The organism is Peristeroidobacter agariperforans (genome assembly GCF_004138335.1).
Classification (GTDB): Bacteria; Pseudomonadota; Gammaproteobacteria; order Steroidobacterales; family Steroidobacteraceae; genus Steroidobacter; species Steroidobacter agariperforans.
Genome location: NZ_RYFW01000004.1, coordinates 339,714 through 397,384 on the forward strand (window position 1 = coordinate 339,714; position 57,671 = coordinate 397,384).

Consider the following 57,671-nt stretch of genomic DNA (forward strand, 5'->3'; position numbering starts at 1 on the left):
GGACACGCCATCCGAATCTGAAGCGGCTGAGGAGGGCGGTGGCCTCGAAGAGATTCTCGTCACTGGCACTCGCATCATGTCGAGCGGGTACAATGCGCCGACACCGACCTCGGTCATCAGCGCTGAGCAGCTCACTGCCAATGCGCAGCCCAATATTTTTACGACGGTCGCGCAGCTGCCCTCGCTGCAGGGCTCCACGGGCACGCAGACCAACACGTTCAGTACATCCAGCGGCGCCCAGGGCCTGAGCTCGTTCTCGTTACGAGGCTTGGGGGCCATCCGTACGCTGACGCTACTCGATGGCCAGCGCGTCGTGGGCGCAAACGTGACGGGCGTACCCGACGTCAGTTTGTTCCCTCAGTTGCTGATCGAACGCGTCGACGTGGTTAACGGCGGCGCATCGTCTTCTTACGGTTCCGACGCGGTGGGCGGCGTGGTCAACTTCGTTACGAACACGCGTTTCGAAGGCGTCAAGGGCAATGTGCAAGGCGCCGTCACCAACTACGACGACAATGAAACGATCGTCGCGCAGATCGCTGCCGGCAGCAGCTTCTTCGATGGTCGCCTGCATGCCGTGGGCAGCATCGAGTATCACGATGAAGCAGGTGTGGGCCCAGGTCCGTACGGCATCGGCCTTGCGGGCGGTCGCGACTGGTTTACACAGCGCACGCTGGTGAATCGCAACGTGCTGAATGACGGTTCGCCGCAATATAACGTCATCGACTACGCCCAGCCTTACAACTACACCAAGTACGGCCTGATCACGTCCGGGCCGCTGCAAGGCACCGCGTTTGACGAGGCCGGCAACCCGTTCACCTTCCAGTACGGTTCCAACGGAACACCCGCAGGGAATGCAGCGGGCACCGTCAATGGCTGCCTTCCGGGCTTCTGCGTCGGTGGCGACGTTTCCGGCAACGTCGACTCCGGCCGCACGCTCCAGTCCGATCTGGAGCGCATCAACGGCTACGGCCGGGTCGGCCTCGAATTCGCGGACGACGACGAGATCTATGTCACGGCCAACCTGGCCCAGGTTCAGACTCACAATCAGCCGATCAACGGCATGAACCGGCCGAATCTCACGATCCAGTGCAGCAATGCGTTCTTGCCCGCGTCCATCCAGCAGAGGTGCGCGGATGCTGGCATCACCAGTTTTCAGTACGGCACCAGCAACGCAATCCTGCCAAGCACGCAGGTCTACACCGACCGCCGTCAGTATCGTTTCGTGTTGGGCGCGATGGGCGGACTGAACGTGCTGGGCGACGAGTGGAACTACAACGGCTACTACGAGCACGGCATCAACTTCAGCGACATCGATGTGAAGAGCATCATGCTGAACCCCCGGTTCAACCAGGCGATCAACGCGACCGTCTTGGACGGCAATATTGTTTGCGCGAACGCGGCGGCGCGCGCCAGCGGATGCGTCCCCATCAACATCTTTGGCGGCATGCGGCCTTCGGACGCGGCCTTCAACTACCTCATGCCCGCAAAGGGCCCGTATCAGCGAACGCGCCAGAACCAGGACGTGGCGAGCTTCAACGTCTCCGGCACGCCGGTCGACCTGTGGGCAGGGCCGCTGGCTCTTGCCTTCGGTGTCGAGTGGCGAAAGGAAGAATACCGGGTTCGCGCCGACGCCTATGGCAACGGCATCAATACTCAAGCGGGCATCGAAGGTACCCCGTACAACTCGGATTATCCGGCCGATCCCGTGCTGGGAGACAACGGCAACAACTGGTATGCGGGCAACTACAAGAACGGCGAAGGCGACTACAGCGTCAAGGAAGCCTATGTGGAGTTCGATCTGCCGCTGTTCGATTCGGAGGGCGCCGGTCGAGCGAACTTGAATGCCGCATCCCGCGTGACCGATTACAGCACCTCGGGGACGATCGATGTGTGGAAGGTCGGCGGCACTTGGGACACTCCGCTCGATGGACTGCGCTTGCGCGCAACCACGTCGCGCGATGCGCGTGCGCCGAATCTTTCGGAGCTGTTCGCAGCGCCGGTCACCACCACGCTGCCGAACTTCCTCGATCCGACCCGTAACGTCAACGTGATCGTGATCCAGAACCAGGTCGGCAATCCCGCCCTCACGCCGGAAATCGCTCGCAACACTTCGTTCGGCGTCGTGCTGTCCGAACCGGCCTGGCTGCCGAACTTCAGCGTGTCGGTCGATTATTACAAGATCAAGATCGATGACGTCATCTCCAGCCTCAGTGCCAACGACATCGTCAACTACTGTGTCCGGGGCATCCTGCCGCAGACCTGTGGCTCGTTCAGCCTGGACAATTCGAATGGACCGGGCTTCGTCAACGTCCAGTCGTTCAATTTCGCGTCGATCGAGACCTCGGGCTTCGACATCGAAGCGAGCTATCGCTGGCCGCAGTTGTTCGGTCTTGCCGGTACGTTCACGGTGCGCGGCCTGGCTACGCACATCCGCGAATATGTCACCGACAACGGTCTGCCGGGCACCGTTCCGGTCGACACCGCCGGGGTGAATATCGACTCCAAGGCGGATTGGAAAGTGCTCGCCATCCAGAGCTACGACACCGACAAATTCTCGCTCCAGATCCAGGAGCGTTGGATCAGCGACGGTGTGTTGGGCAACCAGTACATCGAATGTCAGCCGGGCACCTGCCCGGTCTCGACGGTGGCTCGGCCGACCATCGATAACAATCACGTCGACGGGGCTTTCTACCTCGACATCGGCGGATCGTACGAAGTGCTGCCGGGCACGACGGCCTACTTCAAGGTCGACAACGTGCTCGACGAAGATCCGGCGCGTGTGACGATCTTCAGCAACCCGGCGCTCTATGACGCTCTGGGCCGGGTGTACCGACTCGGCGTGCGTTTCGATCTTTGATGCGATTGGGGGAGGGCGACCCGGCAGAGCCGGGTCGCCTTCTTTTTTGCGGCTCGAGAATTTCAGCGAGAACCCATGAAACTATCGTTACTACAGCTCCTGCCCGCCACTGTTGCAGGACTGTTGCAGGCGACTGCAGCCTTCGCAACCAATCCTCTGATCATGGATCAGTTCACCGCCGACCCGACCGCGCGCGTGTTCGAGGGCAAGGTCTATGTTTACCCCTCGCACGACATCAAGGCGCCGCCCGGCTACACCGGCAAGCCAAACTGGTTCGTCATGGAGGACTATCACGTGTTCTCGTCGGAGAACCTCACGGATTGGGAAGATCACGGCGTGATCTTGACGCGCTCGGCGGTCGAATGGGCCAATCAATCTGAATACGCCATGTGGGCGCCGGACAGCGTCTTCAAAGACGGCAAGTATTATTTCTATTTCCCGGCGATCGCGAAGTCGGGCGGATTCCGGATTGGCGTCGCGATCGCAGACCAACCCCATGGTCCGTTCAAGCCCGAAACCACTCCCATCGAAGGCGTGCAAGGAATCGATCCGTCGGTGCTCATCGACAAGGATGGCAGCGCTTACCTGTACTACTCTGCGAACAAGATCTTCGCCGCCAAATTGAAGCCGGACATGCTGCAGATCGAGGGTGAGCCGATAGTCTTCGACAACCTGCCGAAGAAGGGGCTGCAGGAAGGGCCATTCGTGTTCGAACGCAATGGCATCTACTACCTCACTTATCCGCACGTGGAGAACAAGACCGAGCGGCTCGAGTATGCGACCAGCACCTCGCCAATGGGGCCGTTCAAATGGGCGGGAGTCATCCTCGACGAAGCGCAGAGCGGCTGCTGGACCGTCCATCATTCCATCGTGGATTACCGGGGCCAATGGTATCTGTTCTATCACGATAAAGATCTGTCGCCCGGCTTCGACAAGAACCGCTCGATCAGGGCCGACAAACTGTTCTTCAACACCGACGGCACGATCCGGAAGGTCATCCCGACGCTCCGCGGTGTCGGACTTGTCGATGCCAAGAGCGAGATTCACATCGACCGCTACAGTGCGATCAGCGACGCGGGCATCGCGGTTTCGTTCTTGGATGAGGCCAATCCGCACGCAGGGTGGAAGGCCACTTTCAGCGCCGCAAAATCGTGGGTGAGGTTCAACGAGGTCGACTTCGGGGCGGGGGCGCAGCAATCGATCGAAGTGCGCGCGAAGGCGCCCGCCGGGGGCGCAATCGAGATTCGCTTGGACAAACAAGATGGACCCCTGCTCGGCCGCATCCAGGTCGGCGAGAAAACCGGCTGGCAAGCTGTGAGTGTCGCAGCGAAAAGCGTCCCGGCCGGTGTCCACGATCTTTTCGTAACTCGAGTTGGGGGTGAAGCCATCGACGTGGATTGGGTCAGGTTCCGCTGAGGCTCGACGCTCGAGCTTCCGGTGCGCTCCCATATTGGCCGCAAGAAACAGAGTGTCCGGCAAAACAAGTCGACCGTACGCTCGCTGTCGCGCACGCAATCGCGCTCAGTGCGGTCGTGTCGCGACACTCTTGTGAGGCACAACATGCGGAGTCATCCCAATGACCAGATTTTTTTTCCCCGTCCTGGGGCCGGCGTCGATCACTCGTCGGGCGATGCTCAAGAACAGCACTGCAGCGGCAGGGGCTGCGCTGGCACTTGCTGCCGCGCCCGCGGTTGGCGCTAAAGGCTCATCCAGGCTCGAGCAGAACAAAGCCATCGTAGGCCGATGGTTCAGCGAATTCTGGGGCAATCCGTGGAATCCCAAGGTCATCGAAGAGCTGGCTGACCCGCAGATGCTGCTTCAATATTCGTTACACGCACCGCGCCGTGGCCGCGATGACATCAGAAATTTCATGGTCGGCTTCCGCGAAGCCTTTCCCGACCTGAACTTCACCGGCACCGCTGATCTGATTGCTGAAGGTGATTTTGTCGTGGGTCGTTGGATAGGCGGCGGCACGCACACCGGGCCCGCCTTCAGCGATTTTCTCGCCGGTTCGTTGCCTGCTGCGACGGGCCGCAAGATGCACTTCAGCGGCACGACCGTCCTCAAGGTGGTGAACGGCAGGATCACCGAGGAGGTCGGTCTCGACGACGGTGTTACCGCCCTGACTCAGCTGGGCATCCTCCGGCGAGCCTGACTTGCGATGTTTCTAGAATGAATGCACTCGGCGCAGCACAGGGCTGCGCCGCGCCTTGCGTCAAAGGCACGCTCCGGCAAGGCCGAGATCTCGCCCGATCATGGAACTTTTTCAGTCGCTAGTCGGTTTAGCCCGATCGCCGAGGGGGTGCGCGAGGATCCGCGTACACCTGACAAGGCAATCGAGGCAGATGCATTGAACGGCGCAGACCAGCGCAGCCGTTCGACTACAAATAAGACGGGACGATCGAACAGGAGTGCGAGTGACATCGCCGACAGTCCTACGCAGGGACTTTCTCGAGCGGACGCGCTGCTTCACTTGATCCGTCGTCGACCGGTTCAGGAGCATTCGTGGGTTCATCGTCGCCGTCGCCGGAGTCTGCAGCCGCAGGCTCGATCTTCGATCATGGAGGTGAGCTGGGACAACTCATGAGCCGGGTGGACTGGGGGGCGACTTCGCTTGGACCGGTCGATGCCTGGCCGCAGTCGCTGCGCTCCGTCGTGCAAATGATGCTGGCGTCCCGTTTCCAGATGTGGATGGGGTGGGGACCGAAGCTGGCATTTCTCTACAACGATGCTTATTGCCCGACGATGGGCGTCAAGCACCCGTGGGGCCTGGGTCGACCCGCGGCTGAAGTCTGGCGGGAGATCTGGCCAGACATCAGCCCGCTGGTCGAGCAGGTCCTGCAGACCGGCCGCGCGACCTATCACGAAGGAATGTTGTTGCTGCTGGAACGAAGCGGCTTTCGGGAGGAAACCTACCACACGTTTTCCTACAGCCCGTTGTTCGACGACGCCGGGGCGATTGCCGGGTTGTTCTGTGCGGTGCTGGAGGAGACCGACCGAGTCATCAACGAGCGTAGATTGGCCACGCTGCGCAATCTGGCTTCCGCTTCGGCGGGTACAAATTTGGAAGAAGAGCTGTTTCACGCCGTGCAGGCCAAGCTCGGCGAGAATCTCTACGATCTGCCGTTCAGTGTTTGCTACGTGCTGGACCCAGCGAATTCGCAACTGCGGCGCGTCGCGTGCACAGGCATTAGCGGCGGGCATTTGGCTGCGCCCGACAGTTTTACGTTCGATCAGGATCTCTGGCCGATCACCGCGACGACCACCTCATCGGCCATCGTAGTCGAGGATCTGGCGCGCTTCGGCGCGCTGCCGACGGGCGCGTGGGATAGCCCGCCTCGACAGGCGCTGATCGTGCCCATAGCACAGCACGGGCAAGACAAATTGGCGGCCGGCTTTTTCATTGCCGGCATCAATCCGTATCGTGCGCTCGATCCGCAGTATCGCGGCTTCATCGAGTTGATTGCGGGGCAGATCGGCGCCGCGCTGGTGAGCGTGCGTGCGTACGAGGACGAACGTAAACGTGCGCGAGCCCTGGCTGAGATCGATCGCGCCAAGACGGCGTTCTTCTCGAACGTCAGTCACGAATTCAGAACACCTCTGACTCTACTGCTCGGCCCGTTGGAAGATCTGTTGAACGCGCACGGGTTGAGCCAGCAGGAAGTCCGCAGTCAGCTGCAGCTCGCTCAACGCAACGGGATCCGATTGCTTCGGCTGGTCAACACGCTGCTGGACTTTTCCCGGATCGAAGCGGGTCGCGTGCGTGCCAGCTATGAGCCGACCGATCTCGCCGCTTTCACCGCGGAAATCGCTTCCAGCTTTCGTTCGGCGATCGAGAAAGCGGGGGTTCGGTTGCAGGTGAACTGCGAGCGGCTGGCCCGCCCGGTCTATGTGGACCGGGACATGTGGGAAAAGGTGGTGCTCAACCTGCTGTCCAACGCCTTTAAATTCACCTTCGAAGGCGAGATTGCGGTTGCCGTGCACAGCTCCAGCGATGAGCGCTCCGCAGAGATCCAAGTGTGCGATACCGGCATTGGCGTCCCTGCCGAGGAGATCCCGCGCTTGTTCGAGCGATTTTACCGAGTCGCCGGCGCGCGCGGCCGCAGCTACGAGGGCAGCGGCATCGGCCTGGCGCTGGTACACGAGCTCGTGAGGCTGCAAGGCGGAAGCATCGATGCCCGTAGTGAGCTTGGCCGAGGCACGACGTTCACGATACGCATACCTTTCGGCGTCGAGCATTTGCCTGCGGATCAGGTGCGTGACTCCAACTCGACGAGTCGGCCGATCAATACGCAGTCGTATCTGGAAGAGGCCATGCGCTGGTTGCCGGATTCCGACCCAGGCGCTACTGGCCTCAAATCCAAAGGGCTGACGATCGACGAGGTCGACCAAGCTCGCAGCCCGCTACAAGGAGCGGGTAAGCGCGTGCTACTCGCCGATGACAATAGCGATATGCGCGATTACATGCGCCGCCTTCTGACGGGCGAGGGTTACATCGTCGAGGCGGTAGAAAATGGACAGCGTGCGCTCGAAGCGGCGCGCACGAATGCTCCGGATCTGCTCCTCACCGATGTGATGATGCCGCAGCTCGATGGATTCGGTTTGCTGCGAGCGATTCGACAGGACGTGCGGCTTGCGGGCATGCCCGTGATCATGCTTTCCGCGCGCGCCGGCGAGGAGGCGAAGGTCGAAGGCCTGGATGCCGGCGCCGACGATTACCTGGTAAAGCCGTTTGCAGCACGCGAGTTGATCGCTCGAGTGAACTCCAACATTCAGATGGCTGCCGTCAGACGAGCAGCTGCCCGCGCCGTGATGCTGAGCGAGCAGCGCTTTTTGATGAGCCAGGAGCGCTTGACGCGTGCGCTGTCGACAGGGCGCGTGGCGGTATACGACTGGGACGTGACGAGCGATCGGCTGAGTATTCATGGCGCCCTGGCGGAGTTCTTTGGCGTTACTCAGGACGAGGCGTTACAGGGCCTGCCGCTGCAGAGCTTCATGGAAGGCATCCATCCTGAGGATCGCGAGCGAGCTGCGGAGCTGGTGGCAAAAACAGTCGCTACCGGTGCGCCCTTTGAAACCGAATACCGCACCAATGGCGCGGGTGTGGTTCGAACCGTGCTGTCCCGCGGTCAAATTGACAGCCGCGAGGCGGGGCAACGTTTGTTCTCCGGCGTGCTGATCGATCTTTCGGAACAGAAGGCGGCTGAGGCAGCGCTGCGCGCGCAGACCCGGGCGTTGCGCGTTCTGAACGACGCTGCGATATCGATTGCCGCCGAGCTGGAGATGGGGCGAGTCGCGCAGACGATCATCGACGCAGCAATGGCGCTTTCCGGCGCACGGGCCGCGGGCATTGCATATCGCGTCGAGGACGATTCCGGCGTGCCCGCCGTACACTATGCTTATCCGCCAGGTACGCACGATCGTGGTCGGATGCCGCTGCCGCGAAGCGTCCAAGAGCTCGAGCGTAGAAACGACGACTCATCGGACGAGCTACCTGGCTACCTGATGACGCGTATCACATCGCGCGCCGACGAGACGCTCGGTTGGATATGCCTCGAATCCGCAATCGGCGGATCCTTCGACAGCGGTGCGCAGGAGCTCATCCAGGGGCTCGCCGCGCAGGCGGCTGTCGCACTATCCAACGTGAATCTGTTTCAAGCAGCTCAGCGCGAGATACAGCAGCGCGCGCGGGCCGAAGTGCAGTTGCAGGCGCTCAACTCAACGCTCGAACAACGTGTCGCCGATGAGGTCGCGCAGCGATCCGATGCCGAGGCTGCCCTCCGGCAAGCACAAAAGATGGAGGCGATAGGTCAACTCACGGGTGGAGTCGCGCACGATTTCAACAATCTGCTCACTGTGATCATCGGTGGGTTGGATACCATCTCGCGCTCGCGGCCAGGCGACCAAGCCCGTATTCAGCGTGCGACCAACCTGGCGCTGCAAGGCGCTCAGCGCGCCGCGAGCCTGACCGGTCGCTTGCTCGCCTTTTCGAGACGGCAGCCACTCGATCCGAAGCCGCTCGATTTGAACGTGCTGGTGCGGGACATGACCGATCTGCTTCATCGTACGATCGGCGAGACCATCGAGCTGGAAGGCGTGCTTGCGCCCCGGTTGTGGCGGGTCGAGGCGGATCAGAACCAGCTGGAAAGCGCGATCCTGAATCTCGCAGTAAATGCGAGAGACGCCATGCGCGAGGGCGGCAAGCTGACGCTGGAGACCGCGAATACCGCGCTGGACGAGTCCTATTCGGCGACCGACGCGGAAGTCATTCCCGGCCAATATGTGATGCTGGCGGTGAGCGATACCGGTTGTGGCATGTCAAAGGAAACGCTCGCGCGGGCGTTCGAGCCGTTCTACACGACCAAGCCCGAAGGCCGTGGCACCGGGCTGGGGCTGAGCATGGTGTATGGCTTTGTGAAGCAGTCGGGCGGACACGTCACTTTATATAGCGAGCCGGACCAGGGTACGACCGTCAAATTATACTTTCCGCGATACCGGGGTCATGAAGAGCAGATCGTGCCGCAGGCCGAGCCGCAGATTCCGCAAGCATCGCAGGGGGAGGTCATTCTGGTCGTCGAAGACAATGAGGATGTGCGCACGTACAGCGTCATGATCCTGAGTGACCTCGGCTATCGTGTATTGGAGGCGCCAGATGCGGACAGCGCATTGGAGGCGCTGCGGAACGCTCCTCGCGTTGACCTGCTGTTTACCGATGTGATTCTTCCCGGAAAAAATGGCCGGGTGCTCGCCGATGCCGCCCGGCAATTGCGCCCGGAGTTACGAGTGCTGTACACGACCGGCTATTCACGTAACGCAATCGTGCACCATGGCCGGCTCGATCCAGGAGTGAATCTGATCAGCAAGCCGTTCACGTTCGAGCAACTCGCGGCGCGCGTGCGTGATGTTCTGGATCGAAGTGTTGTTTGATTCATGCGCGCCAGGCATTGGTTCAGTGGGTCGGGAGAACCGCCATGAATGACGGAGGGGTCGGTGCTCAGCTCGCCTAGCTCCGCACCTGTTGCCGACCTGGCTGGCGCAACAGATCTTGCAAGCCTGATTCGTTCGCGGCCGCCTTCGATTGCGGAATTCCTGACCATCGCGATTCAGCTCGCAGACGCGATTGCCCGCATGCACGCTGTCCGGATCGTTCATCGCGACACCCATCCCGGCAACGTTGTCTGGAATTCGCAGGGAGGTCGCAACGCTTTGTGATTTCGCAGTGCCCAGGACTTCGTCCACTCGGGTCATGGAACGCCTGGATTCGAGGCGGCTCGAAGGAACGCTTCCCTACATGTCGCCGGAGCAGACCGGCCGCACGAGGCTCGACGGATTGGCGAACGGATCTCTACTCGCTGGGCACCGGATACTCAAAGGCATTCTCGGCATGATCACATCGGCCGAGCACGTTTTCTATACGGCCCTGGCTACGGCCGCGGCAGCGACTTCGTCTGCCAGCGAAGGTTCGTTGTCACTGGATCAATTGCGCACCTTGCACGGCAAGCTGGTCAACTGGGCCGGGCATTGTCCCCCGAACTTCGCGCACAAGCGACGAGATTGCCGCGCGCGACAAGGCCCAGGCGGCACTCCATGAGCTGAGCAAGACGCTCGAGAAGAGGGGGGCTGAGCGCACCGCAGATCGTAATGCGCTATGGCAACTCACGCGCGATCTCATGCTCCGCTGCACGTTCGACCGCAAGATAACAGCCGTCAATCCGGCTTGGACCGAAATCCTAGGCTGGCCGGAAAATGAGCTCGTAGGCTGCTCGCTCTTCGACTTTGTCCACCGTGATGATTTGCAACGCACGGCCCAGGGTGCGATGGATCTGGCGGCAGGCAGAGGCCACGAACGCTTCGACAATCGCTATCGGCATCGCGACGGCAGCTATCGTTGGATCAGCTGGGCGACACGATCGAACGAAGGCGTCATTACGGCGACCGGACGGGACGTGACCCGCGAGATCGAGCAGGCGCACCAATTGGGGCAAGGCACCACCGTTTGTATCTATCTGCCCCGTCACCAGGGACCGATAGCTGATGACGCAACGAGCTCGGAGGTCGCGCTCCAGCCTCGCTCCTACCAAGGCGAGACGGTCCTGGTCGTCGACGACGAGTCGACGATTCGAATGCTGCTGGCCGATACCCTGGCCGAGCTCGGATATTCGTCGCTCGAAGCGGCCGACAGCGCGAGCGGCCTGAAGATTCTAGAATCGGATGTCCGTGTCGATTTGCTGATAACCGACGTGGGACTGCCGGGCGGCATGAATGGCCGGCAGATGGCCGATGCGGCTCGCGTGCGCCGTCCGGACCTGAAAGTTCTTTTCATCACGGGTTATGCGGAGAATGCGGTGCTCCGCACCGGCCATCTGGAGACCGGAATGTCGGTGATGACCAAGCCATTTCCAATCGAGGCAATGGCGGCGCGAATCAGGGCGCTGATCGAGGAGTAGTGAACGCTTCGGTTCGCCGCCGGCTTTCGGTCGCTGAGTAGCCGCTAGCTGTCAAGTGTCTGGCAGATGCGAATGTAAAGCTGGGCGCGCGTGAACGGCTTGGAGAGCAGCGGAATGTTCATTACTGCGCTGGTCATCGTGGGCGAGGGCATCTGCGCGTAGCCGCTGGTAAATAACAAACGTACCTTCGGATATCGCCGCTGTACGGTAGCCGCCAGCTCGCGTCCGTTCAATCCGGGCAGCCCGATGTCCGTAAACAACAGATCGACGCTGCTATTGCTGTCCAGGATCTTCAGCGCTTCGGAGGCGTCGACTGCTTCGATGACTCGGAAGCCAAAGTCACGCAGCGTGTCGGTGGTAAAGCTCCGGACGGCTTCGCTGTCTTCGACGACCAGGATGGTTTCTTCGCGAGTTCGAAAGCCTGCATCCGATGGTTGTTTCGCGGCTGGGGATCCCTGGGTATCCTGCAATTGCGGCAGGTAGATCTTTACCGTGGTGCCGTGTCCAGGGCGACTATAAAGCTTGATGTGCCCACCCGACTGTTTCACGAAGCCGAAAACCTGGCTCAAGCCGAGGCCCGTGCCCTGGCCCATGGGCTTCGTGGTGAAGAAGGGATCGAAAGCGCGGTCTATCACTTCCTGCGTCATGCCACTGCCGGTGTCCGTTATGCTAATCAGGGCATAAACCCCCGGCTTGAGATCAGGCACCAGCCGTACGTCATTGTCACTGATGTGCGCCGTCGCGGTTTCGATCGTGAGCGTGCCGGCCCCCGCCATCGCGTCCCGTGCGTTCACGGCGAGATTGAGCAGTGCGCTCTCGAGTTGATTGAGATCCACTTCCACCATGCCGACCGTGTCGTCTTCGATACGGCGGACGTTGATGCTTTCGGGCAAGGTGCGGCGGACCATTTCCGTCCACGCGTGAAGCGATCTGTTGATGTTTACCGGTTTCGGCTTCAGCGGCTGGCGACGCGCGAACGCCAATAGTTGCTGCGTGAGGCCGGCCGCTCGCTCGCCGGCTCGCATAGCCTGGTCGACGCAGCGCCGCCAGCGAGTCTGATTGGCGGGAAGGACCTGAGACAGCGTGTCGAGATTGCCCAGCATCACCGTCAGCAGGTTGTTGAAGTCATGAGCGACACCGCCGGTGAGCTGACCGATCGCCTCCATCTTCTGTGACTGGTGCAACTGTTCCTGCATGAGGCGCCGCTCGGTCATGTCTCGCGTCACTTTCGCGAAGCCGATGAGCTCGCCAGCGGGTCCGCGCAATGCGTCGATCAGCACGATCGCCCAAAACTTGGTTCCATCCTTGCGGACGCGCCAGCCTTCGCCTTCGAATTTTCCGGTCGCTGCGGCGGTGGCCAATGCTCGAGCGGGCAAGCCGCTGGCCCGATCGTCCGGGGTATAGAACTCGGTGAAGCTGCGCCCTACGATTTCCTCAGCCGCGTATCCTTTGATCCGCTCGGCGCCTGGATTCCAGGAGACCACGACGCCGCTGGGATCGAGCATATAAATCGCGCAGTCACGGATGCCATCGATCAGGCGCGCAACGTGCTGGCCGCTGCTGTCGAGGCTGGCAATCTCCGACGTTGAGTTTTCACGCCCGCTGCGGGCGGGACCGCGCTTTCGTGTCATTACGTTATTAATTGGGCACCCGTAACCTTGACAAACGGTCGTGCCGCACAAAAAGTTCCGGCGGATTACGGTGAGAAACTCACGGCGAGCCGGGCAGACACGGGCGCGTCGACGTAGGGGCACATTAGCTTACCCGGGCCAGGTCAGGCGGTCGGGTCGCTAATCCTCGGAACGGTTCTGACGAGCCGCACTTTAGAGAGCGTGGAGCTCGAATCATTAATCGACCGAAAAGCCTTCTTGCGGCGGCTCAGACCCTCCGTCCGGTACGGGCTCACCGTGCTCATGGTCCTGGCTTCGTCTCTGCTGCGACATACATTCACGCCTGGATTGCAGACGGGAACGTTTGTCGTGTTCTTTCCCGCAATCATTCTGGCGTCAATGGTTTTCGACCGTGGGTCGGGCCTGCTTGCGGTTGGGTTGAGCACATTGCTGGTGTGGTACTTCCTTCTGGAGCCGCAGCACTCGTTTGGTCTGCCTCGCGGCGAAGAATTGTTTCTGCTGGCGCTGTTCGTCGTGGTGGCGCTTTTCACGGCCCTTGCAATCGAAACATTGCGCTCCGTGACGACAAAGCTCAAGGATATGCACGAGGCGCTCAGAGAGACCGAATCCGAGCTTCGCAGCAACGTAGCGCTGTTGAACAGCATCACCGAGACGTTGCCTGACCCGCTGTTCGTGAAGGATCGCGCCGGTCGCTATACTCACGTGAACGCCGCGCTTGCGCGGGTATTTGGCGTTGACAAGTCGCTGGTTATCGGTCGACTGGACCGCGACTTCATACCGCAAGAGCAAGCGCTCGTAATCGAGGCGACCGATCAGGACATCATGCGATCCAAGAGATCGTGCCTCATCGAGGAGCGCGTCACGCCACATCATGAGCGCACCTCTCGCACGTATCTGAGCTCGAGGGCCCCGCTACTTTCAGGTGAAGGCGAAGTTGTGGGGGTCGTCGGAATTGCCCACGACATCCAGGATCGCAAGCTCATGGAGAACGAGCTGCGCGCGGCGCTGCAATTGAATGAGGCGCTGCTATTCGATATCAACCATCGTGTGAAGAATCATCTGCAGTCGCTATCCGGATTGCTGATGATGTCTCGACAGGATGTCAAGGATGTGCAGGCCCAGAATGTCTTGAGTGTTGCCGCGGGCCGATTGGCCGTCCTGGCACGCGCGTACGATCACCTGCAGCTGCACGAACAGAAAACGAGCGTGAGTGCGAGGAAATTCCTGGAATCGCTGTGCGAGGCGCTGCGGCAAAGTCTCGTTGGTGAGCGGCCCATCACCCTGACGACCTCGATCGATTCGAGTATCGAGCTCGATTCCCAGCGCGCCGTCTCACTCGGACTGATCGTCAATGAGCTTGTTACAAATGCGCTCAAGCACGCTTTTCCGGACCAGCGCTCCGGCGCGGTGACAGTCCGATTGGGCATCAGCTCGGAGGAATATGTCCTCGAGATTGCCGACGACGGGGTCGGAGGGGGAGTGCGCAAGGAGGGGAGCGGCACGCGCATCTTGTCTCTGCTGGCCGATCAGCTTGGCGGGCGCCTGGCAGTCGACCGGGGTCCGCCTGGCACCCGCGTGTCGCTCTGGTTTTCCGGGCCGTCGGATGGGTCGGCCCTGCGCTGCTGATAACGGTCTCCTCCTCCGTTTCTGCTAGTCTCTGGTCAGGTTTAGATAGGTTTTTCCCATTCGAGGACGCGGGCGTGGTCACGTCGATTCGAAAGCTAACCGAGCCAACCTTCTGGCGCGATGACGCGCTTGCATTCGTGGAAGCGCGTTCGATCTACGACGCTCGCAAAGTCTGCTACGGCAAGCACGCGCATGAAACGTTCTCGATTGGCGTGGTCACGAACGGTCGCTGTACCTATTTGAACGGGAAAACGCGGCAACGCATCGGCGCCGGCACGGTGGTGTTGATGAATCCGGGGGATGCGCACGCCTGTAACCCCGAGCACGGCGCGCTCTGGTCCTATCGAATGTTGTACTTCGATGTTTCCTGGCTGACGGGCATTCAGCGGGATCTTGGCAGGAGCAGGAATGATCGGTTCCAGCCATTCTTGGATATAGCCTCGGTCGAGCCGGGGCTATACGCCGGGCTGAATCGGCTGTACGACGTGCTCACCGATCACCGCGCGGAATGTCTGGAGAAGCAGAGCGCAGCAGTGTCATTCATGGCAGAGGTGCAACGGACGCTGAGCCCTGCGCCGGACTCGCCGAGCCATGGGCATCGGGGCCTCGCGCGTGCGGCTGAATTCATAAGAGACAACTACGCGCGCTCGATCAGCCTGGCGGAGATCTGTTCCGCGGCAGATCTATCGCCTTCGTATTTAATTCGAGCCTTCAATGACAAGTACGGACTGACGCCGCATGCGTACGTGACCAACCGCCGCATCGAGTTCAGCCGGGCGCAGCTTCGTCGGGGTCGACCCATAGCAGAAGTAGCGCTCGCGGCCGGCTTTTCCGATCAGGCCCATCTGCAGCGAAGTTTCAAGAAACTGGTCGCAGCCACGCCGGGTCAGTATCGCGCGTGATTTCCGCGCCGGGCGCACAAGGTAATTTTCTTCAATACGCGTGGGCCCCTGCCGAATACGCTGCCTCCCGATGCGACGAGGGAGGCCGAGATGCAGTTCCAGCTTGCCGAAATAAATATCGCGACATTTCGCGTGCCGATGTCCGATCCCGTGAACGCCGGTTTCATTGCGCAGCTCGATCGTGTCAATGCGTTGGCCGAGTCGGCGCCGGGATTCGTCTGGCGACTGACGGGTGAAGGCAACAACGCACTGAATATTCGAGCGTTCGACAATCCAAACATCGCGATCAATATGTCGACGTGGAAGGATGTGGATGTCCTGATGAGATTCGTGTATCGCAGCGAGGCTCACCGAGAGATCATGCGTCGTCGCAAAGAGTGGTTCGATCGCATGGAGTTTCACCTGGCGTTGTGGTGGGTTCCCGCAGGACATCGCCCCACCATCGCCGAAGGGAAAGCGCGGCTCGACATGCTGTCGCGAGTCGGGCCGTCGCCGGACGCGTTTCTATTCAATAAGCCCTTTCCCGCGCCGACTGCGGACGATGGGCTCGAACATGATCGGGTTTTCGCGGACTGAGGCGCCCCATCCCGGTGGCGGATGGGGCGCCTGCATCGACTAGAAATTGAATAATCCGCTAATGGTGAGCGATCGCAGGTCGGTACCATCCAATTCGGCGCCTTCGTACTCGGCACGCAGGCCAAAGCTCGGCGTGACGCGAAAGGCAGCGCCGATTCCGAGCACCCAATCGGTGCCATCGTTTTTCTGGATGAAGCCGAACTGGCCGTCTCGTACGGTATTCTCAGCGTCCCATGCAAGGAAGCCGGCGCGGGCGAAGCCTTCGAAGCGAGCGCTGATCGGTATGTGCACCAGTGCCGAGCCTTGGATCGCACTGGCATCCGACTCGATCGTCACGCCGGAAATCGTGTCGTCAGGCTTTCCGGCGAGGTAGCCGATCTCCAGGGAGCCGTATTCATTGAATCGGTAGCCGCCAAGGATTTTGAAGCCAGTGCCAGTCGCTTTGATGTCTACACCGTCGATGGTGTCTTTCAGCGTGACCTGGCCCACGCCCACTCCGCTATAGAATCCAATGTCAGACTCTGCCATGGCTGGCAGGCACGCGAACGCCAGAGCGATTCCTGTCGCTACTTTCTTCTGCATTTCATCACTCCCAGATAGCCCCGCTCGCAGGGTCATAGTTTTTTTTTGCTGGTCGAGTTGGTTGCCGAACGCTCCAGTCCCTTTCTTGATGGAACGCACGGCGCGGGACTCTATCAGGAGCGTCGCGCAGCATTCAGCTAAGGGGTAGCCCTAGTTTTGGACGCGCTGGCAAGGATGCCCGGGCACATCGCACCCCCGGGGGACGGCAACGCCCCCTACAAATCCTTGAAACGGGGCGGAAAAAACCGGCGGGATTCGTGTATATTGCGCCCCCGCTTTCGACCGTGTGCTTTGACTGGTTCACCGGTATCGCCGGTGCCAGCCTGGGTGCCAGCCACGGGGAATCGATGGGAGTGGAAGGGGTCGAAAAACGAGTGAGATCAGTAAGTTACTGATTTCGCTAGCGCTCTTGTCGGGATTATCCCGCCAATTCGGCGCGTCGAATCCTTCCGCCCCAGCCAGACGCATTTGAAGTCGGAGTGTTGAATGGATCGTGCCACGATGGCGGTGTTTACGGGCAACGCCAATCCGCAGCTCGCCCAGGATATCGCGCGTCACCTGATGGTGCCGCTGGGGCGAGCCGCTGTCAGTCGCTTCAGCGACAGTGAGTGCACGGTCGAGCTGCTGGAAAACGTGCGCGGTCGCGACGTGTTCATCGTGCAGCCGACCTGCTCGCCGGCCAACGATCACTTGATGGAATTGCTGGTGATGACCGACGCCTGCCGACGTGCTTCGGCGGCGCGCATCACGGCCGTGATTCCTTATTTCGGTTACGCCCGCCAGGATCGCCGCCCGCGCGCCATGCGTGTGCCGATCACGGCGAAGCTGGTGGCGAACATGATCGCCAGCGCCGGCGTGAACCGCGTGCTGACGGTCGACCTGCACGCCGACCAGATCCAGGGATTCTTCGATATCCCGGTGGACAATGTGTATGCCTCGCCGGTGTTGCTCGGCGATGCGTGGAAGCAGAAGTACGACAACCTGATGGTGGTGTCGCCGGATGTCGGCGGCGTGGTGCGCGCAAGAGCGTTGGCAAAGCGGCTGGACGATGCCGAGCTGGCCATTATCGACAAGCGCCGTCCGCGCCCGAACGAGTCCGAAGTGATGAACATCATCGGCGAGGTCGAGGGCAAGACGTGCGTGCTGATCGACGACCTGGTCGACACCGCCGGCACGCTGTGCCACGCGGCTGAAGCGTTGAAGGCGAACGGCGCCAAGAAGGTGCTCGCGTACATCACGCACCCGGTGTTGTCGGGCCCGGCGATCGATCGCATCTCGCAGTCGCAACTGGACGAGCTGGTGGTGACGGACACCATTCCGCTGCGCCCGGATGCGAAGAACTGCAAGAAGATTCGTCAGCTGAGTGTTGCGGGTCTGCTCGCCGAGACCATGCGGCGTATTCGCGATGAAGAGAGCGTCAGCTCTCTGTACATCGACTGAAGTGCTCGCGGCGCAAGCCGCGCAAAAGTGAAGAGGTTTTCGGTTTCTTTGCGAGGCGCAAGCCGAGCAAAAGAAACATCCACAGTGGCGGCGTTATTGGTCGCGATACGCCGTTGCTTGTTTCTCAACTGGAGTAACCATGAAATATTCATTTGACCTCGTCGCCGACTCCCGGCCGAACGAGCAGGGGAAGGGTGCGAGCCGCCGCCTGCGTCGTTCCGGGAAGGTTCCGGCGATCCTCTACGGTGGCCATCAGGAACCCAAGCAGATCATTCTGGATCACCAGAACCTGCTCACCCTGCTGGTGAACGAGAAGTTCTTCTCGACCATTCTGCAGCTGAAGATCGATGGCCAGCCGCAGGCCGCCATCCTCAAGGATGTGCAGCGTCATCCGGCCAAGAACATGATCCTGCACATGGATCTGCAGCGCGTGCTGGAGAACGAGAACATCCGCATGACCATTCCGCTGCACTTCAAGGGCGCGGCCGGTTCGCCTGGCGTGAAGACGCAGGGCGGCGTGGTGTCGCACCTGTTGAACGAAGTCGAAGTGCTGTGCTTGCCGAAGGATCTGCCGGAATTCCTGGAGATCGATCTGTCGGAAATGCAGATCAACGAGATCCGTCGTCTGTCCGACCTGCCCCTGCCGCAAGGCGTCCAGCTGGTCGCGCTCGCGCATGGTCGTGACGAAGCGGTCGTATCCATCCACCATCCGCGTGCCGAAGAGGCCGAGGCTCCGGCGGCTGCCGCTGCTGCGGCTCCGGCTGCTGGCGCGGCTCCTGCGGCCGGCGCTGCGGCGGCTCCCGCTGCTGGTGGCGACAAGAAGGCGGCGGCTGCTCCGGCGGCCAAGGCTGCTCCGAAGAAGTAACGCACTCGCGCACCCAGCCGTGGCAACACGGCTGGTGGCGTGAAAGCGATGGCGGGCGCCCAGTAATATATTGGTGCTGCCTGCCATCGTTGCGTTATTTTCGGTCGCACTGCTATGGCGGGCACCCACCTCAAAATCATCGCCGGCCTCGGCAACCCCGGGCCGGAGCATCTGCTCACGCGCCACAACGCGGGCTTCTGGTTCGTCGATGCACTGGCGGCCAAGCTTGGCGGCGCGTTTCGCAGTCATGCGAAATTTCACGGCGACATCTGTCGTGTGCAGTACTGCGGGCAGGACATCACGCTGCTCAAACCCAGCACGTACATGAATCGCAGCGGCCTCGCGATCCGCGCACTCGCCGATTACATCAAAGTCGAGCCAGCCGAAATCCTGGTCGTGCACGATGAATTGGACCTGCCGGTCGGCGACGTGCGCTTCAAGCTCGGCGGCGGCGCGGGCGGCCACAATGGCCTGCGCGATACGACCACCCACATGGGCCCCGACTATTGGCGTCTGCGCATCGGCGTCGGACACCCCGGCGACAAATCTCAAGTGATCGACTACGTGCTGCGTCGTGCGCCGAAGGACGAGGAAGAAAAGATCCTCGCCTCCATCGATCAGGCGCTGCAGGCGTTGCCGAGCTTCCTCGAGCAGGGGCCTGAGCGCGCCATGAACGGGCTGCACAGCAAGAAGTGATTTAATTTATGGGCATCAAGTGCGGCATCGTTGGACTTCCCAACGTTGGTAAATCGACTCTGTTCAACGCGCTGACTCGCGCGCAGATCGCGGCGGAGAACTATCCGTTCTGCACGATCGACCCCAACGTCGGCATCGTGCCCGTGCCCGATCCGCGGCTCGACGTGCTCGCCGGCATCGCGAAGTCCGAGAAGCGCTTGCCCGCTACGGTCGAGTTCGTCGACATCGCGGGCCTCGTCGCGGGCGCGTCGAAGGGCGAAGGCCTCGGCAACAAATTCCTGTCTCACATTCGCGAGACCGATGCGATTGCGCACGTCGTGCGTTGTTTCGAGAACGACGACATCGTGCACGTCGCGGGCAAGATCAAGCCGCTGGACGACGTCGAAGTCATCAACACCGAGCTGGCGCTCGCCGATCTCGACACCGTCGAGCGCGGTCTGCAGCGCGCCGAGAAGGCAGCGAAGGCCGGTGACAAGGACGCGATCAAACAACGCGACCTGATGAAGAAGCTCAAGGACCATCTGGATTCGGGCCAGCCGGCGCGCTCGCTGATCAAGGATCCGGAAGAGAAGAAGCTGCTGCAGGAGCTGCACCTCATCACCATCAAGCCGCTGATGTACGTCGCGAACGTCGCGGAGAACGGCTTCACCAACAATCCGCATCTCGACTCGGTGCGTGAGCTCGCCGCTCGCGAGAACTCGGAAGTGGTCGCAGTGTGCGCCGCTATCGAGGCCGAAATCGCGCAGCTCGAAGAAGCGGATCGCGCCGACTTCCTGAAAGACATCGGTCTCGACGAGCCCGGCCTGAATCGCGTGATCCGAGCGGGCTACAAGCTGCTCGGCCTGCAAACCTATTTCACTGCCGGCCCCAAGGAAGCTCGTGCCTGGACCGTCCGCGTCGGCGCCACTGCTCCGCAAGCGGCGGGTGTGATTCACACCGACTTCGAAAAAGGCTTCATCCGTGCCGAAGTCATCGCTTACGACGACTACGTGAATTACAAGGGCGAGCAGGGCGCGAAAGAAGCCGGCAAGCTGCGCCTGGAAGGTAAGGAATACATCGTCCACGAAGGCGATGTCATGCACTTCCGCTTCAACGTCTGAGCCTGCGCGCCTCGGCGCGCCACGGTCTGCGTTGACGCAATTGGGCAAGCGCGTTGCATTTTTGAGGCTTCACCTCCACCTGCTGAATCCATAGCATGGCAGGCGAGAGGTGCAATCATGAAAGTCGGTTTGATCGGCCTGGGATTGATGGGCCACGGCATGGGCGAGAGCCTGTTGCGTGGCGGACATGAGCTGACGGTTTACAACCGGACAGCGAGCAAAGCCGACGCGCTCGTCGCGAAAGGGGCTCGGCTCGCCAAGTCTCCTGCAGACGCGTCTCGCGGTGACATAGTCATCACGATGGTTGCGGACGATGCAGCGCTGGAAGAAGTGACCCACGGCGCGCACGGCATCCTGAAGAACCTCAGTGCCGGCGCAGTGCACGTTTCTGCCAGCACCATCAGCGTCGCGCTGGCCGAGCGCCTCACCGATGAGCACGCCCGGGCAGGGCAACATTTCGTATCCGCCCCCGTGTTCGGCCGGCCGCAAGTTGCCGCCGCGGGTCAACTCAACATTCTAGCTGCTGGCGCTGCCGATGCGGTCAAGCGCGCGATGCCGGTGCTGGAATCGATGGCGCAGAAAGTGTGGCCGTTCGGCGAGCGACCGAGCGCTGCGAATCTGGTCAAGCTCAGCGGCAACTTCATGATCTTCGCCGCCGTCGAAGCGCTCGCCGAAAGCATCGCGTTGTTGCGCAAAGCCGGCGTGGACGAACATGCATTCGTCGACATGATGACCAATACGTTGTTTGCCGCGCCGATCTACAAAATCTACGCGCCGTTGATCACGAAGCAGCAGTATCAGCCGCCAGGGTTCGCAGCACCGCTGGGCGCCAAAGACACTCGCCTGGCGCTCGCCGCCGGCGAAAGTTTGAATGTGCCTTTGCCGCTGGCGAGTTTGGTTCGCGACAAATTCCTCGCGCTGCTAGCGCGGGGCGGCGAGGGCGATGACATTGCCGCGCTGGGAAAAGTGGCGGCGGAACAGGCGGGGATGTGAGATCTGCTGGTGGCGTGACGAACCTACGTCACGCCACCAGCCAACGAACAGATCAGAAGTTGAATCGGCCCTGCGCGCCGAACACGCTGACGTCGCCGCCGACCGTGATCAACACGCCCGCCGAGAACTGCGGGGTGAAGTTATAACGGCCTTCACCGATCAGGTACGTGTCGCCGTCGATGCCGGCCACGTCCACAGCGATGTGCTCGACACCGCCTTCGACTTCGATCTTCGGTGCGACCAGCGAGCGCAGGCGCACGCCCGCGAACAGGCCCGTGTCGTCATCGTCGAAGCGACCGGCGTCCACTTCGAAGTGTGCCAGGCCGCCGCGCGCAACGAGGTCGAGGTTCGGGCCGAGCGCCCAGTGGCCGCCGGCGCCTACCAGGAAGCGTGTGGCATCCACTCCGAAGTCCAGGTCCAGAGCCTGGAATTCTGCCAGTGCGAAAATATTCTGATAGACGGGCAGTGAGCCGCGCAGCTGGATGCCGTCGCCGTCGACATCGGCGCCGTCAGCGTCGATTTCCGCTTCGGGGAAATGCGCGACGTCGACGTAGCGATAGCTCAGCTGCTCGGCGGAAGCCGCGAACGGCAGAGCGAGCGCGGCGGCACAGATCAGAGTTTTAGCGTTCATCTTCATAATTAAGTTCGTTCACTCTCACGAGGTAGCGCATCGGTGCGCCGAAGGTATTCTACTGTTCTTGTGGAAGCGTCGCTCGGATTCAGACACTGACGTCGTTACTTGGCGACAAGGCCCGTGGCTGAAATCTAACAAAGGGGCATTGGTTGTGGCGCGATGGTTTTTTGTGATCTCGGTCACAGCGCTTCTGTCGGCTTGCGGTAAAGCGCACGAAACAAATATCGCTGAAAAACTCGAGCCGCGGTGGACCGCCCAGCAATTGCAGGCGTTTGCAGAATTCAAAACAAATGCATCCGGCCGCGCTGCAGTTGTTGATGACATCGCTCGTACGTTTCCCGCTGCGTTCAACTACGAAGAGCTGCGCGTCAATGCCAGCGAGGTCGCAACGATTCCGCAAGAAAGACTAGTCGAGCTGCTCGGCCGGCCCTCGGTATCTTTCTCATTGGTCGATCGTCCCGAATATCTGGGCGCGAGCACACGCCAGCTCGATTTCGATCCGCGCGAGTTGGAGATCCTGCTGTATGACGTCGATTGTCTCGCGGAGCGTGCGGCTGCGGAGTGCACGCATCTGGAAGCAATCTCGCTTCGGCAGAACGTGCTTCGAATGCGTGTGCTGAGAGGCCGCACGGAGGAGGCGCGGGCGCTGCTGTCGCCGCCGACCGAGCTGCCGGTGCGTGCGACGCACAGGCGTCTCGTGACCGACATGGTTCGCCCCGGGTGGAGGATATTGCCAGAGGCTGAGACACGGAAGATTGCGCAACGGTTCGCTCAGGAAACATTAGACGCCGAATTCTACGAGCATGGCGACGTCGTTTACGGCCGCATGCTAGCGCCGTTCCAGCTCATCAAGACGTCCGACATGGAAGCCGTCTGCATCGCCTCCGCGAGCGATGTCTTCCTGCCATCGATGCAACGGGACGCCGAACTGCGTCGCGATGCAAACATTCGCGTCGCCGTGTTCGAGGCGACGGAACAGGCTTGCAGGCAGCGCTACGCCGAAGGCCGGTTCGTGCTGGTGAAGGGGGAGTCGCTGGCCGCCGCGCAGCTGGTGCGGATCCACGATCTGTTCAACCGCCGGTTCGCCTCGGAGTGCGATGTGCCGGCATGGATGACGCAGCAAGGATTGCTGAGCGCGACGGGCGGCGTCTACCGGGTTCTGGTCGCGCCGCCGGTGTCGGGCCGGGACCGCTGGTCGTTCGATGTCACGGTGCAGTTCGCGCTCGACAAAGGGGGCGAATATTCGGCGCTCATTGGCATCAGCCCCTGGGGGACGCGGCTGAAGGAATGTCGACAGCAGGTGGTGCCGCGGGCGATCAAGAGCGGTTGAGCATTGATCGATAGCACCTTTGGTTTGGACCGGAGCGGTGTGCTACTCGTACGCTAGCGGCACATGGAGCAATTACCGCTTCAGGAACTTGCCGCAACCAATGCCTCTCACCCCCACGGAAATGGCCGTAAGCCTCGGCCGAGGATTGCTGTCCTTCCCGGTCACGCATTTCGATGCGAACAATCGCTTCGACGTTGAGCCCTATCGCGCGCACTGCGCCGGGATGATGGAGCACGACCTGGCCGGGCTGTTTGCTGCCGGCGGCACCGGCGAGTTCTTTTCGCTGACGTTCAAAGAAGTCGTCGATGTGGTGTCCGCGGCCGTGGCGGAGTGCGGGGGGCGATTGCCGGTGATTGCGGGCTGCGGCTATGGGACGGCGATGGCCGTCGAGCTGGCGCAAGCGACGCAGGCCGCGGGCGCCGATGGCGTGTTGTTGTTGCCGCCGTATCTGGTCAACGGCTCGCAGGAAGGCCTGGCCGCACACATCGGGGCGGTTTGTAAAGCCGTCTCCATCGGCGTGATCGTCTATAACCGGGACAACGCCATCATCGACGATGTCACATTGGCGCGCCTGTGCGATCGGCATCCCAATCTGGTTGGCTTCAAGGACGGCGTCGGCGACATCGAATTGATGACGCGCATCTACACACGCATGGGCAGCCGGCTGACTTACATCGGCGGTCTGCCGACGGCCGAGACCTTTGCCGCTCCGTATCTGAAAATGGGCGTGACCACGTACTCCTCGGCGATCTTCAATTTCATGCCGGGCTGGGCGTCTTCGTTCTACAAGGCGGTGCGCGCCGAGGAGCAGGCGAAGGTGCTGGCGGGCTTGCGCGATTTCGTCATGCCGTACATTGCGCTTCGCAATCGAGGCAAGGGTTACGCAGTCGCCATCGTCAAGGCGGGCATGCGAGCCATTGGCAAGCCGGCCGGCGCGGTGCGTCCGCCGCTGACCGACTTGAACGAGCGCGAGTTCGAGGAATTGCGCGCCCTCATCGAGCAGGCCGAGGCGGCCGCACCCACAATTTTCGGAGGGCTACTGGCACGCAGCGCCTGAGCACGTTATATGTCGGTGCATGTTCGAACTGAGCCAGCTGCGTTGTTTCGTAGTCACCGCCGAGGAACTGCACTTCGGCCGCGCCGCCGTGCGGCTGAACATGACCCAGCCGCCGCTCAGCCGGCAAATTCAATTGTTGGAGCGGGGGCTCGGTGTCCAGCTGTTGGAGCGCAGTAGCCGCCAGGTCAAGCTCACTCCGGCCGGCAGCACCTTTCTTCCCGAAGCCCGCCGCATCATCCGCCTGGCTGAAACCTCCGCGCTCGCTGCTCGTCGAGTCGCCAAAGGCGATACCGGACGAGTGGCGATCGGCTTCACCGCAGTATCTGGCTACAGCTTCCTGCCGCGCATCGTGGCTCGTGCGCGCGCGTCGCTACCGCATTTCGAGTTAGAGCTGTTCGAGATGGTGACCTCGGATCAATTCGAGGCACTGATGACCGGTCAGATCGACATCGCTTTCGTGCGCCCGCCGGTCGAGCAGGCGAGCTTCGAGTCGCGGCTCATTCTCAGAGAGCCGCTGATGGCGGCGTTGCCCGCTGGCGATCCGCGCGCCGACAATCCATCGCTGACGCCGAGCGACTTCGACAATCAGCCGCTCATCATGTATTCGCGCATGGGCGCGGGCTATTTCCACAACATGCTCACGCGCTTGTTCGAAGCGGCGGGCGCGTTACCCGAGTACGTGCAGCACGTGACGCAGATCCATTCGATGTTGGGATTGGTCCGTGCCGGGCTCGCTGCCGCCATCGTGCCGGCGTCGGCCATCGAGCTGCACATGGACGCGATTCAGTTCCGCAAGTTTGCGACTCAGCCGACGCAGCCGGTCGAGCTGCACATGGTATGGCGTCGTGACAACGGCAATCCCGCGCTACAGCCGATGGTGAGTCTGTGCGGAGAGTTCGCCAGCGACGTTTAGCGCGTCCATGGGAACGCCAGCGTCGGCGCATTCACATAACGACGCATGCTCAATTGCAGCCGTGCTCCGCAGCCGGGCCGCAGCTCGAGATCGAAAGCGGAATCGCCGATGGCAACGCGTCGTCCATCCAGCGTTGCCGACTCGATGCGATGTTCCGCGTACGCCCCGCCTTGTACGGTGATCGTGCGCGAGCTGACGGGATTGAGATTCACGAGCGTTACGCTCGTGCGCTCAGCGCCGAGCTCATCGACCAGTGCCGCGACGTCTGAAGGCAATCCGGCCCGCCGACGCTCTCTGTCGAAATATCGCAACCGACAATGCAACGGCGCACCGCCTTGATGCGGCGACGTGCTCGACCAGGGCGGACGCGCGATGTGCAGGCCGCCCTGCGTAAGTTGAAGCAATGCAGTCACCGAAGCGGGATTGAAGTTGATCGCATTGTCGGCGAGCCGCGTTTCGGGCGTGCTCGTGTCCGCGTGCATGGCCGCTACTCGTTCCCTGACGCGAGTCAGCGCCTGGCGCTGCGCCTCGATCGGATAGGTGGCGTTGCGCCCTTCGAGAAACGCGATCCACGGATGATCGCCTGCCAGCTCCCGGTCGCTGGCGCGCATCGAGACATACCAGATCTCGAATGCGTTGGTGCGGTAGGGGCCCGGCGCGTAGCTGTACCAGCCTTGCTCGCCATACATGCGCGGCGTGTGCAGCTTACCGTCGATGGTGCGTGCCTGCTGATTGATCACTTCATTCTGTCGTCGCCACACTTGCATGTAACGGTCGTCGCCCGTCAGCAGGCTGGCATTCATGAAGGCGACGATGGCGCGCGACACCCGATTGCGATCCTCGCGCTCGCCGGTTTGCGGCACGATGGGGCTGAAACCCCAGCCGTACACGCCCCCGTACCATTTTCCTGAGGGTCCACCGACGCGGCCGTCGAGCCCGACGATGCTGGGCAGGACGCCATTGTTCGCTTCGGCGCGCTCCACCCAGGCGTCCAGATATTCCAGTGCCCAGGTTCGATACTTGCGCTCGCCGCTGAGCATGAAAGCATTCAACGCCAGCGTGGTCGAGTGCAGGTTGAGCGGATGGTCGCCGACGATGTCGGTGTAGTCGCGATAGTGCGCGAGCGTCTCTTCATAGTTGCGCTCGCCATGCTCCATCTTGAACTTGGCAACGTCGAAAGGATCGCCGGCCCAGTCCAGCGCGGTCGCGGGGCGTAGCAGCGGGCCGGCGCTGCCGTTGAAGACGCTGCGGATGATGCGATGTTTGCGATCGTAGTTCGGCGCGGACGGATCGTCGCCGGTGTAGAACTCGGCGAAGCGACGCGTACGCTCGATGAGCTTGGGATCCTCGGGGGTCGACAGGCCCATCAGATTGAACGTCGTGAGACCTTCGCTGATGTGTTGCCAATCCATCTGCGGCGGAAACTCGCGGACATACATGCCGCGCCGGCCAAGCTCGACTTGCTGGGTCCGGGCACGCGAATACTGTTGCAGATGTCCTTCCCAAGCCTTGCGATACAGCTCGAGAATGCGATCCGAGCCGCCGAGTGCGTGCAACAGCGCCCAGTCATTCAAATGCTCGATGGCGTCATCGGGGCCATCGTTCGCACCCCAGCGCTCGACGGCGCGCAAGTAACCGCGCTCGTCGAAATAGCGAGCGTAGAAGGCTTCGCAGGCTTCAGTTTGAACCCGCAGCAGCTCTCGCTGTAGCAATGCCCATTCCGGCGGCGCCATGGGCGTCGCTATCGTTAAGGCGGGCTTGGTGCTGGCGTTGAGCGGCCACGCCGCGAGGGCGGAGGCACTCGCGACGAAATGACGCCGATTCACTGCAGCTCCAGGCGCCTGATCGGTCCCACGATGACAAAGTAGGCGAAGATGGTCAGCAGGCAGTGCACGCCGACGAAGATCAGCGCGCTGTCGAACGAACCGGTGGCGGCGACCAGATAACCGATCACGATCGGTGTCACGATGCCGGCGCAATTGCCGAACATGTTGAAGACGCCGCCCGTGAGCCCGGCAAACTGGCGAGGTGAGACATCGGAAATGATCGCCCATCCCAGCGAGGCGATGCCTTTACCGAAGAACGCAAGCGCCATGACCGTGATCACGAGCCATTCCTGCTCGATGTACACGCAGGCGATGATGAGTGTCGCCAGGATCATGCCGATCAGCAGAGGCGTCTTGCGCGCGATGGTGAGCGAGCCGGTCCGCTTCAACAGCCAATCGGAGGCATAGCCACCGAGCACGCCGCCAATGAAACCGCACATTGCCGGCGCGGCGGCGGCAAAGCCCGCTTCGAGAATATTCAGGCCGCGCTCTTTCACCAGGTAGATCGGGAACCAGGTGGCGAAAAAGTACGTGAGCACGTTGATGCAGTACTGGCCCAGATAGATGCCGAGCAGCATGCGATTGGTGAGCAATTTTTCGAGGTTGTCCCAGCGAAATGCACTGCCCTTGCTGGCATTTGCCTGGTCGAGGGCAACCAGGCCGCCACCGGTCTCGATGTAGTCCAGCTCCGCCTGATTGATGCTCGGATGACGCACGGGATCATGGATGAAGCGGACGAAGGCCAGCGCCGCGAGCAGGCCGAGGCCGCCCATCACATAGAACACCGCGCGCCAGCCATAGTTGTGAACCACCCAGCCCATGAGCGGCGCGAACGCGACCAGGGAGAAGTACTGCGCCGAATTGAAGATGGCGGAGGCGGTGCCGCGCTCGCTGCTGGGAAACCAGGCCGCGACGATTCGCGCATTGCCGGGAAACGACGGCGCTTCGGCCAGGCCGACCAGGAAGCGCAACGCGAACAGCATGGTCACCGCCGACAGCCCGGCGATGAAGCCCGCGAACCCCTGCAAGAACGTGAACACCGACCAGACCGCGATGGCGCCCGCGTAAATGCGCTTGGTGCCGAATCGATCCAGCAGCGCGCCGCCGGGTATCTGGGCCGCCGCATAGGCCCAGGCGAAGGCCGAAAGGATGTAACCGGTGGCAATTGGCGACAGTCCGAGCTCGCGTGCAGCGTCGCTGCCGGCGATCGAGAACGTCGCGCGATCCGCGTAATTGATCGAGGTGACGATGAAAATGAAGCCGATGATGGAGTAGCGCACCTGCGTGCGCCGCTCGGCGATGGCGGCGATCGACATTCCCCCGCGTCCCCCTGTCGTAGTGTTTGCCCGATGCTAGGCCGTGGGCGCTGGGGCGTCTAAGTCAAAAACTCTATGGATCGATCCACAGCGAGCATAGAAGCGGAACCAGTCGCCCGGCCCGACCCTTCAAGATCCAAGGAGGCCGCCATGCCCAACGCATCTCCCATGGGGCTGCCCGCGCTGGACCCGGACACCGGCCTGGTGCGCGTGGTCATCGACACGCCCAAGGGCAGTCGTAACAAATACAAATTCGATCCCCAGCTCGGTGTGCTCAAGCTCAGCCGCATTCTGCCGGCCGGCATGTCGTTTCCTTATGACTTCGGCTCGATCCCGTCCACCTGCGCCGAGGACGGCGACGCATTGGACGTCCTGGTGCTCACCGAGGCGCCGTTGTTCCCGGGCTGCCTGGTACACGCTCACTTGATTGGCGTGATCCGGGCGGTTCAGAAAGAGCGCCGCAAGATGATTCGCAACGATCGGCTGCTCGCGACGCTCGAGACCTCGGTGAACAAGCCGGCGATCACCCAGCTCGATCAGGTCGACGGACAACAGCTGAAGGACATCGAGCATTTCTTCCGCTCGTACAATCAGGCGCAGGGTCGCGAGTTCAGAATCACGGGACGGGGCGGTGCAAGGCAGGCGCAGAAGATGTTTCGCGATGCCGTCCGCGACTTCAACCGATCCAAGGCGAAGCAGGCCAAGGGCGCGTGACGATGCGCGAGTTGCAGCCCGATGAAGCCGGCCTGTCAGGCGTACGGCGGATTCTGCAAGAGTGGCTGGCCGGAGCCGACGAGTCGCTGCGTAAGAAAAGAATCACGGACGCGAACATTCATGACGCGCGCAAGCAGCTGAAGAAATCCCGGGCGGCACTCCGATTGTTGCGAGACTCCACTGGCGAGATCGCATATCGGCGCGCGAACAACGCGCTGCGCGATGCGGCCCGTCCACTGGGCGTGGCTCGCGATAGCAAAGTATTGAGCGCCGCGCTGGACGACCTGGTCGAGCGCTACGCTCCGGCAACTCGTGCGCTAGAACTAGACAAGTTTCGGCGGGTGCTGCGTCAGGAAAAAACATCGTCTCGGCAGGCGGTCGGCATCAGCCTGCTCAACAAGCAGCGCAAGGCATTACGTGAAGTCAAGGCGCGCAGTCAGCGATGGACGATGAAGGGCGGCGACTGGCCGGTCATCGGCGGCGGCCTGGGGCGCATCTATCGCGGCGGCAAGAAGAAAATGAAAGCGGCCGCGGAATCGCGGGACAACGACGCTCTGCACGACTGGCGCAAGCAGGTGAAATATCTGTGGCATCAGCTGCAGATCCTGCAGCCGGCCTGGCCCGGGCCGCTCAAAGAGCTGGCCGACCAGGCTCACAAACTGGCCGAGCACCTGGGCGAGGACCACGATCTGGCCGTATTACGCACCAGAATCAGGTCCCATGTCGATGCTTTCGAGGGCCAGGACCATGATGCACTGATTGCTGTCCTCGATCGGCGCCGCAAGCGGTTGCAGGACAAAGCATTCAAGCTCGGGAAGAGAATTTTCGAAGAAAAGCCGCGGCGCTTTGTCGACCGCATGGGCCAGTACTGGCAGCTCTGGCGCAACGAATGACCTGCCCCAGCAGCAACTGTCATGACCTCATGACAAAGTGGTTCCTCCCTTGTTTCTTATTTAATGACAAGTGGCTCTTGGGTCACGACCGGTAACCGACACCCTGTCGATTCCTGCTTATCCGGCACGAGTGAGTTTCGCTGCCCCTGATTGGTCCGCTGCCGGGCAAGGAATACCTTGCACACCTCTCGCAGGATTTGGATGTTCTTAGGGGAACTCGTGATGAAGTCGCGTCAATGGATAGGGTCTTTGCTGCTCGTGGGCGCGGTAATCGTGTCCGGCGTGCTGCTCAGCGCCTGGAAACGTTCGAGTTTGGCTGAATCGGAAGCAGCGGCGGCCAGTCAGCCGGAGCCGGCGGAATCGGTGGTTACCGCGGTGGCTCGTGAGCACGAACATATTCGGACCACAACGTCGATCGGCACCGTGGTCGCCTTGCGTTCCATCACGGTTCGCAACGAATTGCCCGGCACCGTGCGCCAGGTCGCGCTCGAGCCCGGCAAAATCGTCGAGGCCGGCACTGTACTGGTGGCGCTCGATGTATCGGTAGAAGAGGCAGATCTGCAGGCGCTGCTGGCGCAGGCCGAGCTGGCCCGCACTCAGTTCGCCCGCATGCAACGCATGAGCCAGCATCGCGCGGCGTCGGAAATGGAAGTGGATAGCGCGCGCGCCGAACAGGAAGTGGTGCAGGCGCAGGTCGCTCGTATCAAAGCGGTCATCGAGCGCAAGATCATTCGTGCCCCGTTTCGCGCTCGCATCGGCATTTCCGACGTGCATCCCGGTCAGTATCTGAACGAAGGCACGCTGTTGACGACGCTGCAAGGCGTGGATGACTCCACCTATGTCGACTTCACCGTCGCTCAGCAGGTCGCGGCCGCGCTGCGTCCTGGCAGCAAGGTGGATGTGTTTGCTTCGGGCGATCCCACCGGCGTGAAGGCCGAGATTCTCGCGATCGACGCGCGAGTCGATCCGACGACGCGCAACGCGGCGGTGCGCGCCAAGATCAAGAATACGGCGCAGACGCCGGCGCCCGGCGCCTCGGTGCGAGTGCAGGTCGCGGTCGGCGAGCCGCTACTGGCCACTGCCGTCCCCGCGAGCGCTGTTCGCAAAGGTCCTGCCGGCGATCATGTGTTCGTCGTGGTCGCGGACGAACAGGGCAAGACCCGAGCCCGCCTGCGCGAAGTCGTGGTCGATGCGATGGCGGGCGACGACGTGGTCATCACCAAAGGTCTGGAGCCCGGCGAACAAGTCGCGGCGTCCGGCTCGTTCAAACTGCGTGAGGCTGCGTTGGTCGCGGTGAGCAACAAGCCGGAGTCGGTGGCGCGAAATGCCGGCGAGAGCAAGGCTCAGTCGAACGCCACCAGCATGTAACGGACTATTGCCATGCGCTCATCATTTACAGACATATTCATCAAGCACCCGGTTCTCGCGATCGTCGTGAACCTGGTCATCGTGCTGATCGGCGCGCGGGCGCTGTTCAACCTGCCGGTGCAGCAGTTCCCGAGCGTCGAAAGCTCGTCCGTCATCATCAACACGTTCTACACCGGCGCGAGCGCCGACACGGTGCGTGGATTCCTGACGACACCGATCGAACGTGTGGTGTCGCAGATCAGTGGCGTCGATTACGTCGACTCCACGAGTCGGGCCGGCCAGAGCACGGTGACTGTGCACTTGAAGCTGGATCACAACAGCACGGATGCCCTGGCTGAAATCACCGCACGCCTGCAGCAGGTTCGTTCCGAATTGCCGGCCGAGGCAGAGCCGCCGGTCGTCGACGTGCAACGCGCCGATCGTCCGTATGCCACGTTTTATCTCGGCTTCACTTCGCCGGATCGCACCGTCCCTGAGCTAACCGACTGGCTGTCGCGCACTTTGCAGCCGCAGTTGTCGACGCTCGCAGGCGTGCAGCGCGTGAGCTACGAAGGCGCGCAGCCGCTGGCGATGCGCGTGTGGATCGATCCGGATCGACTCGCGGCTCGCAACCTTGCGCCAGGCGACGTGCACGATGCCTTGCGCCGAAACAACTATCTCGCGGCTGTTGGCCAGACCAAGGGCAACCTGGTGCAAATCAACCTGCTGGCCAACACGGATCTGCGCGCGGTCAAGGAATTCGAGAACCTGATCGTTGCGGACCGCGACGGCGCGATCGTGCGCTTGAGCGATGTCGCGCGCGTTGAGCTGGGCGCCGAAGAAGCGGCGACGGTGGCCAAGTACAAGAACCAGCAGAGTGTGTATCTCGGCGTGTGGCCGCTGCCTGGGTCCAATGAGATCGAGGTCGAGAAACATCTGCGTGCGGAGATGGAGCGCATCGAGCCCACGCTGCCGGCGGACATCGAGATGCGGCTGGTGTGGGACGGCACCATGTTCATGCGCAGCGCCCTGGAAGAAATCACCAAGACGCTGGGCGAGACTGTGCTGATCGTGGCTCTCGTCGTGTTCCTGTTCATGGGCTCGGTCCGGACCGCGCTGGTGCCGCTGGTCGCGATGCCGGTGTCGCTGGTGGGCGCGGCCATCGTGATGATGGCGTTCGGTTTCAGCCTGAACCTGCTGACGATTCTCGCGATCGTGCTATCGGTCGGTCTGGTCGTCGACGACGCCATCGTCGTGGTGGAGAACGTGGAGCGTCACGTTCGCGAAGGCAAGTCTCGCATCGACGCTGCGCTGGCGGGCGCGCGTGAGCTGGCCGGTCCCGTCGTTGCGATGACGATTACACTGGCGACCGTGTACGCGCCGATTGCTTTCCAAGGCGGCCTCACGGGTTCGCTGTTCCTGGAGTTTGCCATCACGCTGGCCGCAGCGGTCGTCGTGTCCGGTGTCGTCGCGCTGACGTTGTCGCCGGTGATGAGCTCGCGCTTCGTGCACGAGCATGGTCATGAGACGAAGTTGACCGTGCTCGTGAATCGGGGATTCGAAGCGATCCGTCGCGGCTACGAGAAAATGCTCGATGGCGCGCTCGGGATGCGGTGGGGCATCGTTGCAATGGCGGCGCTCGTCACGCTGGCGGCGTGGCCGCTCTTCATGTACTCGCGTCAGGAGCTGGCGCCGGTCGAGGATCAAAGTCATATCAGCATGTTCTTCGAAGCGTCGCCGGATTCGTCGCTGGCGGCGACCGATCGCCATTCGGAGAACGTGGTCAACGCTCTCACCGCCTTTCCCGAAACGGACTTCACGTGGTCGTTGACGTCGGCGTGGGGCGGTTACGGCGGCATGGTCGCGAAGAACTGGAAGGAGCGGGAGCGCTCGACCGAGGAAATGTTTGGCGAGGTTTATGGCGCCGTGTCGCAAGTGCCGGGCGTGCGCGTGTATCCCCGCCTCGATCCGCCGTTGCCGACGCCGGGCCAATATGACGTCGAGATGATCATCCAGAACGAGCAGTCCATCGAAGAATTGCTTGCGACCACGCAGGCAGTGCTCGATGCCGGCATGGCCAGCGGCAAGTTCCTGTATGTCGATACGGATCTGAAGATCGATCTGCCGCAGGCGCGGGTCGTGCTCGACCGCGAGCGGCTCGCCGATCTGGGGCTGGATCTCGCCGGCGTCGGTCGCGAGCTGGGCACGTTGTTGGGCGGCGCGTACGTGAATCGCTTCAACTATTTCGACCGCAGCTACAAGGTGATCCCGCAGATCGGCGACAAGGATCGCGCCACGCTCGATCCGCTGCTCGATCTGAAGATCAAGACGCCGAGCGGCGCGCTGGTGCCGGTGTCCACGTTCATGCACATCGAATCGGAAACCGGCCCGCGCACGTTGAATCGATTCGCGCAACGTAACTCGTCACGCATCTTCGGTGGCGTGCAGCCGGGTGTGACCAAGGACGAAGGGTTGCGCGTGCTCGAGGCCGCTGCCAAGAAGGCCGGCGGCGAGAATGTGCTGATCGACTACGCGGGCGAGTCGCGACAGATTCGTCACGAGGGCGCGGCGTTGACGGCAACGCTGGGCTTCGCGCTGATCCTGATCTATCTCGTGCTGGCCGCGCAGTTCCAGAGCTTCCGCGATCCATTGATCGTGTTGCTCGGCTCGGTGCCGCTCGCCATCTCGGGTGCGCTGGTGTTCACGTTCCTGGACATGACCACCATCAACATCTACTCACAAGTGGGGTTGATCACGCTGGTTGGCCTGATCGCGAAGAACGGCATCCTCATCGTCGAGTTCGCGAACACACTGCAGGAGCGGGGCGTAGAAAAGATCGCGGCTCTGCGTGAGGCCTCGCTGACCCGGTTGCGTCCGGTTCTGATGACCTCTGCGGCTACCGTGTTCGGCCACTTTCCGCTGGTGCTGGTTTCGGGCCCCGGCGCCGAGGCGCGGAACAGCATCGGCATCGTGCTGGTGACGGGCATGATCGTCGGCACGCTGTTCACGCTGTTCGTGGTGCCGGTGTTCTATACGCTGATTGCTGCGGATCATCGCAAACACGGCGCGCAGCAAGAGGAGACAAAGCACGAGGTCGCCGGCATACCGACCGCTCAGCCGGTTTAGTAGGAACCGGGGTGCGTGACGCCTGTCCAATTCGGCATCTACGAGATCGGGCGCGAGCCTTAGGCATTCCCTTAAGGCTCGCGCTCTCGTCTTGATTCACAGGCAGCCGTCACAACCTTGGTCTGATGAGCACGATTCCATCTATTCGCGCCCGCGCCGCAAGCCATCGGCGGCAACAGTTGTTGGATGCCGCCGCGGCACTGGTGCTGAAGAGAGGCACTGGCGCACTGACGTTGGATGCAGTCGCGGAGGCCGCGCACGTCAGCAAGGGCGGGTTGTTGTATTACTTCGACTCGAAGAATTCCCTGCTGGAAGCGCTCGCCGACTACCTGGCCGAGCAGTTGCAGATCGAAGTCGAGCGTGAGGCAGCGGGTGGCAGTCTCGCGAAGGCTTATCTGCAGGTCGTGTCGCGCATGGGGCAGCTGCCGAAAGATCAGCAGGTGTTCAAAGCGCTGACCATCATCTGTACCGCACAGCCCGAGCTGGCGGGGCGCGTGCGGTCACGATTGCACCTGTGGCCATCCGAAAATCCATCGGGCGAGACTACGCTCGACGAACTGCACCTGCGACTGGTCGCCGATGGTATGTGGCTGGCCGATCTGTTCGATTGTTATGAGATCAGCCCGGAGCAGCGCGCGGCGCTGCTGCAGAAGTTGGGCGCGGCCTAATCTTTCTCGGCCTGCGCAGCTGCCGGCGCCAGCTCGCCTTGCAGGAACTCGATCAAGGTGGCGTTGAATTCCTCGGCGCGCTCGACGTTCGACAAGTGCGCGGCATCCAACAGAACCAGCTTGGCTTCCGGAATCGAGTTCGCCATGAAGTCCGCGTGCGCTGGCGTCGTTCCCGCGTCATGCATGCCGCCGATGACCAGTGTCTTCGCAGTGATGTTCTTGATGGACTCCCGCTGATCCATATCGCGAATGGCCGCGCAGCAGGCCGCGTACCCCTGCGCCGACGTTTCCAGAAGTAACGAACGGATCTTGGCGATCTTGTCAGGATGCGCTTGATGAAACTGCGGCGTGAACCAGCGCCCCAGCGTGGCTTCGGCCAGCGCTGCCGGCCCTTGCGTCAATGCGGTTTGAATTCTCGCATCCCAGGTTTCGCGTGGCGGCATGTGAGGCGTGGTATTACACAACGCGGCCTTGAGCACGCGGTCCGGCCACTTGGCGGCAATATGCATCGCGATCATTCCACCTAAGGACAGCCCGCAAAGATGGGCGCGTGCGACCCCGCACGCTTCGAGCACGTTGAGTGCATCGGCGGCCAGCAGGTCGATGGTCGCTTCCTGGTGCGTGCCGATTGTAGATTTGCCATGGCCGCGCGCGTCGAAGCGGATCAGCTCGAACCGCTCGCTCAGCGCCTCGAACTGGTCGTCCCACATTTCCAGCGACGTGCTGAGCGCGTTCAACAACAGCAGCGCCGGCGCACCCGGCCGGGGCGTGTGCTCGACCCGGAGTTGTACATCCTGTGAGGTGATTTGCTTCATGAGAACGGTGCGTCCGCGCGAAAGACAACGGCCCTATCCTACAACAGTCCCCGTCGGCCCTGGGTTCAGGGGCTCGGATGGGCTTCTGCTTCGTCATTCGATTGCGCAGGCTCGGTACGCGACCGGCTTCGATCGCAGAATGCGATCGATCGGATCAGTCTCATAGACGAAGTCTTTTCGTTGATTGCGCTGTCAACGCGCATTCGTGACAGAAGTGTGACGCCTCTTCTGGCCCTAAGGGTTCCCCGGCGGCGCCCCTACATCCTTTCCGGCAGTGCGGCATCAGGAGAGGTCAAATCAAGTCGTTGCAATGCGACGCCGATAGTGAGGGAGTCACGGGGCCAAGCGCTCCGTCGCTCTAAAAACTTACGGAGTCAGCTTCATGTCCTCACGTTTTTCGATCATCGCGTTGGCGGTTGCGGCAGCGTTGCCGACCGTTGCATCGGCGGTGGATTTTTCATACAGCGGCTTTTCTACCGCTGCCTATTCGCAGTCCGACACCGACCTGGCCGACGTGGGTTACACCTCGCAGCCGGACAGCATCGATAAGGGCGGTTCGTTCGAGACCGACTCGAAGCTGGGCGTGCAGCTGACCGCCAAGTTCAACGACATTGTTTCGGCGACCGTCCAGGGCGTCGCTTACACCGACCTGACCGGCGACTTCGAGCCGCATCTGGATTGGGCCTATGTTCGCGCCCAGGCCACGCAGAGCCTGAGCTTCCGTGGCGGCTACCTGCGCGCCCCGACCTTCATGTATTCGGACTCGGTGTTCGTCGGCTACGCCAATACCTGGGTGCGTCCGCCGCTGGAAGTTTATAACTTGTCGCCGGTGTATCAGCTGCTCGGCGTCGATGCGACTTACCGCGCGCAGCTCGGCGCGTTCACTGTCACAGTGAATCCCTATTTCGGCGAGAGCGAAGTCGACGTGTCGACCCTCAAGCTGGACGTGCCCGAGTGGAAGGGCCTTGCCACCACGGTCAACGTCGGTTCGTTCCAGGCGCGCGTCGGCTACGGCGTCATCGACCTGGAGACGGATTCAAACTCGGTCGCCGCTCTGACCGATCCGTTGTTTGCCATTCCCTCCGCCCTGTGCGGCGGCTGCGCGTCCGAAGCTCAGAAGCTGCTCATCGGCGGCGCCCGCATTGCCAACTTGAACATCGGCGTGCAGTACGACGACGGCACGAACCTGATCGCCAGCGAATACGCCAAGTCCAACACGGATGGCGGCGAGTACTTCATGCCGGATCGCTACTCGGCGTATGTCACCTACGGTCGCCGCTTCGGCAACCTGATGCCGTATGCGACGCTGGCTGGCATGCGTCGTGAGACTCCGATGTCCACCAACGCCATTTCGATCCCCATGCTCAGCGCCGCCGTGAACGGCCTGATCGCGAGCCAGGGCGCGACCGACCAGGACAGCTACAGCCTGGGCGTGCGCTATGAGCTGCCGTCGTTCTCGGTGGTGAAGGGCGCACTGGTGAAGTTCCAGTACGACCACATCGACGCTGACGGCCGCGGCAACCTCAACAACGTGCAGCCTGGCTTCGACGGCAAGATCGACATGGTCAGCGCATCGCTCGACTTTATTTTCTAACGGTGTCCCATGCGTAGTCTGAAATCGATTTTGAGTGTCTGCGCGCTGACGCTGGCTGCGGCCGGCGCCAACGCCGAAGTGGTCGTGATCGTGAATCCGAAGAATCCGGCGGCGAATCTGTCGGCGGAGCAGGTCGCGGCGCTGTACCTGGGCAACGCGAGCACGTTCCCGGACGGCGGCGCGGCGACGCTGGCCGACCAGCCGGAATCGGCTGCGGTTCGCGGCGCGTTCTACGAGAAGGCGACGGGTCGCTCGGCCGCGCAGGCCAAGGCCACGTGGGCGCGCCTGACTTTCACCGGCAAGGGCACGCCGCCGAAAGAGCTGAAGAGCGACGCCGATGTGAAGGCGTTCGTGGCTTCGGATCCGAAGGCGATCGGCTACGTCGATTCGAGCGCGGTGGACGGCTCGGTCAAGGCCGTGTTGAAGCTGTAATGCTCGCGGCACGCTGGCGGCGTCCTCAAGCAGGCGCCGTCAGCTGCCGTTACTCATTGGGTTCGTCCCGAAGATAGTGCAATGAAATTCAAACATCGTATCTGGATGCTGCCGATCATGACGGCAGTGATCATCATGATCGGCATCGCGGTCAGCTCGCAGATGACGTCCAAGACGTCGGCTGCGCTCGCGCGTGTGGAGAAAGTGCAATATCCGACGGTCGAGGCGTTGCGTGTAGTGCGCACCGAATTCACCGACGTGCAGGAATCCCTGCAGCGTGCGGTGGCGGAAGGCGACCAGGACGGCATTACCGCCGCGACCGCGCATGCCAACAGTGTGCGCGCCGCGCTCAAGGACCTGGCTGCTGCGGATCCCGATCGCAGCCTCGCAAGCGACCTGGGCAGCGCTTTTGACGATTACTATTCCGCCGCCACTTCGGCGACGCGGATCATGTTGGGCAGCGAGACCGGCGACGCCGCCAGTGCCATCGCCCGCATGCAGAAGACCAACGAGGCGATGACCGCGTTGGTGACCAAGTCGCAGGAAGATGCGATCGGAGAATTTCGTTCCTTGCTCGCCAGTGGCACGGAAAACGTGCAGCACAGCTTGATGGCCAGCCTGATCACCGCGGTGGTGATGTTGCTGGTTCTGGGCGTGGGCTCGTGGGTGTTGATCGGCAATGTGTTCCGCAGCCTCGGTGGCGAGCCGGAATTTGCGGTGCAGATCGTGCGCTCGATCGCGAGTGGCGACTTCACGACGGCGGTCACGCTGCGCCAGGACGATCAGTCCAGCCTGTTGCACGGAATCGAGACGTTGCGTCAGAAGCTGGGCAACCTGATTCAGGATGTGCGTACGACTTCCGGCGCGGTCGATTCGGCCGCGACCGATATCAACTCTGGCATTGATCGCTTGAGCACTCGCACGTCGGACCAGGCCGCGAGCCTGGAAGAAACCGCGTCGAGCATGGAAGAAATGACAGTGACCGTGAAGCGCAACGCCGACAATGCGCGTCACGCCAACCAGCTCGCGTCCGAAGCTCGCGATCAGGCCGAACGCGGTGGCGCGGTCGCTGCCCGTGCAGTGAGCGCGATGGCCGAGATCAACAGCTCGAGCCGCAAGATCGCCGACATCATCGGCGTCATCGACGAGATCGCGTTCCAGACCAACCTGCTGGCGTTGAACGCAGCGGTCGAAGCGGCGCGTGCCGGCGAGCAGGGCCGTGGCTTCGCAGTCGTCGCGTCCGAAGTGCGCAGCCTCGCGCAGCGTAGCGCCACCGCGGCTCGCGAGATCAAAGAGCTGATTCAGGACTCGGTGTCGAAGGTGCAGGACGGCACCAAGCTGGTGGATGAATCCGGCCAGCACCTGACCGACATCGTTTCGGCGGCGAAAAAGGTTGCCGACATCATCGGCGAGATTTCCTCGGCCAGCCAGCAGCAGGCTGCCGGCCTCGACCAGGTCAATGGCGCGATCACGCAGATGGACGAGAGCACGCAGCAGAACGCGGCGATGGCCGAAGAAACCTCGGCGGTCGCAGCTTCGATGAGCGAGCAGGCCAAGAAGCTCACCGACATGATCTCGGTGTTCAAGATTCGCTCCAGCGGCGGTGGATATCAGCAGCCGGTGGTGCGTACGCCGGTGGCGGCAGCACCTCAGCCGGTGCGCGTTGCTAACGCCAGGCCCGTCGCGACTCCGGCCCCGCAGCCTCTGAAGAAGGCGGCCGGCTCGGATGTGGAGTGGCAGGAGTTCTGATCCAACGGACGATCGAGGATTGATGTAGGGGCAGCCGGTGGCTGCCCCTTTTTTTGTCCGCATAGAAATGTCGGGCCGGCGCCGGCGGGATCGTCTTCAAGTCAGATCAGAGCAATCAACCGACAGGAGCACGAGCATGCGCGTCATGGTAATGATCAAGGCGACCGGGAATTCCGAAGCTGGCGCCGCGCCCACCGAGGAACTGGCTGCCGCGATGACCAAGTTCAATGAGGCGCTGGTCCAGGCCGGCATCATGCTGGGCGGCGATGGCCTGAAACCGACCAGCAAGGGCAAGCGGGTGCGCTTCAGTGGCGACAAGCGGCTGGTGATCGACGGCCCGTTCGCCGAGACCAAGGAAGTGATCGCCGGCTACTGGGTGTGGCAGGTGAAGTCCATGGACGAAGCCGTGGAATGGGTGCGCCGCTGCCCCCATCCCATGCCGGGCGAGGACACCGAAATCGAGATTCGTCCCCTCTATGAGATGGAGGATTTCGGCGAGGCGTTCACGCCGGAGCTGCGCGAGAGGAACGAACAGATGCGGGGCGAGATCGAGCGCCAGCACGCCGCAAAGGAACAGTAAACCGAGGTGGGATCAATCAAGGCGCGTGACCCGGTCGGGGCACGCGCCTTTGTTTATTAGAGTCCTGAAGGACTCCGACGGGTGGGCTGCGCTTAGAGCGGGCGCTGCCAGGTGGTGATCGAAGACGAGGCTTGGGCCTTCAACTGCTCCAGAGCCACCGACTGGACCGCCGCCTCAGGCTTGGAGGCATTCGTGCCTGCTGCGCCCATGCTGGTGCTCACAGCGGTGGACATCAGGCTGGCAGCAACCACCATAAGAATTGGAAAGCGTTTCATGGGGGTCTCCGTGAGTGCTGTTAGGCGACGGTGATGAGCGGGCGCTTGCCGCCAACGACGCCATCAGCCAGCAGGGGGCGCTTGCCACCCACCACGCCATCGGCCAGGAGCGGACGCTTGCCACCCACCACGCCGTCGGCCAGGAGCGGACGCTTGCCGCCAACCACGCCATCGGCCAGGAGCGGACGCTTGCCGCCAACCACGCCATCGGCCAGGAGGGGGCGCTTGCCGCCAACCACGCCATCAGCCAGGAGGGGGCGCTTGCCGCCAACGACACCATCGGCCAGGAGGGGACGCTTGCCGCCAACCACACCATCGACCAGGAGGGGGCGCTTGCCACCGACCACGCCATCGGCCAGGAGGGGACGCTTGCCGCCGACCACGCCATCGGCCAGGGCGACGTTCGCCATCAGTGCAAAGGACACAGCGAACGCCGAAATAATCTTGCTACGCATATCAACGTTTCTCCCGCAAACAATGTGCTAAGCCACCCGCTCGACAGGACGAATCATAGACATAACCGATGTTTAATTGTGATCCTCGTCACACTGGAAATGTTCGATTATGTTATCTCCAGTGCAAAATCAGGGTATTGCTTAAGCGACACTGCATCGTGCGACCCTACGTGGCCGGCGCGAGAGCCCGGACGAGAACGTCGAAACTGGAAAGTCCGACACGCAAAGGTCCTGTTTTTTACGGAGAATTGGCGTCGCCCGAGGTTGTTATTTCGATGTGGCTTTGCACATCCCTGGTCCGACGCGCCACTGACGTTCAGTAACTACCGATGCCGGTCAAATGACATCTCCCAGAACCGCCGAGGGGCGGCGCCTAACGCAAGTGGGGCAAGTACTCGAAGAAGCGATGCAGCTTCTGCCCGAGGACCGGGAGCACTACGTTCGCCAGCAGATTGCGGAGCCGCAGGAGCTCGAGGAAGCTCTGGGCCTGCTCAGCGTCTATCCCGAGGCGGCCACCAGCGGGCCTATCTCACGGGCGGTCGGCGCCGCGTTCTTACGCTCCAGCCAGACAGGCCGTCACAGCTTGTTGGGCCACGTCATTGCCGATCGTTACAAGATAATTTCCGTGCTCGGCCGAGGCGGGTCGGGCACCGTCTATCTGGCCGAGCGCGCCGATAAGCAATATTCCGCGCAGGTCGCGGTCAAGATCATCGATGAGAGCGCCGCGGCTTCCTTCGGCCTGCGTTTCCGCGCCGAGCGGCAGATTCTTGCGAGCCTCAATCACGCCAATATTGCGCGCTTGCTGGATGCAGGCGAAACCGAAGGACATCAGCCCTACCTGGTCATGGAATACATCCATGGCGAGCCGGTGGATCAGTTCTGCGATCAGCGGCAGTTGAATCTGCGCGAACGGCTCGAGTTGTTTCTCCAGGTCTGCGCCGCGGTGCAGTACGCACATCAAAACCTGATCGTCCATCGCGATCTCAAGCCCGCGAATATTCTGGTCACGGGCGATGGCCTGCCGAAGCTGCTGGACTTCGGTATCGCCAAGCTGCTGGACGCCAGCGATGTCACCAAACCGTCAGATCTGACGCGCATGAACGACCGCCTGCTCACGCCCGAGTACGCGAGTCCCGAACAGATTCTCGGCAGGCCGGTAACGACCGCGAGCGATGTTTATTCACTGGGCGTCGTTCTGTATCAGCTGCTCACGGGGCTGCGCCCGTACACGTTGTCGTCCTCCGCGGCCAGCCAGCTCGAACTGGAGCGCGCGATTTGCGTGACCGATCCGATGCGTCCGAGCGTCGCCGTGCAGGGAGCATTGCGTGCAGGACCGAAAGATGACGAACCATCGATCTCCGTTCTGGCCAATGCTCGCAGCACGACGCCAGACAAACTGGAGCGCGGCCTGGCTGGCGATATCGATGCCATCATCATGCGCGCGATGCGCAAGGAGCCGCAGCACCGCTACAGCTCCATCGATCAGCTCATCGGTGACATTCGACATTACCTGGCGAACGAGCCGGTGCAGGCCCGGCAGGGCAACTGGGCCTATTACACGTCTCGTTTCATCAGGCGCAATCGGCTGGCCGTCGCGACTGGCACGACTGTCGCGGCGCTCATCGTGAGCTCGCTCATTACCGTTTCCATCCAGCGCGCCGCCGTTCAAGACGCTCTCGAGCTGGTCACCCAGGAAAAAGAAACAGCCGAACGGGTGTCCGGACACTTTCGCGACATCTTTGCCGCGGCCAACCCCTACGTGAACTTCGGCCGCGAGATGTCGGCGCGCGAGCTGTTGGATCAGGCGAGGCTGGTGATCGATGCGGATCCGAACGTGAATCCGGAGGTGCGCTCGGAGCTGCACGTCAACATGGGGGTGGCCTATCGACGCCTGGGCGAACCCAACGAAGCTGTCGACCAGCTCGAAAAAGCCTTGCACCTGCGGCGTGAGTCGAGCGGCGGATCGAGTCCCAAGATCGTGACTACTCTGATCGAGCTCGCGGTCGCCGAGCGGGATGCCGGAAAAGCTCAAGCCTCCGATGCGCACTTCAGCCAGGCGCAGACCATGATGGCGAGTCTCGGCGAGGCCGACCCCGTGGCCAAGGCCAAGCTGCTGGCTGAGATCGGGCGGCTGGAGACGATGCGCAGCCGGCCCGTCGAGGCGCTGGCCGCGTTCGATGCAGCGCTGGAATTGATGCGCCGGGCGAAGGCGCCGCGAGATCCCGAAATCGCCAGCATCTTGATCGAGCAGGCCAATCTTTATACCTGGGTGGACGACTATGCCCGGGCCGAAGCAGTCGCACGCGAGGCGGTCGAGATCTACGAATCCGTCGACGTGCGGCATCCCGATCGAGTCAAGACGGACTTCGTGCTCGCCGAAACGCTGTTGTACCAGGGCAAACTCGCCGCGGCCGCACCGATCTACGAACGCACGCTGGCGACTCAGCGAGCGCTGTTCAAAGCCAATCCAGCGGTCGCGGAAACCTTGTCTTCGCTGGCCCAAGTGCGTCTGGCGCAAGGCGATACCGACGAGGCGGAGAAACTGGTCCGCGAGGCCATTGCGATTCATCGCAATGCGCATAGCACGGCGTACGCCAAGATCGGTTTTCTGCAAACGATGTTGGGAACAGTGCTGATCCGACAGGCCAAGTTCGAGGAAGCCGGACCGCTGCTGCGCGACACTCTGGAATTGTTTGGCAAGAGTCTGCCGCCCGATCATCAATACGTCGCATCGGCGGAGCACTATCTGGGTGAGGTCCTGGCGGCCACCGGCAAGCTTGCCGATGCCGAAGCACATCTCATGGCCGCGGCAAACCGGTGGAAGCGCACCGGGGCGCCCGAATGGCGCGCGGCGCGATCGGCTAGCGCGCTTGGCGAAGTCCTGCACAAAGAAGGCAAGCATCGAGAGGCCGAAGCGAAGCTCGTCGACAGCTATCGCATCCTGGCTACGGCGGATGGCGTCGATTCGGCTACCCGGGAGTTGGCGCGCTCTCGCGTGATTCGCTACTACGTCGATACGAGGCAGCGAGAGAAATTGGATGCGCTCATGCAAGAGCTGCATCCGGAGCGAGCACAAAACATCAGGGCGCAACGATCGCTTTGATCGTGCGCCTGATTGCTCCTAGTCGTCCGCTCGCAAATCGAACAACCCGCGGAATCGCGCCGGCTGAGAGCGCAAATATTGATCTGGCGCTTTCACGCGGGCGCCGAAGTGAGCCGCGGCATGCCACGGCCAGCGCGGGTTGTAGAGCATGGCGCGCGCGAGCGCGATGAAATCCGCATCGCCTGCAACGAGCACCGATTCCGCGTGCTCGAAATCGTTGATCAATCCGACAGCGATCACAGGCATCTTCACCGCTGCTTTGACTGCGCGCGCCAAAGGCACTTGATAGCCGGGACCGACCGCAATCTTCTGCGCCGGTGTCAACCCGCCGCTGGAAACGTGAATGGCATTGCAGCCACGCGCCTCGAGTGCTCGCGCGAATTCGACGGTTTGTTCGATGTTCCACCCGTTCGGCGCCCAGTCCGTTCCGGAGACGCGAATACTCACCGGCTTTTCGGGCGGCACGGCGGCCCGCACCGCATCGAACACTTCGAGTGGAAAGCGCATCCGATTCTCGAGCGAGCCGCCGTATTCGTCGCTGCGACGATTCGACAGCGGCGACAGAAACTCATGGAGCAAGTAGCCGTGCGCGCCGTGTAGCTGGACCGCGTCGAGGCCGATGTTCACAGAGCGGCGAGCAGCGGCCACGAAAGCGTCGCGCACATCTTTCAGGCCGTCGCGATCCAACGCAACCGGCGGATGTTCGTTCTCGTGGAAGGCGAGCGCGGCGGGCGCTTCGGTTTGCCAGCCGTGCGCATGATGCGGCGGCAGCTGAGCACCGCCTTTCCAAGGCAAGTCGGTGGACGCCTTGCGGCCGGCATGCGCGAGCTGAATCGCAATCGGCATGTCCGACCAGCGGCGCACCGATTCCACGACCCGGTGCATCGCTCGCTCGCACTCATCGGAGTACAGGCCAACGTCGGCATAGGTGATGCGCCCCTCCGGCTTGACTGCGGTGGCTTCGATGGTCAGCAGACCGGCGCCTGACACGGCGAGCAGTCCGAGGTGCATCACGTGCCAGTCGGTCATGCAGCCGTTGTCGGCCGAATACTGGCACATGGGCGCGATCACGATGCGATTCGCCAGTGTAAGAGGGCCGACCTGGGCCGGCGTGAACAGGTGGGATCGCATCGGTCATCTCCGCCAGAGAGGTGTCCGATGATCGCGGCTTCAGCGGTGCGGTCGCAAGTGGACGTGGTGATAGTACTGATGATGCGCGCGGCCGTTGCTCTCCGATTCAATCGGGATCACGTTGAACTTGCCGTGGCGAACGCCCTTCTCGGCGATCAAGGCCTCGGCAAACTGCACCACCTCCTGCGTATGACCGCGCAGGATCATGGTCTCGATGCAATTGTCGTGGTCCAGGTGCGCGTGCATGGTCGAGACCGTCACGTCGTGATGATCGTGCTGAATCTGCGCTAGTCGCCCGGCGAGCTGGCGCTCATGATGGTTGTAGACGTAACTCAGCGCCGCCACGCAGTGCTGCGTGCCGCCCTGATCCACGCTGTCCCGGCCCAGTTCGCCACGCAATAGATCGCGAAAGGCCTCGGAGCGATTCTGGTAACCCTTCTGCTGCATGAACCGATCGAAGGTGTCGGCGAGCTCGTCGTCGATGGAAATGGTCAGGCGTCGCATGGGAATGCTCGTGCTTCGAAGCGAGCAGCATAACCGACAGAAGCAGGATTCAAGGATGAACCGGGGCAACAAAAAAGTTGTCGCCTGAAACCTGTGTGAAATATTCCGAAATCATCATACGTGCCGCTCGCGCCTCGGACGGTTCGACGCGAATAACTCCATCGAGGGCGTGAGTGGGCTGTGAGAAGTCGCTTTGCAATGCTGTTGTCCGTTGTCTGTGGTGCGGCGAGCGTGCTGTTCGCCGCCGCCACGGCGCTGGCGCATTCGGTCAGCGAACAGGCGCAGCAACGCATGTTGATCGGCGGCTTCGCCGATGCAGCGTGGATCGGCGCCGAGCACATGCTCACTGGCTACGATCACCTGTTGTTCCTGTTGGGCGTGATGCTGTTTCTGGCGCGCTTCAGTCAGATCGTCGTGTTCATCACGGCGTTCACGGCGGGCCACACGATCACGCTGCTGTTCGCGACGTTGGCGGGCATCACTGCCAATCCGTACCTGGTCGATGCGGTGATCGCACTGACCGTGACTTACAAAGCCATCGAGAACCTCGATTTGTTTCGCCGCTGGTTCGGCCGGCCGGCGCCGAATCTGCTGTTCATGGTGTTCGTGTTCGGCCTGATCCACGGCTTCGGCTTGTCGACCCGCCTGCAGCAGATGACGCTGGCGAAGGATCCGGAGCTGGTGACCAAGATCATCGCGTTCAATGTCGGCGTCGAATTCGGTCAGATTGCCGCGCTGGCGTTGATGACTGCAGTCGTCAAAGTCTGGCGCACGAGCACGGCTTTCCCGGCAATCACGCGCGTGACCAATGGCGCGTTGATCGCGGCAAGCGCGGTGCTGCTGGGTCTGCAAGTTCATGGCTACGTCACATCGTCCGCTGTGGCTTCCTTGCCGTCGTGATGGAGAACGCTCTTGGCAGTCGATAACTCGAAGAACGTGTTGCGATGGGCGGTGGCCTGCGGGCTTGCAATGGTGTCGTTCGGCGCGGCGGCGGAGACGATCGACGAGGTCGTCGTCAAGGGTCAGCTGCTTCGGCCCGAGGAGTCGGCGTTCAGCGCGACTGTGTTGGACAACGTGGCGATTCGCGAGCAGGCGCTGGCCGATGTCGACGAGCTGTTTCGCTTCGTGCCCGGCATGGTCGTGCGCGACCTGCAGCTCGGCTCGGTCGCCAGCAACATCGTGATTCGCGGCTTCGGCAGCGGCGGTCACGGCGGCGATCTTGGCGCCGTCATCGACGGCATTCCGCTCAACGAAGCCATGTCGCACGCCGACGGTTACGTCGATCTGAACACGGTGGTGCCGCTCGAGATCGCATCGTTCAGCGTTTTCAAAGGCCCGGTGTCGGCGCTGTACGGCAACTACAATCGTGGCGGCCTGGTCGATATCCAGACGCGTAAGAGCGGCAACTATGCCGAAGCGGATTTGTCGTTCGGCTCTTATGACACGATGGATTTGCAGGCTGCTTACGGCGCGGCGCACGGCGACACGCAGCAGATCAACCTTGCGGGACAGCTGTTTCGCACTGACAGCTATCGGCCGCAGAGTGAGACTCGGCGCGGCACGTTCTCCGGGCGCTGGTCGGCGAACGTCACGCCAGACCTGCAGGTTGCGCTGTCGTCGCGCTACTTGCAGTCGGAGAGTGACTCTGCGTCGTATCTGACGCAGGCGCAGTTCGAGGCCGATCCTCGCGGCATCGATCCGAACACTCAGAACGACGGCGCGGACAAGCAATTCCTGACGGTTCGCGGCGACGTTAACTATCGGATCAACGACGATCTGAAGCTTCTGACGTTCGCGTACACGACTCAGCAGGACTTCACGCGCTGGTTCTCGCGGCCCATCACTACGACGACTTGGCGGCAGCGTGAAGAAACGTACGATCGCAGCGTCTTTGGCGCTGGCGCCAGCTTGAATGGCATGACGGCGCTGGCATCCATTCCGCTGAGCTACATCGCCGGTGTCGAAACATTCCGCGAGTCCACCGAATACAGGTTCTTCGACGGATTGGATCAGCGCCGTCGCGTGCTGCCCGCACAGTCGAATCGCGAGACCGAGCTCAATAGCGTCTCTGCATTCACCGAGGTGAGGGCGAGCCTGCACCCGCTCGCGCAGCTATCGGTGGGGCTGCGCGCAGATCGTTTCACCGGCGGCTGCGAGCTGCTCGGGGCCGAGACGGGTGCCGACCCCTGCAATGCTCTCAACGACGCCGAGCATGCCAGCCCGAAGGTAGGTTTGAATTCGCAATTGACCGAGTGGTTGCAGCTGCGCGCCAGCTGGGCTGAAGGCTTTGCGCTGCCGAACGGATTCGTGAAATACGCCATCGGTGGCCAGCCGCTCGATGAGAACGTGTTCCGACAGACCGAGATCGGCATGCGTTTCGCGGCCGCCGACGTGTTCGAGATCGACATCGCCGGGTATCGTTTGAAGTCGACCGGCGAAGTGCGCACGGTGTCGCCAGGCGTTTACGAGAACTACGGCGCGACCTTGCGTGAAGGCATCGAGGCGAGCGCGAAATGGGCGCCGGTCGAGAGCTTCGAGCTGAGCGCAGTCTATGGGATCACGGACACCGAAGTGGAGCAGAACGCGAACGCTCGCCTCTTGGGCTTGGCCGTGCCTGGTGTGCCGGAAACTTCCGGCAGCCTCGAAGCGACCTATCGTCCGTTCGCGAACTGGAGCATCGACGCATTCTGGCGTTACGTCGGCGAGTACCAGGTCGATGCGCTCAACACGTTGCAGGCAGAGAGCTACGACCTGCTCGATCTCGCGGTTTCGTATGCAAACCGTGGCGAGCGTAACTATCGCGTTTACGCCCGGCTCGACAATGCCACAGACGAGAAGTACGCCACGTCGGTGTCGGTCATCGGCGGCCAGCTCTTGTTCGCTCCGGGATCGCCGCGCACTGTGCGCGCCGGCATTCAGTTCGATTTCTAATGAGATAGGGATATGTTCGCCAGATCACGCCAGCTGATTCTCTGCGCGATGCTCACGTGCTGTGCCTCCAGTGCAATGGCGCACACGGTGTGGCTCGAGTCCCTGCCGCAGACGCCGGGCGAATTCCGGGTTTTTTTCGGCGGTCATGCCGGCAAGCTCGAGACGTACCAGCCGGAGAAGATCAAGCAGATCGACGCGCTCGACGAGCAGGGCAAGAAACTCGCCCTCGAGCAAGAGGTGACCGCCGATGGCGTGCGCCTGCACGTTGCGGGCTCGCCAGTGTTGATCTCCATGCACTTCGACAACGGCATTCATTCGCGACCGCCGACAGGGCGGAGCGTCGAGAAGCCGATGAACGAAGTACCAGGCGCCACGCGCGCGACCTACGCCGTCAAATATCACAAGACGGTCGTGGAGTGGGCGCCGCTGGTGACCAGGATGCTCGGTCAGCCGTTCGAGGTCATTCCTTTGTCGGCGCAGCAGCCGGTGGCCGGTCAGCCGTTCCGCGTTCGCGTGCTCCAGGATGGCAAGCCCGTCGCCGGTGTGAAGCTGGGCCATGGCGAGGAAGGGACGGCGGCAGATCCAGTCACCGATGCCGAGGGTATCGCGGCTTTCGTGCCGAAGCAGGGTTTCAACAGGCTGTGGGCCGGCAAACGCATTGCCGTCGCTGGCAACCCCCGATATACGGAGCTGAGCTATGAATATTCCTTTGGGTTCGATGCGAAGTGAGTGGTTCGCGTGCCTGCTGTTGCTGCTGCCGGGCCTGGCGGCGGCGCACGGTCTGTTGCTCGACGCCAAGCACGTCGCCGATAAGATCGAAGGCACGGTGTACTACTCGAACGGCGAACTGGCCGTGCGCGAGTCCGTCGAGCTGCTCGATCTGTCGACTCAGAGCGCGACTGCCGTTACGGGCGAGACCGACGATGCCGGCAAGTTCAGTTTTCCGGTCGTGGACGGTCATCGCTATCGCGTCTCCGCCTATGCCGCCGAAGGGCACGGTGTGGATATCGAGATCGACGCCCGCGCGAACGCGCGCCCGGAACTCATCGAGATGACAGCTGCGGCTGAAGAACAATCCTGGATGCCGCCGGCGTGGGCGGTCATCGGCTTCCTGTTGCTCGCATCGCTCGTGCCGGTCGTGGTCACACGCCGGCGTGCTGCGGCCGGCTCGGCCGCGAATCGATAATCACTGCGCGCGCTTCGCGCCCAGCCATTCCCCGTTCCGGAACGAAAGATATACCGTGCTCCACAGCTGAGCTGCGTTCGATTCGTCCGCGTGCGTGTTGTGTTGTCCGAACGCCTCGGCACGATACTGACCATTCGCAAACGACCACGTCCAAAGCTCCGAAGAGCGCAGCGCGTTGGTGGCATCGATCGCCTTCCAGAGCTGAGCGCGCGCCGTCTGCAATTGCGTGCGAAGCTCTGCTGACAAATCATTTCGCGCCAGCTGACGACTGAGCCCAGCCGCGAGCACCGCTTGCTGCCAGGACCAGACAACTGTGCCGTGATAGGCCGAGTTGCCGAACCGAGACTGCGTGTCTCGATCGGCAAACGCAGGATTGGCCACCAGCAAGCCGGCCGGCGTCATCAGCCCCGCTGGAAACGGACGCATGATCGCGTCGATCGAGCGTTGCAGTTGTGCAGCCGTCGGCTGAGTGAACAACAGCGCGAAGCCATCGTCGGAGTGCATGATGGGAATCGGTTGGCCATTGGCGTCGAGCGACAGTGCATTGAACGTCAAAGACTGCTCGCGCAGGCCGCTGTCGAGCGCGGCGAGCGGCTGCTTGGCGTCTACGCCGATTGCTGATGCATAAGCGGATACCTGGTCTCGTGCCAGCTTCGCAGGTAACGTCACTACGAACATCGGTGGCGCCTTGCTGGACCAGACGTCGTGCTGAGTTCCTGCCTTTTGCAGCGTGCGGCGTTGAGCGTCGCTCAGATAAGTGTCGATCAAGCCACTCTCGAGCAGACGATCGATCGCGTCGAGCGCGGCTGGAACGAAGACGGCGTTCACGTCGTAAGCGTAACGCCCGCGGCCCAGGCCTTCCTCGCTATCTCGCCACTGCCCCGTCATGCGACCTTCCTTGAAGCCAACGAGATTCGCGGGCTTGGGATTCGCAGCGAAGGCGGCGCTACGCCCCACCACCCAAGTCAAGTTCTTCACGAGCGCATCGCCTTGTCGCTGGCCGGCGGCGTTCTTCTGCGAGAGGAACTTGGGCGCGCGTGTCCGGCCTTCGTTCTCCAGCAGCCAATCGGCGGTCAGAGGCGCGAGCATGAAGTCGTCATCGACCATTCCGTAGTCGTAGATCGGCGTGTCGACCTTGCCGCGACCTTCTTTGACGTTGCGAAGTACGGCGAACTCACCAATATCTTCTTCGTGCGCGACCTCGCCGTTCGGGGCGAGCCGAGTGAGAACTGCTCCGATGCCGCTCTCGATCGCCAGGTGCTGCAGGACTGGAGCGAGCAGCGTCAATGACATCAAGCTGTCGCGGCCGAAGTAAGTGTCGAAGCGCCACGAGCCGGCGAGGTACTTCTCGCGATAGCTCAGAAAGGCGAGGACGTCGCGTGCGCGTGTGTCGCGAGCGGCCGTGGCAGTCAGCAGCGACGTGTTGTCGATGGGGGTTAGAGGGGTCTCGCCGGTCAACGCGACGACTTTCAGTCTGAGCCTGTCGTTCGCGCCAGTAATGGATTCAGTCGAGACTCGCGCGCCGTCGAGTGCTTCGATGGACAGCCGATACCCCGGCGCACCATCGAGCCTGGAGCGCTCCCAAACGATGTGATTGGCGCTGACCTTCGGCTTCGCTGCGACTTCATTCGGCATCGTGCCCAGCGCCTGGTAGTCACGCAGCACGCGCACTGATGACAGCACCGCCTCGTGGATATCGAGTTTGTTGGTATCGACGGTGACTTCCGCTTCGACACCGTGAAGCGGCCGACCTTTCGAATCTTTTTCGTGCGCCGCCGTCGGTTGATTCGAGAGCCGCCACTCGACCGGCTGCTCGCTCTTGCCGAACCAGAGACCCACACCGCTGTTGCCAGCGGGGAAGGCGACGAGGATGCGCGGGTCCGTGCCTGATCGCAGTAACAAGTGCGCAGCCACGGGACCTTCGCGCAAGAAACTGTTGATGTTGAGCCCCTCGTCGATCTGGAAGCGTAAGGAGGGCGGCGAGGCAGGTTGTGTTTGGGCCGTCGCGCAGCTGGCAGTCGCAATGACGCCGGCGATGAATGCAGTGAGGCGAATCATGCGGGCGATGATGCGCCGGCCCGCGATCCGGCGCTATACGTTAGCGGTCACTCGTCGCGCCATGAAATTTATTCAAGCAGCCAGCGACGCAGCAGCTTCGATGTCTCCTCCGGCGCTTCCATCGGCGGCAAATGGCCACACGCAGCGAACACGTAGTACGTCGAGCCTGCAATCTGCCGATGCATTTCCTCGGCATCCTCGGGCGGCGTGAGAATGTCCGAGTCGCCGACAGCGACCAGCGTTGGAACATCGATCGAAGCCAGCAAGGGCCGTGAGTCCGGCCGATTCAAGATGGCGTTCTGTTGGCGCAGGAAAGCATCGCCGCCGACGCGCTTCGCCATGGCCTGGACTTCGGCGCCGATTGGGCCGTGCACGTGCCCGGCGTGAACCAGCTGCGGCAGCATGCGAGTGGTGACGCCGAAGAAGCGCCCGTGCTTGAGCGACTGAATGCCCGCCAATCGTTGCGTCACTCTTTGCGGCGAGTCGAGCGCAGCGCTCGTATCCAACAACGCAAGTCGCGTCACTCGTCGAGGCTGCTGGCGCAGGATCTCAAACGCCACGTAGCCGCCCATCGAGAGCGCGGCCAGTGCGAACCGATCGGGCGCGGCGTCGAGGACGCGTTTGGCCATCGCGCTCAAGCTGTCGTCGAGGGTGAGATCGGGGATGGCCGGCTCGGCAATGTCTTCGAGATCCCGGGCTTGATCGCGCCACAGCCGCTGGTCGCACAACAGGCCGGGCAACAATACGAGAGGCAGTCGTTCTGGCACGGTGAGTTTCCTTTGACTCAGCGTAACGAGCGCGGCGTGCAAGTTGCAAGGCAAGGATCGCCGAATCCTCCGCTGTCGGCGCACACACCTGGCGTCTGCCCGAAGTTTGATGCAGACATTGCATCGGTCGATCCAACATTGACAATTGCTCGCATCGGCGCGGGCGTGATAGATGCCTTCGCCATGAAGCGCACACCCCTGGATCGTTTGCTGTTCTCGACGTTATTTCTAGCGGCAACGGCTCAGGCTGACGCACAGCCCACCCAGGTCCTCCCCTTGAGCGCCACGGGCGAGGATGGAGAGACACCCGTCTACTGGGATTTTCGCCTCGACCAAGGAAGAGGTGCGGGCGAGTGGCGGCCGATACCCGTGCCCTCGAATTGGGAGCTGCAGGGCTTCGGGGCCTATCTGTACGGCGTGCACGTTCGTGGCAAGCCCGACAGCGACGCTGCGATTCCGAAGGAGCGCGGCGAATATCGCCGCGAGTTCACGTTGCCTGCGCAGTGGCGGGATCAGCAAGTGCGCATCGTGTTCGAAGGAGTGATGACGGACACCGCCGTACGGGTCAACGGGCAGAGTGCGGGCCCGGTGCATCAAGGAGGATTCTACCGTTTCGAATATGACATCACCGGCCTGGTCCGCTTCGATCAACCGAATCTGCTCGAGGTGCAGGTCGACAAGGAGTCGGCCAATGGTAGTGTCAATCGAGCGGAGCGACGCGGGGACTACTGGACTTTCGGTGGCATTTATCGGCCCGTATGGCTGGAAGCACGACCTGCCCGGCACATCGATCGGCTCGCCGTGGATGCGCGCGCCGATGGATCGCTATATGCGCAAGTTTATTTGGGCGGCGACTCGTCGCCAGGCGAAAGCCTCCAGGGCCGCATTGTCGACGCCGCGGGGCGGGCGGTTACCACTTGGCGTCGCATCGATCAGCCATCGCAGGGCCCTGCGATTCTGCGAGAGCAGGTCTCGAAGCCGAGTACCTGGAGCGCGGAGACCCCTCATTTGTATCGTCTGCAGGTACGTTTCCAGGGTGGGCATGAGCTCGAGACCCGCTTTGGCTTCCGCACTTTCGAGGTGAGACCGCGCGACGGCTTATATCTCAATGGCCGGAAGATCGTATTGAAGGGCGTGAATAGACACAGCTTCAATCCGGAGACCGGTCGCGTCATGAGCCGGGCAAACAGCGTTGCCGATGTTCGCGCCATGAAAGAGGCGAACATGAATGCCGTGCGCATGTCGCATTACCCGCCGGATCCGCATTTTCTAGACACTACCGACGAGCTCGGCTTGTATGTGTTGAACGAGCTCGCCGGGTGGCAGCAGGCATACGACACACCCACGGGCGCGCGCCTCATCGGTCAGATCGTGCGACGGGATGTGAATCATCCCAGCATCCTGTTCTGGGACAACGGCAACGAAGGCGGCTGGAATCGAGAGGTCGACGGCGAGTTCGATCGCTGGGATCCGCAGCGCCGGCCGGTGTTGCACCCCTGGGCCATTCATAGCGGCATCAATACCGATCACTACGAGAACTACGACAGCACGGTGAAGCTGAGCGCCGGTCCTGACATCTTCATGCCGACCGAATTCCTGCACGCCCTTTACGATGGCGGCGCGGGCGCCGGGCTGCACGACTACTGGAAAGTCATGTCATCGAGCCCGACGGTCGGCGGCGGATTTCTCTGGGCATGGGCGGACGAAGGCGTGCGTCGCTCCGACCAGGGTGGCCGCATCGACAGCCAGGAGGATTTTGCGCCGGATGGCATCGTCGGGCCGCACGGTGAGAAGGAGGGGAGCTACTTCACCGTCAAAGAATTGTGGTCGCCGGTGCAGGTCGAGAGCCTGACGCTCACGCCCAAGGGTTTGGCGATGCAGTTGAGCAATCGGTACTCGTTCACCAATCTGCGCGAGACCCGGTTCAGATGGGAGCTCATCAAGCTGCCCGGCGCGGCGACGCCAACCGGCAAGCGCGAGGTTGTGCTCTCCGGCCAGGTGCAGGGTCCAGAACTTGCGGCGGGCTCGAGCAAACAGTGGCAAGTTCCCATCAAGCTCAACGGACGCGCCGATTTCAATGTCGCGCATCTCGCCGCGTTCGATGGCAGCGGCCAGCACTTATGGACCTGGTCCGTCCCCAACAATCGAGACGCCGCAAAGCCGGCGGGCGCAGAAGCATTCTCGTCAGCGACCGCCGAAGCTAATGCGGATACAGTTAAAGTGGTCAGCGCGCCATTCGAGCTGACCTTCTCGCGCGACAGCGGCGTTCTCACCGACATACGCAAGCACGGTCGCAGTTATGCGCTGGGCAATGGTCCGCGCGCATTGGCCTATCGTCGTGAAGGCAAGAAGTTCCTGCCCATCGCGCCAGAGTCGCGGCTCTTGAAGCTGGAAACGCAAGGGCTGGAGCCGGGAGTCATCGCCCGGGGGACCTACGATGGAATCCTGCGCAGCGTTGTATGGTCGCGCGCAGGCGATGCGATTGCTGTCGATTACGAAGTGGCCTGTGAGTGCACCACCACGCTGTTCGGCGTGAGCTTCGACGTGCCAGAAAAATCCGTGCGGCAAAAGCGATGGGTCGGCAACGGGCCGTACCGCGTCTGGCAGAATCGATTGCAGGGAGGGATGCTGGACTTGCATCAGGTGGCGTACAACGCCGCGGTTCCAGGTGAAAGTTATAACTATCCAGAGTTCTCCGGTTACTTTTCCAATTGGCAGTGGCTCACGCTGCAAACCGATTCCGGCGCGATCACGGTCGAGAATGCCAGCGGCATTCCCTACTTTGGTTTGTATCGTCCGCCTGGCGGCGTGCGCCCCATCCTCGAGCTGCCCGATGTGGGCGTCTCGATGCTGTCCGTGATCCCTGCGATGGGCTCCAAGTTCGGCAAGCCCGAACTGTTCGGCCCTCAATCTCAGCCGCGGACGCTCAGCGGCTCGCAGCGGGGGCGGGTTCTGATCTATCTGCAGTGATGTTTCAGTCCTTGACGCGCGTGTCCACCGCAATCCAATTGACTTCCCAGGTCTTGCCGCCGTCATCGGAAAACGACTGTTCGAAGCGGCACGAGTCCGCGGTGATGTCCGACCAGACGTTGCGAACCAGTATGGTTCGGCCTTCGAAGACCTCCTGGTCGTAGAACTCGCCGCGCCCATCCTTGAACTCTCCGACCGTCGGCACGCTCAGAGTACCGCCGCTGGCGTTGGCGGCATTGAGGCTCCACTGGCGGGCCCGAGGGTTATAGAGGCGCAGCGACAGCACGTGGATCGGGCCGTCAGCAGTGTCCAGGGTGAGCTCGGCCAGGTTGGCGCGACCATCCCAAACCTTCCGGACGACCGTGGTCCCCTGAAGCTCCACCCAGGTTGTGGAGCCGGTCAACGGCTTGACCAGACGCTTCAACTGCGTTTTCCACGTGCCGATGGCGAAATCGAAGTCATGCCCCCCATCGCGCCTCTCGGCAGCAGATGGTACGTCCGTTGCCGATGTTCCTGTGTTTTGCTGGGCCATGCCGGGCAATGGCAGCAGCATCAGCGCGAGTGTGCATGTCAGAAGAACGCTGCTGTGAGAGCTCATGCAGACCTCCGCGTCGGTGTGCTCATTATCGAGAGCGTGCCGTAGACTGTGGCCCTTTCAAAGGTCCATTCCCCGTGTCATTCGTAATACCACTTCTAAACGACCGCGAGCCGCTCTCGCGGCAGATCTACCTGTGGTTCCGGCAGGCCATCTTGCGCGACGAAATGAAAAGCAAAGAGCGCCTGCCCTCAACCCGGGAGTTGGCGGAGCATCTGAATGTTTCGCGTACAGTCGTGGTGCTCGCGTATGAGCAGTTGTTGGCCGAGGGATTTGTTCGCGGCCGAGCGGGATCGGGGACCTATGTGGCGGAGGGGCTGGGTATTGGCCGGCCCAGCTCCCGTGCCGGTCGCGCGAGTGTGCAGCTGTCGCGCTACGGTCGGTCGCTGGTTGAAGCTGGGCCGAACATAGCCATTCCCGCCAGGCGGCCGACCTCGCTGCGATTTGATTTCGCCTACGGCCGAAGCGATATCGAACTGTTTCCGTTCGAAACATGGCGTCGCATGTTGCTGCGTCACGCCCGCAAGGCGCCGGTGCGCGAGCTCGATTACGCACCGGCAGCCGGCAGCCTCGCGCTTCGCGAGGCGCTGGCAGTTCACCTGCGTCGCTCTCGAGCGGTGGTGTGCGAGCCATCGCAGGTGATCGTCGTCAGCGGTTCCCAGCAAGCTTTGGATCTGATCGCGCGGGTGCTGGTCGAGCGTGGCGATCGAGTCGCGATGGAGAACCCTTGCTATCAAGGCGGCCGCGAGGTTCTGCGTAGTATCGGCGCTCGGTTGCTGCCAGTTGCGGTCGATGCAGAGGGGCTGAATCCCGCCGCCCTTCCGGAGAAGGCTCGCATCGCGTTGGTGACGCCGTCACATCAGTTTCCGACGGGTGCAATCCTTCCGCTTGCGCGGCGGCTTGCGTTACTCGATTGGGCGAGGCGAACCGACGCTTTGGTGGTCGAGGACGACTACGACGGCGAGTTTCGTTACGAGGAGCAGCCAC

47 protein-coding genes (2 of these 47 cut by a window edge) are annotated in these 57,671 nt (G+C 62.0%); 34 read left to right on the forward strand and 13 right to left on the reverse strand.

Annotation, left to right across the window (positions count from 1 at the left end; genetic code table 11):
• The 7 genes from EK373_RS27315 to EK373_RS27345 form a co-directional block, all read left to right on the forward strand.
• On the forward strand, positions 1-2,857 hold the 3' portion of the coding sequence (locus EK373_RS27315; RefSeq protein WP_232831272.1) for a TonB-dependent receptor plug domain-containing protein. 68 nt of this gene lie to the left of the window's left edge; the window shows 2,857 of its 2,925 coding nt (coding positions 69-2,925); the start codon falls outside the window, past its left edge; it ends in the stop codon at positions 2,855-2,857.
• 75 nt (positions 2,858-2,932) lie between these two features.
• Complete coding sequence (locus EK373_RS27320; RefSeq protein WP_129647706.1) at positions 2,933-4,273, forward strand: family 43 glycosylhydrolase; 1,341 nt, start codon at positions 2,933-2,935, stop codon at positions 4,271-4,273.
• A 250-nt stretch (positions 4,274-4,523) separates the two neighbouring features.
• Positions 4,524-5,012 carry an ester cyclase gene (locus EK373_RS27325; RefSeq protein ID WP_407676224.1) on the forward strand — a complete coding sequence of 163 codons (489 nt, stop codon included), beginning with the start codon at positions 4,524-4,526 and terminating at the stop codon, positions 5,010-5,012.
• A 350-nt stretch (positions 5,013-5,362) separates the two neighbouring features.
• Positions 5,363-9,784, forward strand: a complete 4,422-nt coding sequence (locus EK373_RS27330) for an ATP-binding protein (RefSeq protein ID WP_129647708.1) — start codon at positions 5,363-5,365, stop codon at positions 9,782-9,784.
• A 63-nt stretch (positions 9,785-9,847) separates the two neighbouring features.
• A complete protein-coding gene (locus tag EK373_RS27335; protein WP_157994561.1) occupies positions 9,848-10,069 on the forward strand; it encodes a protein kinase family protein in 222 nt (73 codons plus the stop codon).
• 7 nt (positions 10,070-10,076) lie between these two features.
• A complete protein-coding gene (locus EK373_RS27340) occupies positions 10,077-10,448 on the forward strand; it encodes a hypothetical protein (protein ID WP_129647712.1) in 372 nt (123 codons plus the stop codon).
• Between the two features lies 1 nt (position 10,449).
• Positions 10,450-11,304: a response regulator gene (locus EK373_RS27345; protein WP_269813752.1), complete on the forward strand. Its 855-nt coding sequence runs from the start codon at positions 10,450-10,452 to the stop codon at positions 11,302-11,304.
• A 44-nt stretch (positions 11,305-11,348) separates the two neighbouring features.
• Here the strand turns inward: EK373_RS27345 and EK373_RS27350 are convergent, their stop codons facing one another.
• Positions 11,349-12,935 carry a PAS domain-containing sensor histidine kinase gene (locus EK373_RS27350; protein WP_129647714.1) on the reverse strand — a complete coding sequence of 529 codons (1,587 nt, stop codon included), beginning with the start codon at positions 12,933-12,935 and terminating at the stop codon, positions 11,349-11,351.
• A gap of 276 nt (positions 12,936-13,211) precedes the next feature.
• Between EK373_RS27350 and EK373_RS27355 the strand changes: the two genes are divergently transcribed.
• The 3 genes from EK373_RS27355 (at position 13,212) to EK373_RS27365 (ending at position 16,039) form a co-directional block, all read left to right on the forward strand.
• Positions 13,212-14,561, forward strand: coding sequence for a sensor histidine kinase (locus tag EK373_RS27355; protein WP_129647717.1), 1,350 nt, complete (start codon positions 13,212-13,214; stop codon positions 14,559-14,561).
• 74 nt (positions 14,562-14,635) lie between these two features.
• Positions 14,636-15,463 carry an AraC family transcriptional regulator gene (locus tag EK373_RS27360; RefSeq protein WP_129647718.1) on the forward strand — a complete coding sequence of 276 codons (828 nt, stop codon included), beginning with the start codon at positions 14,636-14,638 and terminating at the stop codon, positions 15,461-15,463.
• A gap of 90 nt (positions 15,464-15,553) precedes the next feature.
• The gene (locus EK373_RS27365; protein WP_129647721.1) at positions 15,554-16,039 is read left to right on the forward strand and encodes a DUF3291 domain-containing protein; all 486 of its coding nucleotides are present in this window, start codon (positions 15,554-15,556) and stop codon (positions 16,037-16,039) included.
• 39 nt (positions 16,040-16,078) lie between these two features.
• Here the strand turns inward: EK373_RS27365 and EK373_RS27370 are convergent, their stop codons facing one another.
• A complete protein-coding gene (locus tag EK373_RS27370) occupies positions 16,079-16,720 on the reverse strand; it encodes a porin family protein (RefSeq protein WP_129647723.1) in 642 nt (213 codons plus the stop codon).
• 402 nt (positions 16,721-17,122) lie between these two features.
• On the opposite strand from EK373_RS27370, the gene EK373_RS27375 reads away from it, so the two are divergent.
• From EK373_RS27375 to EK373_RS27395, 5 genes are all read left to right on the forward strand, one after another.
• On the forward strand, positions 17,123-18,061 hold the full coding sequence (locus EK373_RS27375) for a ribose-phosphate diphosphokinase (RefSeq protein ID WP_129648003.1): 939 nt from the start codon (positions 17,123-17,125) through the stop codon (positions 18,059-18,061).
• Positions 18,062-18,200: 139 nt separating this feature from the next.
• Positions 18,201-18,926, forward strand: a complete 726-nt coding sequence (locus tag EK373_RS27380; RefSeq protein ID WP_129647725.1) for a 50S ribosomal protein L25/general stress protein Ctc — start codon at positions 18,201-18,203, stop codon at positions 18,924-18,926.
• A 114-nt stretch (positions 18,927-19,040) separates the two neighbouring features.
• Positions 19,041-19,622, forward strand: coding sequence for an aminoacyl-tRNA hydrolase (gene pth, locus EK373_RS27385; RefSeq protein WP_129647727.1), 582 nt, complete (start codon positions 19,041-19,043; stop codon positions 19,620-19,622).
• A gap of 8 nt (positions 19,623-19,630) precedes the next feature.
• Positions 19,631-20,722, forward strand: coding sequence for a redox-regulated ATPase YchF (gene ychF / locus EK373_RS27390; RefSeq protein ID WP_129647729.1), 1,092 nt, complete (start codon positions 19,631-19,633; stop codon positions 20,720-20,722).
• Between the two features lie 117 nt (positions 20,723-20,839).
• The gene (locus tag EK373_RS27395; RefSeq protein WP_129647731.1) at positions 20,840-21,715 is read left to right on the forward strand and encodes an NAD(P)-dependent oxidoreductase; all 876 of its coding nucleotides are present in this window, start codon (positions 20,840-20,842) and stop codon (positions 21,713-21,715) included.
• Between the two features lie 52 nt (positions 21,716-21,767).
• Here EK373_RS27395 and EK373_RS27400 read toward each other — a convergent pair whose 3' ends face one another.
• Entirely contained in the window at positions 21,768-22,346 is a 579-nt protein-coding gene (locus EK373_RS27400; protein ID WP_129647733.1) for a hypothetical protein, read from the reverse strand.
• A 154-nt stretch (positions 22,347-22,500) separates the two neighbouring features.
• On the opposite strand from EK373_RS27400, the gene EK373_RS27405 reads away from it, so the two are divergent.
• From EK373_RS27405 to EK373_RS27415, 3 genes are all read left to right on the forward strand, one after another.
• Positions 22,501-23,679: a hypothetical protein gene (locus tag EK373_RS27405; protein ID WP_129647736.1), complete on the forward strand. Its 1,179-nt coding sequence runs from the start codon at positions 22,501-22,503 to the stop codon at positions 23,677-23,679.
• Between the two features lie 100 nt (positions 23,680-23,779).
• On the forward strand, positions 23,780-24,736 hold the full coding sequence (gene kdgD / locus EK373_RS27410) for a 5-dehydro-4-deoxyglucarate dehydratase (protein ID WP_129647738.1): 957 nt from the start codon (positions 23,780-23,782) through the stop codon (positions 24,734-24,736).
• Positions 24,737-24,755: 19 nt separating this feature from the next.
• On the forward strand, positions 24,756-25,649 hold the full coding sequence (locus tag EK373_RS27415) for a LysR substrate-binding domain-containing protein (RefSeq protein ID WP_129647740.1): 894 nt from the start codon (positions 24,756-24,758) through the stop codon (positions 25,647-25,649).
• Here the strand turns inward: EK373_RS27415 and EK373_RS27420 are convergent.
• Both EK373_RS27420 and EK373_RS27425 read right to left on the reverse strand, forming a co-directional pair.
• Positions 25,646-27,475, reverse strand: coding sequence for a hypothetical protein (locus EK373_RS27420; RefSeq protein ID WP_129647742.1), 1,830 nt, complete (start codon positions 27,473-27,475; stop codon positions 25,646-25,648). The two genes, EK373_RS27415 and EK373_RS27420, sit on opposite strands and share 4 nt — an antisense overlap.
• Positions 27,472-28,791 carry an MFS transporter gene (locus EK373_RS27425; RefSeq protein WP_129647745.1) on the reverse strand — a complete coding sequence of 440 codons (1,320 nt, stop codon included), beginning with the start codon at positions 28,789-28,791 and terminating at the stop codon, positions 27,472-27,474. The genes EK373_RS27420 and EK373_RS27425 overlap by 4 nt, the downstream gene beginning before the upstream one ends.
• 150 nt (positions 28,792-28,941) lie before the next feature.
• Here EK373_RS27425 and EK373_RS27430 point away from each other — a divergent pair, with 150 nt between their 5' ends.
• The 5 genes from EK373_RS27430 (at position 28,942) to EK373_RS27450 (ending at position 35,539) form a co-directional block, all read left to right on the forward strand.
• Positions 28,942-29,505: an inorganic diphosphatase gene (locus tag EK373_RS27430; RefSeq protein WP_157994562.1), complete on the forward strand. Its 564-nt coding sequence runs from the start codon at positions 28,942-28,944 to the stop codon at positions 29,503-29,505.
• Positions 29,506-29,507: 2 nt separating this feature from the next.
• Positions 29,508-30,398 carry a CHAD domain-containing protein gene (locus EK373_RS27435; protein ID WP_129647749.1) on the forward strand — a complete coding sequence of 297 codons (891 nt, stop codon included), beginning with the start codon at positions 29,508-29,510 and terminating at the stop codon, positions 30,396-30,398.
• A 222-nt stretch (positions 30,399-30,620) separates the two neighbouring features.
• Entirely contained in the window at positions 30,621-31,766 is a 1,146-nt protein-coding gene (locus tag EK373_RS27440; RefSeq protein ID WP_129647751.1) for an efflux RND transporter periplasmic adaptor subunit, read from the forward strand.
• A gap of 12 nt (positions 31,767-31,778) precedes the next feature.
• A complete protein-coding gene (locus EK373_RS27445; RefSeq protein WP_129647753.1) occupies positions 31,779-34,871 on the forward strand; it encodes an efflux RND transporter permease subunit in 3,093 nt (1,030 codons plus the stop codon).
• Between the two features lie 125 nt (positions 34,872-34,996).
• Positions 34,997-35,539 carry a TetR/AcrR family transcriptional regulator gene (locus EK373_RS27450; RefSeq protein WP_129647756.1) on the forward strand — a complete coding sequence of 181 codons (543 nt, stop codon included), beginning with the start codon at positions 34,997-34,999 and terminating at the stop codon, positions 35,537-35,539.
• Here the strand turns inward: EK373_RS27450 and pcaD are convergent.
• A complete protein-coding gene (pcaD, locus tag EK373_RS27455; protein WP_129647758.1) occupies positions 35,536-36,354 on the reverse strand; it encodes a 3-oxoadipate enol-lactonase in 819 nt (272 codons plus the stop codon). The genes EK373_RS27450 and pcaD overlap by 4 nt on opposite strands.
• A 382-nt stretch (positions 36,355-36,736) precedes the next feature.
• Here pcaD and EK373_RS27460 point away from each other — a divergent pair, with 382 nt between their 5' ends.
• From EK373_RS27460 to EK373_RS27475, 4 genes are all read left to right on the forward strand, one after another.
• On the forward strand, positions 36,737-37,948 hold the full coding sequence (locus EK373_RS27460; protein ID WP_129647760.1) for a hypothetical protein: 1,212 nt from the start codon (positions 36,737-36,739) through the stop codon (positions 37,946-37,948).
• A 9-nt stretch (positions 37,949-37,957) separates the two neighbouring features.
• Positions 37,958-38,380, forward strand: a complete 423-nt coding sequence (locus EK373_RS27465; RefSeq protein WP_129647763.1) for a type 2 periplasmic-binding domain-containing protein — start codon at positions 37,958-37,960, stop codon at positions 38,378-38,380.
• Positions 38,381-38,461: 81 nt separating this feature from the next.
• Positions 38,462-40,129, forward strand: a complete 1,668-nt coding sequence (locus EK373_RS34085) for a methyl-accepting chemotaxis protein (protein WP_129647765.1) — start codon at positions 38,462-38,464, stop codon at positions 40,127-40,129.
• Positions 40,130-40,265: 136 nt separating this feature from the next.
• A complete protein-coding gene (locus EK373_RS27475; RefSeq protein ID WP_129647768.1) occupies positions 40,266-40,709 on the forward strand; it encodes a YciI family protein in 444 nt (147 codons plus the stop codon).
• A gap of 92 nt (positions 40,710-40,801) precedes the next feature.
• Here the strand turns inward: EK373_RS27475 and EK373_RS27480 are convergent, their stop codons facing one another.
• Positions 40,802-40,984, reverse strand: coding sequence for a hypothetical protein (locus EK373_RS27480; protein WP_129647770.1), 183 nt, complete (start codon positions 40,982-40,984; stop codon positions 40,802-40,804).
• Positions 40,985-41,004: 20 nt separating this feature from the next.
• Positions 41,005-41,439: a hypothetical protein gene (locus EK373_RS27485; protein ID WP_129647772.1), complete on the reverse strand. Its 435-nt coding sequence runs from the start codon at positions 41,437-41,439 to the stop codon at positions 41,005-41,007.
• Positions 41,440-41,845: 406 nt separating this feature from the next.
• Here EK373_RS27485 and EK373_RS27490 point away from each other — a divergent pair, with 406 nt between their 5' ends.
• Positions 41,846-44,542 (forward strand): serine/threonine-protein kinase, encoded by a 2,697-nt coding sequence (locus tag EK373_RS27490; RefSeq protein WP_198683694.1) that lies wholly within the window; start codon positions 41,846-41,848, stop codon positions 44,540-44,542.
• Positions 44,543-44,560: 18 nt separating this feature from the next.
• On the opposite strand, the gene EK373_RS27495 is transcribed toward EK373_RS27490, so the two are convergent.
• Positions 44,561-45,673: an NADH:flavin oxidoreductase/NADH oxidase gene (locus EK373_RS27495; RefSeq protein ID WP_129647777.1), complete on the reverse strand. Its 1,113-nt coding sequence runs from the start codon at positions 45,671-45,673 to the stop codon at positions 44,561-44,563.
• Between the two features lie 39 nt (positions 45,674-45,712).
• Positions 45,713-46,177: a nickel-responsive transcriptional regulator NikR gene (nikR, locus tag EK373_RS27500; RefSeq protein ID WP_129647780.1), complete on the reverse strand. Its 465-nt coding sequence runs from the start codon at positions 46,175-46,177 to the stop codon at positions 45,713-45,715.
• Positions 46,178-46,375: 198 nt separating this feature from the next.
• On the opposite strand from nikR, the gene EK373_RS27505 reads away from it, so the two are divergent.
• Genes EK373_RS27505 through EK373_RS27520 form a run of 4 tightly spaced genes read left to right on the forward strand, consistent with a single transcriptional unit; the run spans position 46,376 to position 50,294 of the window.
• Positions 46,376-47,077 carry a HupE/UreJ family protein gene (locus EK373_RS27505; RefSeq protein WP_129647782.1) on the forward strand — a complete coding sequence of 234 codons (702 nt, stop codon included), beginning with the start codon at positions 46,376-46,378 and terminating at the stop codon, positions 47,075-47,077.
• A gap of 12 nt (positions 47,078-47,089) precedes the next feature.
• A complete protein-coding gene (locus EK373_RS27510) occupies positions 47,090-49,108 on the forward strand; it encodes a TonB-dependent receptor (RefSeq protein ID WP_129647784.1) in 2,019 nt (672 codons plus the stop codon).
• Between the two features lie 12 nt (positions 49,109-49,120).
• Entirely contained in the window at positions 49,121-49,837 is a 717-nt protein-coding gene (locus EK373_RS27515; protein WP_129647786.1) for a DUF4198 domain-containing protein, read from the forward strand.
• Complete coding sequence (locus tag EK373_RS27520) at positions 49,806-50,294, forward strand: carboxypeptidase-like regulatory domain-containing protein (protein WP_129647788.1); 489 nt, start codon at positions 49,806-49,808, stop codon at positions 50,292-50,294. Before EK373_RS27515 ends, EK373_RS27520 begins: the two co-directional genes overlap by 32 nt.
• Here the strand turns inward: EK373_RS27520 and EK373_RS27525 are convergent, their stop codons facing one another.
• Positions 50,295-52,352, reverse strand: a complete 2,058-nt coding sequence (locus tag EK373_RS27525; RefSeq protein WP_129647790.1) for a hypothetical protein — start codon at positions 52,350-52,352, stop codon at positions 50,295-50,297.
• A 68-nt stretch (positions 52,353-52,420) separates the two neighbouring features.
• Positions 52,421-53,119 (reverse strand): alpha/beta fold hydrolase, encoded by a 699-nt coding sequence (locus EK373_RS27530; protein WP_129647793.1) that lies wholly within the window; start codon positions 53,117-53,119, stop codon positions 52,421-52,423.
• A 183-nt stretch (positions 53,120-53,302) separates the two neighbouring features.
• Between EK373_RS27530 and EK373_RS27535 the strand changes: the two genes are divergently transcribed.
• Positions 53,303-56,089: a glycoside hydrolase family 2 protein gene (locus EK373_RS27535; RefSeq protein WP_129647796.1), complete on the forward strand. Its 2,787-nt coding sequence runs from the start codon at positions 53,303-53,305 to the stop codon at positions 56,087-56,089.
• Positions 56,090-56,093: 4 nt separating this feature from the next.
• Here EK373_RS27535 and EK373_RS27540 read toward each other — a convergent pair whose 3' ends face one another.
• Complete coding sequence (locus tag EK373_RS27540) at positions 56,094-56,687, reverse strand: hypothetical protein (protein ID WP_198683695.1); 594 nt, start codon at positions 56,685-56,687, stop codon at positions 56,094-56,096.
• A gap of 74 nt (positions 56,688-56,761) precedes the next feature.
• On the opposite strand from EK373_RS27540, the gene pdxR reads away from it, so the two are divergent.
• A protein-coding gene (gene pdxR, locus EK373_RS27545; RefSeq protein WP_129647799.1) for a MocR-like pyridoxine biosynthesis transcription factor PdxR crosses the window boundary here: on the forward strand, positions 56,762-57,671 show its 5' portion. It continues 524 nt past the right edge of the window; 910 of the gene's 1,434 nt are visible here — the first part of the coding sequence; the start codon lies at positions 56,762-56,764; the stop codon falls past the right edge of the window.

Bases quoted from the DNA above. Each gene is read 5' to 3' on its own strand.
- EK373_RS27435 (WP_129647749.1), top strand. From the start codon at position 29,508: ATGCGCGAGTTGCAGCCCGATGAAGCCGGCCTGTCAGGCGTACGGCGG.
- EK373_RS27380 (WP_129647725.1), top strand. From the start codon at position 18,201: ATGAAATATTCATTTGACCTCGTCGCCGACTCCCGGCCGAACGAGCAG.
- EK373_RS27365 (WP_129647721.1), top strand. From the start codon at position 15,554: ATGCAGTTCCAGCTTGCCGAAATAAATATCGCGACATTTCGCGTGCCG.
- kdgD (WP_129647738.1), top strand. From the start codon at position 23,780: ATGCCTCTCACCCCCACGGAAATGGCCGTAAGCCTCGGCCGAGGATTG.
- pth (WP_129647727.1), top strand. From the start codon at position 19,041: ATGGCGGGCACCCACCTCAAAATCATCGCCGGCCTCGGCAACCCCGGG.
- EK373_RS27535 (WP_129647796.1), top strand. From the start codon at position 53,303: ATGAAGCGCACACCCCTGGATCGTTTGCTGTTCTCGACGTTATTTCTA.
- EK373_RS27450 (WP_129647756.1), top strand. From the start codon at position 34,997: ATGAGCACGATTCCATCTATTCGCGCCCGCGCCGCAAGCCATCGGCGG.
- EK373_RS27460 (WP_129647760.1), top strand. From the start codon at position 36,737: ATGTCCTCACGTTTTTCGATCATCGCGTTGGCGGTTGCGGCAGCGTTG.
- EK373_RS27475 (WP_129647768.1), top strand. From the start codon at position 40,266: ATGCGCGTCATGGTAATGATCAAGGCGACCGGGAATTCCGAAGCTGGC.
- EK373_RS27415 (WP_129647740.1), top strand. From the start codon at position 24,756: ATGTTCGAACTGAGCCAGCTGCGTTGTTTCGTAGTCACCGCCGAGGAA.
- EK373_RS27400 (WP_129647733.1), bottom strand. From the start codon at position 22,346: ATGAACGCTAAAACTCTGATCTGTGCCGCCGCGCTCGCTCTGCCGTTC.
- EK373_RS27490 (WP_198683694.1), top strand. From the start codon at position 41,846: ATGCAGCTTCTGCCCGAGGACCGGGAGCACTACGTTCGCCAGCAGATT.
- EK373_RS27520 (WP_129647788.1), top strand. From the start codon at position 49,806: ATGAATATTCCTTTGGGTTCGATGCGAAGTGAGTGGTTCGCGTGCCTG.
- EK373_RS27430 (WP_157994562.1), top strand. From the start codon at position 28,942: ATGCCCAACGCATCTCCCATGGGGCTGCCCGCGCTGGACCCGGACACC.
- EK373_RS27320 (WP_129647706.1), top strand. From the start codon at position 2,933: ATGAAACTATCGTTACTACAGCTCCTGCCCGCCACTGTTGCAGGACTG.
- ychF (WP_129647729.1), top strand. From the start codon at position 19,631: ATGGGCATCAAGTGCGGCATCGTTGGACTTCCCAACGTTGGTAAATCG.
- EK373_RS27375 (WP_129648003.1), top strand. From the start codon at position 17,123: ATGGCGGTGTTTACGGGCAACGCCAATCCGCAGCTCGCCCAGGATATC.
- EK373_RS27445 (WP_129647753.1), top strand. From the start codon at position 31,779: ATGCGCTCATCATTTACAGACATATTCATCAAGCACCCGGTTCTCGCG.
- EK373_RS27480 (WP_129647770.1), bottom strand. From the start codon at position 40,984: ATGAAACGCTTTCCAATTCTTATGGTGGTTGCTGCCAGCCTGATGTCC.
- pcaD (WP_129647758.1), bottom strand. From the start codon at position 36,354: ATGAAGCAAATCACCTCACAGGATGTACAACTCCGGGTCGAGCACACG.
- EK373_RS27440 (WP_129647751.1), top strand. From the start codon at position 30,621: ATGAAGTCGCGTCAATGGATAGGGTCTTTGCTGCTCGTGGGCGCGGTA.
- EK373_RS27465 (WP_129647763.1), top strand. From the start codon at position 37,958: ATGCGTAGTCTGAAATCGATTTTGAGTGTCTGCGCGCTGACGCTGGCT.
- EK373_RS27495 (WP_129647777.1), bottom strand. From the start codon at position 45,673: ATGCGATCCCACCTGTTCACGCCGGCCCAGGTCGGCCCTCTTACACTG.
- EK373_RS27515 (WP_129647786.1), top strand. From the start codon at position 49,121: ATGTTCGCCAGATCACGCCAGCTGATTCTCTGCGCGATGCTCACGTGC.
- EK373_RS27540 (WP_198683695.1), bottom strand. From the start codon at position 56,687: ATGAGCTCTCACAGCAGCGTTCTTCTGACATGCACACTCGCGCTGATG.
- EK373_RS27395 (WP_129647731.1), top strand. From the start codon at position 20,840: ATGAAAGTCGGTTTGATCGGCCTGGGATTGATGGGCCACGGCATGGGC.
- nikR (WP_129647780.1), bottom strand. From the start codon at position 46,177: ATGCGACGCCTGACCATTTCCATCGACGACGAGCTCGCCGACACCTTC.
- EK373_RS27485 (WP_129647772.1), bottom strand. From the start codon at position 41,439: ATGCGTAGCAAGATTATTTCGGCGTTCGCTGTGTCCTTTGCACTGATG.
- EK373_RS27350 (WP_129647714.1), bottom strand. From the start codon at position 12,935: ATGACACGAAAGCGCGGTCCCGCCCGCAGCGGGCGTGAAAACTCAACG.
- EK373_RS27505 (WP_129647782.1), top strand. From the start codon at position 46,376: ATGCTGTTGTCCGTTGTCTGTGGTGCGGCGAGCGTGCTGTTCGCCGCC.
- EK373_RS34085 (WP_129647765.1), top strand. From the start codon at position 38,462: ATGAAATTCAAACATCGTATCTGGATGCTGCCGATCATGACGGCAGTG.
- EK373_RS27425 (WP_129647745.1), bottom strand. From the start codon at position 28,791: ATGTCGATCGCCGCCATCGCCGAGCGGCGCACGCAGGTGCGCTACTCC.
- EK373_RS27525 (WP_129647790.1), bottom strand. From the start codon at position 52,352: ATGATTCGCCTCACTGCATTCATCGCCGGCGTCATTGCGACTGCCAGC.